Genomic DNA, 56,423 nt, shown 5'->3' with positions numbered 1-56,423 from the left:
CGCGGATTTCGAGCGGAGTCAGCGGGATGTCGGCCAAACCTTCGGTCAACGCTTTGAAATACAGGCCGGTGCCACCGACTATGATTGGGCGCTGCGCACCCGTCAAATAGGGCGCAACATCGCGCAGCCAGTGACCAGTGGAATAATTGGCATCATAGGGAACATGCCCATATAGCGCATGGTCTGCACGACCCAGATCATGATCGTCTGGACGAGCGGTCAAGATTCGCCAACCATCAAACACCTGTAGCGCGTCCGCATTGACGATGATGCCGCCTTGCGCTTCGGCGATTTGCAAAGCCAGTTCCGATTTACCAGATGCGGTCGGACCTGCGATCAATACAGGGCGGTCATCAGGGATAGCGCTAAAATCGATCACAGTTGTCTTTCTTTCTTTTTGCGTCTTAGGGGAAATTTTCCGGTTTCCCACCATTGCACATTTGCCCCTTTTGGCGCATTTTTGCGGAAATTTACAGACCAATGCGAGGACGCCCCCATGAGCGAGACCAAAGACGTAAAGTTTAACCGGGTCATGCTCAAGATATCAGGCGAGGCGCTGATGGGTGACACCCAATTCGGTCTGAATCCCCCCACCGTTGAACGTATCGCCAAAGAGGTGAAAGCCGTTCACGATATGGGCGTCGAAATTTGCCTTGTGATTGGCGGCGGCAACATTTTCCGCGGCTTGTCCGGTTCCGCCCAAGGGATGGAGCGTACCACTGCCGACTATATGGGCATGCTGGCAACAGTGATGAACGCGCTGGCTATGCAGGGCGCATTGGAATCGCTGGGCGTCTACACCCGCGTGATTTCCGCGATCCCGATGGATCAGGTCTGTGAACCTTACATCCGTCGCCGCGCTGTGCGCCATTTGGAAAAGAAACGCGTTTGTATCTTTGCGGCGGGTACGGGTAACCCGTATTTCACCACCGATACCGCTGCGGCGTTGCGCGCGACCGAAATGCAATGTCAGGCCATTTTCATGGGCAAACAGGTGGATGGCATCTACGACAGCGACCCGAAAACCAACCCAGACGCAAAACGCTATGATGACATTTCCTATGACGAAGTGCTACGCGCGAACCTGAAAGTCGCCGACGCATCCGCGATTGCGCTGTGCCGTGATAACAAAATGCCGCTGATCGTGTTTAACCTGAACGATCCGGGCGGTTTTAAAGGCGTCATGGCTGGCCAAGGCACCTACACCACCGTTCATACCTGACGCGAGCGCTGGGCCTGAAATGGCACAGCTTTGCGCATTCGACCAAACATGAGTTGTGGCGCAGGGCGCCATGGCTTAGACAGTCATCCAAACTTGCAAAAGACGAGACCGACACATGTCCGAAGATTTCGAACTGGATACCGATGACCTGACCCGCCGCATGGACGGCGCAATCACTGCGCTGCGCGCGGAATTTGCATCGCTGCGTACCGGTCGTGGCTCTGCCTCGATGCTGGACCCGATCATGGTTGACGCCTACGGTCAGCCGACCCCGTTGAACCAGGTTGGTACTGTAAACGTGCCTGAACCACGCATGGTGACCGTCAACGTCTGGGACAAAAGCATGGTTGGCAAGGTGGAAAAGGCGATCCGCGAATCCGGTCTGGGCATTAACCCACAGCTAAATGGCACCATCATCATGTTGCCGATCCCTGAACTGAACGAAGAACGCCGCCGCGAGCTGGGCAAAGTTGCTGGCCAATACGCCGAACACGCCCGCGTTGCGATCCGCAACCTGCGCCGCGACGGCATGGATCAGGTGAAAAAGGCTAAGGCGGATGGCCTTTCCGAAGATGACCAGAAATTCTGGGAAGGCGAAGTTCAATCGCTGACCGACCAGTATATTAAAAAGATCGATGATCAGCTTGAATCGAAACAAGCTGAGATCATGCAGGTCTAATTTACCGAGTATGCCATTGGGGGCGTGTATGACTGACAAAAAATCTGACGACGCGCCCTCTGGCCCTAGACATGTGGCCATCATCATGGATGGGAATGGCCGTTGGGCCCAAAAACGCGGTCGCCCGCGTTTGTTTGGCCATCAGGCCGGTGCCCGCCGTGTCCGCGAAATCGTCGAGGCTTGCCCCGAAAACGGCGTGAAATACCTGACGATTTTTGCATTTTCGACGGAAAACTGGAAGCGGACCCAGACCGAAGTTGCCGGTCTGATGACCTTGTTCCGCCGTTACATCCAAAAAGAGGCGCACGATCTGCACAAAGCAGGCGTTCGCGTGCGGTTCATCGGTGATCGGATAAAATTGGACGACAAATTGGTCTGTCTGATGGACGATCTGGAGTTGCTGACCTCTGGCAACGACAAATGTCACCTGACGATCGCCATCAACTATGGTGGCCGTGACGAAGTGACCCGCGCCGCAAAACGCATGGCCTATGAGGTTGAACAGGGTCGTCTGCGCCACGAAGATGTGGATGCGGAAACTCTGTCCAAATTCTTGGACACTCATGTGTTGCCTGACCCCGATCTGGTGATCCGCACCAGCGGCGAGGCGCGCATTTCTAATTTCCTGCTGTGGCAATCCGCCTATTCGGAATACGAATTTGTCGATACGCTGTGGCCCGATTTCACCGCCGAAGAATTCGGCAAGGTGGTCGGCAAATACGGAACACGTGACCGCCGCTATGGCGGAGTGAAAGCATAACGTGCGCGAAAAGATTAAAGACAAATGGCGTGACCTAGGGCCGCGCGTGGTTTCGGGTTTGGCGCTTGCAGCGATTGGCGGCACGGCTTTCGTGCTGGGCGGGTTGGTGTTTTTGCTGTTCATTTCCATCTGCGCAGGACTGATGGTGTGGGAAACATCCCGCATGGCTGCGCCAGAAAAGTTGAGCCAAAACAAAATCTTGGGCGTCATAGCTGGCGTGGCTGTATTTGGCGCGATCGTGTTGCCAATGTCCGCCGAAGGTTTGGTTTTCATTGCCGTTGCAATTGCGGTTTATGTTAACGCAACGCGCGACCGTCTGTGGCTGTCGCTATACGCGCTGTTGGTGATGGTCGCTTGGGGAACGATGTGGTTCCTGCGCGAAGTTTCCTTTCCTTATTCTGTTTGGCTGATTTGCGTCGTCGTCGCGTCTGACGTTCTGGGCTATTTCGCTGGCCGCACGTTGGGCGGGCCAAAATTCTGGCCTGCGATCAGCCCTAAAAAGACTTGGAGCGGCACAGTCGCAGGTTGGATCGGTGCGGCCGCTATCGGGTTTTGGTTTGCCAAAGGCGGCGTGGATAACGCGCTGGCGTTGGCGATCACGTCGGTGTTCATGGCCTTTGCTGGCCAGATGGGCGACATCGTGGAAAGCGCGCTGAAACGTCGGGCAGGGGTGAAAGACAGCTCTAACCTGATCCCCGGTCACGGTGGCCTTTTGGATCGCTTTGATGCGTTGATGTTTGCGGCTATCATCATGGGCGGATTTTTGGCGGCCGTTGCGCCGTTCGTATCGGCCAAAGGGCACTGATGAAACGGATTTCGATTTTCGGCGCGACTGGCAGTATCGGCCAAAGCACGATTGACCTGATTAAACGCGATCAGGCGAATTACGACGTTGTCGCGTTAACAGGTGGTCGCAATATCGCGCAGCTTGCCGACGATGCTAAACGCCTGAACGCTGAAATTGCGGTTACCTGCTATGACGACGAACTGCCTGCTTTGCGTGATGCGTTGGCGGGCACTGGGATCGAATGCGCCGCCGGAACGCAGGCTGTTATCGACGCCGCACATCGCCCTGTTGATTGGGTTATGTCATCGATTGTTGGCGCGGCTGGCCTGACGCCTGGTTTGGTCGCATTGCAACAGGGCGCCACCTTGGCCTTGGCAAACAAGGAATCGCTGGTCACTGCGGGGCCATTGCTGATGCAAACAGCGCGCGATCATGGGGCCACAATCCTACCTGTGGACAGCGAACATTCGGCCGTTTTTCAGGGCCTTGTAGGCGAAGATCAGGCCGCTGTAGAACGTGTTATCATCACTGCATCTGGCGGTGCTTTCCGCGATTGGCCGATGGCCGATTTGGCCTTGGCCACGGTCGAACAGGCCAGCGCACACCCGAATTGGGATATGGGCCAACGGATCACTATCGATAGCGCGTCGATGTTTAACAAAGCATTAGAGGTGATTGAGGCGAAAGAATTCTTTGGCTTTAACCCGTCGCAGATCGAAGTCGTCATCCACCCCGAAAGCCTGATCCACGCGATGGTTGGTTTTCACGATGGCGCGTTGATGGCCCATGTCGGCGCACCCGATATGCGGCACGCTATTGGCTATGCGCTGCATTGGCCCGACCGCAAACATTTGCCGGTTGAACGACTGGATTTCAGCAAAATCAGCCAGATGACGTTTCGTGCGCCTGACGCTGACCGTTATCCCGCGCTGCCGCTTGCGTGGCGGGTGATGGAAACGGGCGGTTTGGCGGGGGCCGTGTTTAACGCGGCCAAAGAACGCGCGCTGGACGGGTTTATCGATCGCCAAATCGGGTTTTTGGATATGGCGCGGGTGGTTGAAAAAACGCTGGATCGTGTCGACATTGACCGCGATGGACGCAATGCGCCCGCAGACCTAGATACCATCATGGCCGCCGATGCAGAGGCGCGCGCCAAAGCGACAGAACTAATAAAGGCAGTTGTCTAAGATGTCAGAATTTTTGCCCTTTTTCGGCAGTGCAGGTTTCACCATTCTGGCTTTTGTGGTCGCTTTGTCGATCATCGTCGCGATCCATGAATATGGTCACTATATCGTCGGCCGCTGGTGCGGTATCGGCGCCGAGGTGTTTTCGCTGGGCTTTGGTCCTGTCCTGATTTCGCGCACCGACAAACGCGGCACCCGTTGGCAGATCGCGGCCATTCCACTGGGCGGCTATGTGAAATTTCTGGGCGATGCGAATGCGGCATCGGTCGGCGGCACAGATGGCGGTCGCAACACCATGCTGGGGGCACCCGTTTGGGCACGCGCGGCAACGGTAGCGGCGGGTCCGTTTTTCAATTTCATCCTGACCTTGGTTGTTTTCACGGGGCTGGGCCTGTGGGCGGGCAAAGCGACCGATCCTTTGACATTGCGTAGCGTGCCTGACTTGCCGCCATCCTATGTGCAGGAACTGGAAATTGGCGATCAGATCATCGCGGTCGAAGATATCGATGCACGGTCGGTGGCTCAGTTCGCGGCGGCCTTGGATCAATTGCCGATCCAGCAGTCGCTGACCTATACCGTTGTGCGCGGCGACGTGGAAATGCAGGTGCAGGGCCCGTATCCGAACACGACTGCGGTTCTGTCCGTCACCCATGACAGCGCGGCTGCCCGCGCTGGCGTGCAAGAGGGCGACGTGATCACCGCGATCGACGGCGTCAACGTCTATGCGTTTCCACAGATGGTGGAAATCGTGTCCGGTTCAAATGGGGCAGAGCTGGTCTTTGATATCTGGCGCAATGGCGACATGATCCAAATGCAGATCACGCCGCGCCGCACCGATTTGCCGACTGCGGATGGTGGGTTCGAAACCCGTTGGTTAATCGGCGTGTCGGGCGGGATTTTCTTTGACCCAGAAACCGTGACGCCTTCGATATTCGAAGCTGTCAGCGACGCCTTTGCTCAGCTATGGTATGTTCTGGAAACGTCGGTTTCGGCGCTCTACCACATGATTGCGGGTCAGATTTCCACCTGTAACCTGTCCAGCCCTGTGGGCATCGCGCAGGCGTCGGGTGCGATGGCTGCGGCGGGTTTGACCGATTTCATCAGCTTTATCGGGTTCTTGTCGGCGGCGGTTGGTCTGTTGAACCTGTTCCCGATCCCTGTGTTGGACGGGGGGCATCTGGTGTTCCACGCGTACGAAGCGATTACAGGACGCAAACCCAGCGACGGCGCGATGCGCATTTTGATTGCGGTTGGTCTGTCGCTGATCCTGACCATGACGCTGTTCGGCCTGATGAACGATCTGTTCCTTTGCCCCTGACATTCCGCGATCCTGCCCAGATGTTGCCACAATTGCGCGGCACATCTGGTCGCAGATTAGGGAGAGCATCATGCAAACGATTTCTGCTGGATATCAAAGTCTGTCTTTGCTGATCAATTTGAACTGGGACCGCATCATGTATGTGGCGGCTATTGGTGCGGCACTATGGCTTGGGTCGGTTGTTACGCAAATCATTCTGTAACCGGTTTTTCGCGACAACTATCGGCAAACCGACGCGCGCACCCTAAATGGGTGCGTTCTTGTTTTTGACAACGCGCATTATTGTGTTTAGGCAAGTTCCCAATGGGGACGTCTGAATTGGTTGGATTAATGCGCCTGAATACTTTGTTTGACAAAATGCCTTCGGGCAAAGCGATTTTGAAAATGACTGCAGTGGCAGGGATCGCCGCGCTGACAGTTCAGCCGCTGCCGACTTTGGCGCAAAACTTTGCTTTCAACTCTGTTTCGATCGAAGGGAACGCCCGGATCGAAGACGAAACGATCCTAAGCTATTTGGGCGTGGCCCAGGGCGAAGCGGTAACTGCCGCCCAGTTGAATGACGCGGGCCAACGCATCCGCGCCACGGGGTTGTTCGAAAACGTCGAGATCATCCCGCAAGGCAACCAATTGGTGATCCGCGTCACCGAATTCCCAACCGTTTACCGCATCAATTTCGAAGGCAATTCGCGTCTGAAAGACGATCAGCTGTTTTCGACCATCCGGTCCACCGAACGCCGTATCTACAGCCCGACCGATGTGGAACAGGACGTGGCTGATATCACTGCGGCCTATGCTGCGTCGGGCCGTATCAATGCTGTCGTCACGCCGCGTATCATTCGTCTGCCCGATAATCGCGTGAACCTGGTTTTTGAAATTTCGGAAAATGGCGTGACCGAAATTGAACGTATCGGTTTTGCGGGCAACCGCACCTTTTCCGATCGTCGTTTGCGCAACGTTCTGACCACCAAACAGGCAGGCGCGCTGCGTACTTTTATTGGGCGCGACACCTATTCGCCGGAACGTCTGGAATTCGATAAACAGGTTCTGACAGATTTCTATCAATCGCGCGGTTTCCCTGATTTTGTCGTGCAGGATGTGTCGGTTCAGTTGACCAGCGAACGTGACGCATTTGTCGTCACCTATAACGTCGAAGAAGGTCAGCGATATTCCATCGGTGGTGTGTCGGTCACATCAGAATTGAACGATGCCGTTGATCTGGCAGCATTCAACGATGTTATTCGCACCCGCAATGGCGACACCTATTCGCCCGTCAGCATTGAAAACGACATTGCCCGACTAGAGGATCTGGCAACCCGTCTGGGGATGCAATTTGTTCAGGTTGACCCGCGTATCGTCCGCAATGAGGCGACACAAACGCTCGAGCTGACCTTTGCGCTGGTGCGCGGCGAACGTATTTTTGTCGAACGTATCGATATCGAAGGCAACAACACCACGCTGGACCGCGTCGTGCGTCAGCAATTCCGCGTTGTCGAAGGTGACCCATTCAACCCGCGCGCAATCCGTCAGGCCGCTGAACGCATCCGTTCGCTGGGGTTCTTTGCGAATGCTGCTGTGAACACGCGCCAAGGTTCGGCGCCGGATCAGGTGGTTGTGGATGTTGACGTCGTAGAGGCGCCAACCGGATCGCTGTCATTTGGTGCAAACTACAACACGGATGATGGTTTTGGTTTGCTGGCCTCTTTCCGCCAGTCGAATTTCTTGGGTCGTGGCCAGTCGCTGAACCTGTCGTTCTCGACCGCTGAAAGTAACAGATATTTCCAACTTAGCTTTGCCGAACCATACCTGCTGGGTCGAAACCTGCGGTTTGGTCTGGATACAAACTATGTGATCACCGACAACGAAGGTGCGGATTACGATACCGAAAGCTTTACGCTCAAGCCGTCTTTGGGATTTGCCGTCAGTGAACGCGGCAATCTGCAGGCTTATGTGCAAACGCGTTACAGCGACATCACCAATGCGGTAGACGGCGAAGTCGCGCCCGAAACCTTTGCTGATAGCGAAGAGGATGGTCGCTGGACGCAATCGGTGGGCTACACCTATTCGTGGGACAGCCGCCGCGACGGCCTAGAAGAAGAATCCGGCTATAAACTGCGGTTCGGTCAGGAATTTGGCTTTGGCGACACCCAGTTCATCAAAACAACCGCAAGCGCGGGTGCGACCACCACTGTTTTGAACGATGCGCTGACGCTGACAGCCACGGTCGAAGGTGGCTATCTGCACTACAACAAAGGCGACAGTTCGATTGTCGACCGGTTCTTCTTGCGTGGTAGCCAGATGCGCGGCTTTAGCCTGTATGGTATGGGCCCGCGTTACTACGACGACGCTAACGGCGTGAACGATTCACTGGGCGGCAACGCCTATGCCGTCGCCCGCCTAGAGGCCGAATTCCCACTGGGTCTGCCAGAAGAATACGGAATTTCGGGTGGTGCGTTTGTCGATTACGGATCGCTATGGGATCCGGGTTTCGATTGTTCGGGTGCCAATTATTATTACTGCGATTTCACACCGCGTACGATTGCGGGTGTATCGATCTTTTGGGACACACCAATCGGCCCGCTGCGTTTCAACTTTACCGAAGCTTTGGACGTTCAGGAATTTGACGAAACCAAAGGCTTTGATGTGACGATTTCGACCAGCTTCTGATGCGGGGCTTGCGTGCATTGATTTTGGGTGCATGCCTTGCCATTGGGGCAGGGCATGTATCTGCACAAACCCAACCTGTGCAGTTGCCTTCTTCGGTGCTGATCATCGATACGGAACAGGTGTTTTCGGGCACGATATATGGTCAACGCATCATCGCCGAAGTGCAGGTCAAAACCGAAGCCCAGAACGAAGAAAACCGTCAGATCGCCAACGCGTTGATCGAAGAAGAACAAAGCATTGCCGCCCGGCGCGCGACAATGACCCCCGATGCGTTCCGCGCAGAGGCGGATGCCTTTGATGAAAAGGTCGTTGCGATCCGTCAGGCGCAAGACCAAAAAGAAGCGGAAATTCAGGCAGAGCTAGACGCCTTGCGCCGCGCCTTTGACGATGATGTGCGTCCGATACTGGGGCAGATCATGCGCGAACGAGGTGCGACCGTGATGATGGGCCGCCGTGACGTGATCCTGTATTTCGGGGCAATTGATATTACCGATATCGCCATTGCGACAGTTGATGCGCAATTAGGTGACGGAACTGAAACTTCTGGTGAATGACCCTATCTTGCCCGCTGGGCATTGAATTGTTAGTCACCACCCAAGGCCGCATTAAAGGACTATAGAATGACCGAAGCTGTAACCATTGCCGACATTGATCTGATCCAGCGTATTATCCCACATCGCTATCCGTTCTTGTTGGTGGACAAAGTCGTCGACATCAACGGCACACAGTCCGGCAAAGGCATCAAAAACGTCACCATGAACGAACCGCATTTCACGGGCCATTTCCCTGGCAACCCTGTGATGCCCGGCGTTCTGATCGTCGAGGCAATGGCCCAAACCGCGGGCGTTATGGTTGGCGTTGGCATGGGCATGGCGGACAAAAACCTGCAGGTGTATTTCATGGCGATCGACGGCGTGAAATTCCGCCGCATGGTCAAACCGGGTGACGTGCTGGAAATGCAGGTTGAAACCACCCGCGGCAAACCAGGCGCAAAGGTCTGGAAATTCAAAGGCGTTGCAACTGTTGATGGCGAAATGGCAGCCGAAGCTGAATTCACCGCCATGATGGACATGAGCAAATCCGAATGACCGCAAACATTCACGCCAGTGCCGTTATCGAAGACGGCGCAGTCATCGGACCCGACTGCGTCATCGGGCCTTTTTGTATTGTCGGGCCAGAGGTGAAACTGGGCCGTGGGGTTGTGTTGAAATCCCACGTTGTCGTCACGGGCGATACGACGATCGGTGACGAAACGACGATTTTTTCTTTTGCTGTGATTGGTGAAATTCCGCAGGATTTGAAATTCGGCGGCGAAAAAACGTCTTTGGTGATCGGCAAACGCAACCGCATCCGCGAACATGTGACCGTGAATACGGGCACTGCGGGTGGCGGCGGCGTGACCAAGATTGGCGATGATTGTTTGCTGATGGCAGGTTGCCACGTGGCCCATGATGCGCATCTGGGCGACCGCGTGATTATCGTGAACAGCACCGCTGTTGCGGGCCATGTCATCATCGAAGACGACGTGATTGTGGGCGGCCTATGCGGCATCCACCAATTCGTTCGCATCGGTCGCGGTGCGATCATTGGTGCGCTGACGATGGTGACCAACGACGTGATCCCCTATGCCTTGGTGCAAGGCGCGCGTGGCAAATTGGATGGCCTGAATTTGGTCGGTCTGAAACGGCGCGGCGTGGATCGGGCCGATATCACTGCGATGCGCGCGGCGTTTCAAACGCTCAAAGACGGAGAAGGCGCCTTTCTGGATCGCGCACGCCGCCTAAGCGAAGAAACCGAAAGCGCCTATGTCCGCGAAATGGTCGAATTCATTTTGGGCGACAGCGACCGCAGTTTCCTGACGCCGTCCTGATGATTGCTCTGATTGCAGGCACTGGTGATTTGCCCAAAGCATTGGTCGCGGAGCTACCCGCCCGCGACCTGATCGTCTGCGAATTGTTAGGGTTTACGCCTGATTTACCAGACGACCTGCCGCGTTTGCAGTTTCGGTTGGAAACCTTGGGGACTTTGATCCAAACGCTGCGGGACAAAGGCGTCGAACGCGTCTGCATGGCGGGCACAATCCGCCGCCCCAACGTCGATCCGGCCCTGATTGATGACCTGACCAAACCTTTGGTGCCTGCGATCATGGCTGCCTTGTCAAAGGGCGATGATGGCGCATTAAGGATCGTGTTTGAACTGTTTGAAAATGCAGGGATATCGGTGGTTGCTGCGCATGAAATTGCGCCCGGTTTGATCCCGCCTCATGGCGTTTTGACGCGTCATGGCCCAACCGATCAGCATGTTGCGGATGCTGAAATTGGCGATCAAATCATCGTTGAAATGGGCCGTAAAGACAGCGGTCAGGCCTGTATCATTCGGGGCCGTCAGTTGATCGTCGAAGAGAGCGTTGACGGAACCGATGCTATGATCGAAACGGTCTGCGCCGATCCATCATCCGAACCCGAAGGCGCGTTTGAATGGTTTGTGGGCGGCGTTTTGGATTACATCAAAGGCAAAGGTGACGCGCATCTACCCGCCGAAAACGGCATCCTGTTCAAAGCGCCAAAACCTGATCAAGACCGCCGCGCGGACTTACCTGTCATCGGCCCCAAAACCGCCATGCGCGCAGCCGAGGCTGGGCTGGCCGGTATCGTGATCGAAGCGGACGGCGTGATGGTATTAGATCTGCCATCCGTGCGCGGCATTCTGGATGCTCAGGGCATGTTTCTATGGGTAAGGCCCCGCACATGAAAATCTTTGTTCTAGCTGGCGAACCTTCGGGCGATCGTTTGGGCGGCGCGTTGATGGCTGGTTTGCGCGAATTGCGGCCTGACGTTGAATTCATCGGGGTGGGCGGCCCAATTATGCAGGCGCACGGATTGGACAGCCTATTCCCGATGGAAGAGCTGTCCATCATGGGGCTGGCTGAAATCCTGCCTAAATATTTCCACCTGAAACGGCGTATCGGACAGACCGCGGGTTTCATTGCGGCGGAAAAACCTGATGTGGTGATCACCATTGATGCGCCAGATTTTTCGTTGCGTGTCGCGAAATTGGTCAAAGATCTGACCAATATCCGTACCGTCCACTATGTTGCGCCCTCTGTCTGGGCTTGGCGTCCGAAACGTGCGGAACGCATGGCGCATATGATCGATCATGTGCTGGCCCTGCTGCCGTTTGAACCACCGTTGATGACCGCGCATGGGATGGACTGCGATTTTGTGGGGCATCCCGTTGTTGGCGAACGTCAGGCCACGGCCCAAGAGGCGACAGCGTTTCGTGCGGCCTATGGCATTGGCGATGCGCCCCTGATCCTGGCCCTACCTGGATCGCGCAAAGGCGAAGTGAACCGCCTGTCAGATCGGTTTGGCGCGGCGCTGGCTGGGGTTTTGCAGGCGCGACCAGATGCGCGTGTGGTCGTGCCCTGTGCAGCGTCAGTGGTGGATTTGGTCAAAGAAAAAGCCGCCGAATGGTCGTTTGACCCGATCTTGATCGATCCTGCGACAGCCGGCCCTATGGATAAACTGGCGGCGTTTCGTGCGGCGGATGTGGCCTTGGCTGCCTCTGGCACGGTGTCGCTTGAATTGGCGGCGGCGCAGACACCAATGGTCATTGCCTATGATTTCACATGGATCACATGGCAGATTATGAAACGGATGGCGCTGATTGACACGGTGACTTTGGTCAATCTGGTGTCGGACACGCAGGTAGTGCCCGAATTCTTGGGCCCCGACTGTTTGCCCGAAAAAATGACGCCAGCGATTTTGGACGTGTTGGAACATCCCGAACGCCAGTTGGACGCGCTGAACCTGACAATGGACCGTTTGGGCAAGGGCGGCGAGGCTCCGGGCCTGCGGGCCGCCCGTGCAGTTCTGGATCGGCTTTAGATCATCGGTTTCGACAGTTCGACCAATTCGCCATCCCGAACGGCGGTGTAAAAACACGACCGGCGGTTGGTGTGGCACGCTGGGCCGACCTGTCGGACTTTGACTAGAATGCAGTCGGAATCGCAGTCAAAGGTGAATTCGACCAATTCCTGCGTGTGGCCCGATGTTTCGCCTTTGACCCAGAACGATTGGCGCGAACGGGACCAATAGGTGACCTTGCCGCTATCCAGCGTGCGCTGAACTGCGTCCGCGTTCATCCAAGCCATCATCAGAACGTCGCCCGTAACGGCGTCTTGGGCGATGGCGGGGATCAAACCACGATCGTCGTATTTTAATTGGGTGGGATCAAATTTCATTGTTTTGGCCTGTTGTCAGAAACGCTCGCGGCCTATGTATGACAGAACGCCGCCGAAAGGAACGCCAAGTGTCTGACTCTACCGATCTGGTTAAACTATATTCCAACCGCATTTTGGCGCTGACTGCCGATATGCCGCTGACGGATCGTTTGGAAAATCCGGATGCGACCGTAAAAAAACGTGCGCCTTTGTGCGGGTCTACGGTGACTGTGGACATAAAAATGCACGATGGCATTATAACAAATTACGGACAGGACGTTAAAGCATGTGCATTGGGTCAAGCGTCAGCTGCAATCATGGGTGGGACCGTGATTGGTCGCAGTGGACAGGAAATCGCCAAAGCGCGGGATGAGCTCCGTGCGATGTTAAAAGACGAAGGGCCGGCGCCAGCGCCACCCTTTGACGGGTTAGAGGTGTTGATCCCCGCCCGTGAATACAAAAATCGCCATGCGTCGATCATGTTGGTGTTCGATGCCGTGGCAGAGGCAATAGCCGAGGCTAGCGCCTAGAGGAACGGTTGGTCGTCTGTAGGTATCACCCCTGCGTTTGCAGGCGAGGAGGACGTATGACGATCGTGACCAAAACCCCGTGGACTGACGGGAAACCTGCTGACGCTGCAGAGGCGCCGCCTGTGCTGAACGAAATTACGACAATTAGCACGAAAATGGCGTCTGATATCGTCGATGTCGCTGGTTTTTTGGATGTCGTCGGTGAGCAGGCCGAAAAACAATCCGCTGAAATGTCGGGGCTGCGGCAGCGTGTTGACGACATTGTCGATGCAAATCGCGCAGTGCAGGATTCGATCGCGATTGTGACCGAAGCGTCTGAAAACAATCTGACAGCGCTGAATGACAGCATCGAAGTTTTCAATTCCAGCAGCGAATCCAGCAAACAAATGGCGTCTTGGGTTCAATCGGTTGAAAACCGAATTGGTGCGGTCGTTGAAACGCTGAAAAATGTCGAACGCCTGAACGAAGAGATTTCGTCGATCGCGCGTCAGGTCAACATTCTGGCCATCAATGCAAAGATTGAAGCGGTCCGCGCAGGCACGCATGGACGCGGGTTTGCCGTGGTGGCCGAGGCAATCAATGATTTGTCGCGAAACACCAGTGACGCTGCAGAGGCCGTCAGCGAAGGTGTCGAAAGCCTAGCCAAGAATTTTACGGACCTGCGCCAAGAGGCTGCCGGTATCCAAGGCGTCGCCGCCAAGGTCATCGATGAAGTCAGCCAGACGAACGACAAAATGTCCGACATGGCGGATCAACTGCAGTCGACCGTTTCAACAACCGTGTCTATGCGTCAGCAGGCAGATCGCATTTCAAACGCCGTCGAAAGCTTTGGGCCTGTGTTTGATACGATCACAGGCTATGCCGAAGAAACGGGTAGCGGCGTTTTGAAATCGCGCGACCGTATCCATGCGTTGGTTGATGATAGTGAAACCGTGGTCAGGCAAAGCATTCTGGGTGGCGGCGCATCCGAAGACAAACAATTCATCGATTATGTGACCGAAACAGCCGCCGCGATTGGCCGCGAATTTGAACAGGCCGTAAAACACGGACAAATTTCCGAAGTCGAACTGTTCGATTATACCTACACGCCCATTCCCAACACTAATCCGCAGCAGGTATTGGCGCGCTTTACCCGATTTACCGATAGCGTCTTGCCGCGTCTGCAGGAACCTGCGCTGCAACTGGATCCGCGTGTCGTGTTTTGCGCGGCCGTGGATGTGAACGGGTATCTGCCCACCCACAACATGAAATTTTCGCACCCGCAGGGCGCGGACCCAGTGTGGAACATGGCCAATAGCCGCAACAGACGCGTGTTTGATGACCGTGTTGGGCTAAAAGCGGGGCAAAGCACGGAACCGTTCCTGATGCAGGTGTATCGCCGTGATATGGGCGGCGGCAATTTCGTGATGATGAAAGATTTGTCCGCACCAATCCGCATCAACGGCCGCCATTGGGGTGGTCTGCGTTTGGCCTATAAAATCTAAAAGAAACCGCCGCGCATCCGGGACAGGATGGCGGCGGGAAAAGACGCGATTTATGTGGGACCCACTGGGGAAAACGGGAATAGGCAGGGATCCGTTTTCTGTCAGGCAGTAACAGGGGCGGCGTCATAGTTGGGACAGGTGACGCTGCTAATCCCCAATGGCACAAATCACGAGGGCAAGGGTTACAGGATCGCGGGCAGGGATAAGCTCACATAGAAAATCACAACGATCGACGCTGCGCCAACTAGGTCCGACAGGACAGAGGCAGGGGATCGTGTCAGCACTGCTTTGATGTCTTTCGCCATGATGTGTTCCAGCTCTTGTTAACCTTCGTTGCTAATTTGTTCTCATACACCGCTGAGTCGTTCAAGAACTTTTTAAGAACATTTGTGAACATTTTGGAACGTTTTGGGTTAACCCACTGAAATCAAACGAATTGCTTTGTCCTGTTCCATTAACCAAAGTAAATGCCGCGCGGCTTTCCCACGGGCAGAGGTTAGCGTTGGATCGTCGTTTAATAGTTTCCGAGCGTCAGATTGCGCCGTTTGCATAAGCCCCGTTTGCCGTTCCAGATCGGCGATTCTGAAACGCGGTAGGCCGGATTGTGCGGTGCCGATCATGTCGCCGGCGCCGCGCATGGCCAGATCTTCTTCGGAAATGCGGAACCCGTCTTCGGTTTCGCGCAGGATTTCCAAACGCCGTTTGCCGCCTTCGGTCAGGGGTGGTTGGTACATCAACAAACACGTCGACGCCGCCGATCCGCGACCAACGCGGCCCCGTAGCTGGTGCAATTGTGCCAGCCCGAAATGTTCGGCCCGTTCGATCACCATGATCGATGCATTGGGCACGTTGACGCCCACTTCGATAACTGTGGTCGCGACCAAAACCGCTGTGTCGCCCGCCACAAATTTCGCCATAGCAGCGTCTTTGTCCGCTGGCGGCATTTGTCCGTGGACCAATCCGACCTTGTCATCCCCCAAGGCCGCACGCAGGCGTTTAAACCGTTCCTCCGCGGCGGTCATGTCGCTGACTTCGCTTTCTTCGACCAACGGGCAGACCCAATAGGCCTGACGGCCCTCTGCCACCGCAGCGCGCAGCCGCGCAACGACGTCGTCCATGCGTTCGGTACTGATTAACGCGGTTTTGACGGGCGTCCGGCCTGGCGGTTTTTCGTCCAGAACCGACACATCCATATCGCCGTATTGCGCCAAGGCCAGACTGCGCGGGATAGGCGTTGCGGTCATGACTAAAACATCCACGGCACGGCCTTTGGCCCCCAGTTCCATACGTTGCGCGACACCGAAACGATGCTGTTCGTCGATGATCGCCAAACGCAGGTCATGAAATTCGACATCTTTTTGGAACACGGCATGGGTTCCGACCAAAATCTGAATGTCGCCAGACGCCAGCGCCGCCAGTTTGTCCCGCCGCGCTGCGGATTTATCGCGTCCGGTCAATAGCTCTAGCCGGACGCCAGCCGCCGCGACCAGTGGTTGCAGCCCTTCCAAATGCTGGCGCGCCAATATTTCGGTCGGCGCCATCATCACGCCTTGGCCACCGGATTCGACCGCGTTAAGCAAAGCCATCAACGCGACCAACGTTTTGCCTGCGCCCACATCGCCCTGCAAAAGACGGTTCATCCGATGATCGCCCGCCATATCAGCCGCGATTTCGGCAATGGCGCGTGTTTGGGCATTGGTCGGCGCATAGGGTAGGGATGCCAGCACCTTTTGTTGCAGCGTCCCATTACCTTTGTTCGCGACTCCTTTGGATTTTCGGACCTGAGCCCGCGCCAAAGCCAGTGTAATTTGGTGCGCTAGAAATTCGTCATAGGCCAACCTTTGGCGCGCAGGATCAAAGGGCGACAAATCGGTTGTCGACTGAGGGTTGTGCGCGGCAGTCACGGCGTCTTTCCAACTGGGCCAGGATTCTTTCGCGATTTGGCTGGGATCAATCCATTCATCCAGATCCGCGGCTAGCCCCATGGCCGAACGGGTAGACCGCCACATCACCTTTTGCGTGACGCCCGATGTCAGGGGGTACACGGGTTCAAAGGCGGGGATATCTTCGCCTTCTTCGATGGGCAGAATGTGATCGGGGTGCACCATTTGACCGACCCCATCGAACAATTCGATTTTCCCCGAAACAACGCGCCGCGCGCCGATCGGCAGAACCTTGTTTAGATAGTCGCCCCGCGCGTGGAAAAACACGAGCTGGAACGTGGTCTGATTATCCTGAACCGTGACGCGATAGGGGCGTCCGCGCTGGCGGTTGGGGGTGTGTCCGATGACCTCAACCTCGACCGTGACAACGGCGGGCGCCACAACATCCAGTATCGAACCGCGACGACGGCGATCGACGCCCGAATGGGGCAGCGTAAACAGAACGTCTCGCGGTTTTTCGATGCCAATATGTTCTAAATTCGCAGCCGTTTTGGGCCCGACACCGTCTAGGCTGGTCAGGTCGCCAAATAACGGCCACAGAATTTCAGGGCGGCCGCTCATGCGTCCCCGATCAGCGCGATCCAGCCATCTTCGTCGATGGTTTCAATGCCCAAATCGGCGGCCTTTTTCGCTTTCGACCCTGCACCTGGTCCTGCAACCAAAAGGTCGGTTTTCGCGCTGACCGAACCGGCAACTTTCGCCCCCAAAGCTTCGGCGCGGGCTTTTGCCTCGGCGCGGGTCATTTTTTCCAACGTGCCGGTAAAGACGACGGTTTTGCCCACCACGGGGCTATCGTTCGATTGTGTTTTTGGCGATTGGATATCCAATTCGGCCACCAACCTATCAATCGCTGCGCGTTCTTCGGTTTGGGTTAGCGCGGTGATCAACGACGCAGCTAGGACAGCGCCTATGCCATCAATGGCGGTAAATTCGTTCCACGCCGCCATGGCAGATGGGTCTACCTCGGACCAAGCGCGGTCACGCGTTTTTTTGATCTCTGCGCGACGTCCTTCGGCCATGGCGTTGGCACGTTCCTTGGCTTCGGCAGCGTCAGCGGCTAGATGCGCGTCCGCGGCAACAGCGGCCTTGTCGGCAGTGTCCACAAGCGCGGGCCAGTTGGTGAAATGACGCGCCAGATCTTTGCCTGCAACTTCGCCCAGATGGCGAATGCCCAAAGCAAACAGAAATCGGCCAAAGTCTATTTTGCGTTTATCATCAATGGCATCGAATAGTTTGTTCGCGCTTTTTTCGCCAAAGCCGTCACGATTTTTCAACCGCGCCAGATTTTTGGCGTCACGCGCGCGTAGCGTGAAAATATCGGCGGGTTCACGAATGGGCAGCGTGGGGTCATCGTAGAACATTTCAATCTGCTTGGTTCCCAGACCTTCGATATCAAACGCCCCGCGAGAGACAAAATGTTTGAGTTTCTCAACGGCCTGCGCGGGGCATGCGAGCCCGCCTGTACAGCGCCGCACACTGTCGCCTTCTTCGCGGATCGCTTCGGATCCACATTCGGGGCAAACATGCGGAAATTCATAAGGTTGCGCGGTGTCGTTCCGTTTGGTCAAATCTACGTCGGCAACTTTGGGGATCACGTCGCCGGCGCGGTAAACCTGTACCCAGTCGCCAACACGGATGTCTTTGCCATCGCGGATGGGGTTTCCGTTGCTATCGCGGCCAGCAATGTAATCTTCGTTATGCAAAGTCGCGTTGGACACAACAACGCCGCCAACGGTCACGGGCGTCAATCGCGCAACTGGCGACAACGCACCGGTGCGGCCGACCTGAATTTCGATATCGTCTAGGCGTGTCCATGCCAGCTCGGCTGGGAATTTGTGTGCAATCGCCCAACGAGGAGTGGTGGAACGGAACCCCAATCTGCGTTGCAGCGCCAGATCATTCACTTTGTAAACGACGCCGTCGATATCATAGCCCAAATCAGCGCGTAGATTTTCGATCATATGGTAATGATCGATCAGATCATGGGTGGTTTCGCACAATTTGGTCAGGGGATTGACCTGAAACCCCAAATCTTTGAACCGTTGGATCGCATTCCATTGCGTATCTGCAATGTCGCCCGATACCTCGCCCCAGGCATAAGCGAAAAATTTCAGCGGGCGCGATCGCGTTATTTCCGCGTCCAACTGGCGCAGGCTGCCCGCAGCAGCATTGCGTGGATTGGCAAAGGTTTTGCCGCCGCGTTCGGCTTGCCGTTCGTTCAGCGCGGCAAAATCAGCGTGGCTCATGTACACTTCGCCGCGGATTTCGATCACTTCGGGTGCGCCAGTGATCTGATGCGGAATATCGGCGATGGTTTTGGCGTTTTCTGTGACGTTTTCGCCAACTTCGCCATCGCCGCGTGTTGCGGCCTGCACCAAAGTTCCGTTTTCATACCGCAGTGACAAGGAAAGGCCGTCGATTTTCGGTTCGGCCGTGAATGAAATCGGGTCGTTAGAGCCAAGGTATTTGCGTACTTGATCTGCAAAATCGGTCACGTCGCTGTCGTCGAACGCATTTGATAGCGACAACATACGAACTGCGTGAGTGATTTTGCCAAACCCATCCGCAACAGCGCCGCCCACTTGTTCGCTGGGACTATCTGCGCGTTTCAGGTCAGGAAAACGGGTTTCAATCTCTAGGTTGCGGCGTTTTAAAGCGTCGTAGGCGCTGTCAGAAATGTCTGGAGCGTCGTTGGTGTGATACGCTGTGTTCGCGTCCGAAATCGCGGCTGCGAGCCGTTCTAGTTCGGCCTTTGCCTGTTCGATTGTTAAATCATGAACCGATACATCTGCAAAATTGGCGTTCGTCACAGCGTCCCCCATGGTCGTCATGGCCCACTTTGGACCTGCCCTTGTTCTAGGGGGGCATAGGGCGATCGTCCATAGTGATCCGGACGATCGCGTGGTCAATCATGCACCAATGGCCAGATCGTTATGGACCTCTGCCGGATCAGGGTCGCGCAGGACATAGCCGCGGCCCCAAACGGTTTCGATGTAATTTTCGCCGCCTGTGGCTTTTTGCAATTTTTTGCGCAGTTTACAGATGAACACATCGATAATTTTCAGTTCGGGTTCATCCATGCCGCCATACAGGTGGTTCAGGAACATTTCTTTGGTCAGGGTTGTGCCCTTGCGCAGGGACAGCAATTCCAGCATTTGGTATTCTTTGCCTGTCAAATGTACGGTCACACCGCCCACATCTACGGTTTTAGCATCCAGATTGACGCAGATCGCACCCGTTCGGATTACGGATTGTGCGTGCCCTTTGGACCGGCGAATGATCGCATGGATTCGCGCAATCAATTCTTCGCGGTGGAACGGTTTGGTCAAATAATCATCCGCGCCGAAACCAAATCCTTTGATTTTGCTTTCGGTACCATCATCGCCGGACAAGATGAGAATCGGCGTTTCGATCCGCGCAAGGCGCAGTTGGCGTAGAACTTCGTGGCCGTTCATGTCGGGCAGGTTCAAATCCAGCAGGATCAGATCGTAGTCATATAGTTTAGCTAGATCGATGCCTTCTTCGCCCAGATCTGTCGCGTATACGTTCAGATTGGCGTGGGTCAGCATCATTTCGATGCTCTTTGAAGTTGTCGGGTCGTCCTCTACCAAGAGCACACGCATATCAGGTCTCCGCTTAGGTTATCTGGCGTTAACTCTGAAACCGAATGGTTAATTACATATTACCAGCGTTGTAATAACTGCATATTCTTCTCATGGTTGTCTATATTTTTGGATTGCAGTCGTGCGTAGAGCGGATTCTCCATGGGTTGTGACAGCATTGACCCATGTGTCGAATTCTTCTTCGGAGAGGTCATAGATTTTCAGGGCGGTTTCACGGGCGATCAGTCCAGCGATAACAGCCCGCACCACGGCTGCTTTGCGTGATGCGACCCAACGACGGGTTGTAGCGGGGGGCAGGTCGGCCCGCGTCATGAATGAACCATCCGGCAATTGAACCGCGCGCGGTCCGTCAATTTTCTTGAGAAACATCACTTCACCTATTTGTGTCGTCTTTTGGGGTATTAGTGGGGGCGCTACTTAACGACAGGTGAAACCAGCACTTGAGAGTAGTTAGCATTTTCATATATTCCCACTGACTTCACCGAGTATTCGCCGGAGGCTGTCATGCCACTCGAACATCCGCTCAATTCTTTGGGCTTTGCCAAACCACCATCAGAAACCCGCGTGGTCGTTGCCATGTCGGGTGGCGTTGATTCATCCGTTGTGGCAGCACAATTGGCCGAAGAGGGATACGACGTCGTCGGCGTGACGCTGCAGCTGTATGACCACGGTGCGGCGCTGGCGAAAAAGGGCGCGTGCTGCGCAGGCCGTGATATCCATGATGCCCGCCGCGTTGCCGAAGAAATGGGTTTCCCGCATTACGTTCTGGATTATGAAAACATTTTCCAAGAGGCCGTGATCGACGAATTCGCCGATAGCTATCTGGCGGGCGCGACCCCTGTGCCGTGCATCCGTTGCAACGAACGTGTCAAATTCAAGGATCTGTTGGCCACGGCCAAGGATCTGGACGCCGACTGTATGGCCACGGGGCACTACATCCAGCGCAAGATGGGCGATAACGGCGCCGAACTGCATTGCGCCGCTGATGCGAACCGCGACCAAAGTTATTTCCTGTTTTCGACCACACCTGAACAGCTGGATTACCTGCGTTTCCCTCTGGGCCATTTGCCGTCCAAGGATGAAACCCGTAAACTGGCGCAGAAATACGGCCTGATCGTTGCGGATAAACCAGATAGCCAAGACATCTGTTTCGTCCCAAACGGCAACTACGCCCAAGTCATCGAAAAATTGCGCCCGGGCGCGGCTGAACCGGGTGATATCGTTGATACCGAAGGCAAAGTTTTGGGCACCCATCGCGGCGTGATCCATTACACTATCGGCCAACGCCGTGGATTGGGGATCGGCGGTCTGGCTGATCCTCTGTACGTGGTGAAACTGGACGTGGATAACCGTCAGGTCGTTGTTGGCCCCAAAGACTTGCTCGCAACCCGCAAGGTGCCTGTGCGCGAAATCAACTGGCTGGGTGACGACAATTTCATGGACGTGCCTGAACGCGAAATCGCGGTCAAAGTCCGTTCGACCCGTCCACCAGCCCCCGCGATCCTACGCGCGATTTCCGAAACCGAAGCCGAGGTTGAACTGCTTACCGCAGAAGAGGGCGTAAGCCCCGGTCAGGCGTGTGTGTTCTATGATCCTGACAGCAGCCGCATCTTTGGCGGCGGTTGGATCTGGCGCGGTTACTAAAGACTGACCATCGCCCGTATGTCTGCGGGCGATGCGCCTTCGTCGCGGAATTTACGGATCGCTTTGGCGTCATCGCGTTTGGCCAACCGTTTGCCGTTCTCATCGCGGATCAGGCGGTGGTGATGGTATTGCGGCGTTGGCAGACCCATCAGGTTTTGCAGCAGAACGTGGATTTGCGTGGCGTCAAACAAATCCAATCCGCGCACCACATGGGTGACGCCTTGGGCTGCGTCATCAAGTACGACGGACAAATGGTATGATCCCAAAAAATCCTTTCTGGACAATACGATATCGCCGACTTCTGATGCGATTTGATCGGTCGTTTTTTCGATCAAACCTGTTTCGCCATCACCCGTTTCCGTGAACGACAGAACGCGGCCCATGCCAACGCGCGGAGTGCCCGTCAGTTCAGCGGCCATCGTCATATTCAGACGTAGTGCAACGCCTTCGGGCAGGTCGGTCATCGATCCAGCGGTCTGCGTTTTGATCCGGCACGTCCCTGGATAGATGATACCGTCAGGGCCGTATTGCACGCCTTCTTGGGGGGCGGATGCGGCGTCTATGATGTCGCGGCGGGTGCATGTGCAGCGATACAGCAGATCGCGTTCCCACAATGATTTCAGGGCGTTGCGGTATGCAGGTAAACGATCCGATTGGCGCATAACGGGCGTTTCCCACGACAGGCCTAGCCATTCCAGATCATCATATATCTGTTGTTCCCATTCGGGTTTGGATCGGTCGCGATCTATATCTTCGATCCGTAGCAAAAACCGGCCGCCGTTTTCCAGCGCCCGGTCATGGGCCAATATGGCCGAATAGGCGTGACCCAAATGCAGCGGCCCAGTTGGGCTGGGTGCAAATCGGGTCACATATGACATTAGGATTGACCGTCAAGCCATTGTTGAAAATCAATTTTTGCGCGGTCTGTGTAGCCTTTGTAGCGCTCTTTGCGGCCCTTGCGGCCGCCGCGCATGCCGTCCAGCGGTGGGAACAGACCAAAGTTCACGTTCATCGGCTGGAACGTTTTCGCATCCGCGCCGCCCGTGATATGCGTGATCAGCGCGCCCATTGCCGTGGTGTGCGGGATGCCATCAATCGTGCGGCCTTGCATTTCGGCGGCTGCCAAACGGCCCGCCAGCAGGCCCATAGCCGCGCTTTCGACATAGCCTTCGACGCCAGTGATCTGACCGGCAAAGCGGACGTTCGGGCGCGATTTCAGGCGCATTTCTGCGTCCAGCAGCGTCGGAGAATTGATGAACGTGTTGCGGTGGATGCCGCCCAGACGCGCGAATTCTGCGTCCTCTAGGCCCGGGATCATACGAAACACTTCTTTCTGAGCGCCGTATTTCATCTTGGTCTGGAAACCCACGATGTTGAACAAGGTCCCCAGCGCGTTGTCGCGGCGTAGCTGCACCACGGCGTAGGGTTTGTTGTCTGGGTCATTCGCGTTGGTCAGACCGATGGGTTTCATAGGGCCAAAGCGCAGCGTTTCGCGGCCGCGTTCCGCCATCACCTCGATCGGTAGGCAGCCGTCGAAATAGCCAGCGGTTTCGCCTTCGTGGAATTCGGTTTTGTCGGCGGCCAGCAGAGCGTCGATGAACGCCTCATACTGGTCCTTGGTCATGGGGCAGTTCAGATAAGCGGTGCGCTCTTCTTCGGTTTCGCCTTTGTCATAGCGCGACTGCATCCACGCTTTGTCCATGTTGACGCTGTCGAAATAGACGATGGGCGCGATGGCATCGAAAAACGCCAGTGCCTCTGCACCAGTTTCGGCCTGAATGGCGCGGCCCAAACCTTCGGATGTCAGGGGGCCCGTCGCGATGATCCAGTGACCTTCGGTCGGCAGTTCGGTGATTTCTTCGTAGGACACGGACACGTTTTCATGTGCCTTCAGCGCGGCGGTCACGCTTTCGGAAAATGGGTCGCGGTCAACGGCCAGCGCGCCACCAGCGGGCAGGCGGTGTTTTTGCGCCATCTGCATGATCAGGCCATTCGCCTGACGCATTTCCCAATGCAGCAAACCAACGGCGTTCTGTTCGTGATCGTCCGAACGGAACGAATTCGAACACACCATTTCGCCCAAATTGCCAGTACGGTGGGCAAAGGTTTCCACCTTTGGGCGCATTTCGTGGATGACCACTTTGACGCCTGCGTTTGCAGCCTGCCAAGCAGCCTCTGATCCGGCCATTCCGCCGCCGATGATATGGAGTTCCTGAGTCATAGCGCGGAAATAGCCCTGAGCCGCGCAAAAGAAAAGGGCCGCGTGATCCGCGGCCCTTGGAAATTTCGCTAATTACAGCGGCAGCATGTTGGAATATAGTTCAGCCGTGTAATCGATAACGCTGGGAACCACGTCAAAGGTTGTAACCGATGGTGCGCCGAATTCGTAATCGATCATGAAGCTGAAAGTGCCTGCCGTGGTGCTCTCTGCGTCGGCTTTTAGGCGGGTTTGGCCAATAGACACTTTGGCGGACAGGTCATCCGTAATGTCGTAGCCGCCAACCAACGCGACATCTGTCATTGTATATACGCCATAGACATCGCCATAGACAATTTCAGCGCCGACGGAAAACGCATCGGTAATGCTGTAGTCGCCAAATGCTGTGATCGAGTAAATATTGTCGCCCGCTTCGCCAATGTAGAACACATCAACGCCACCGTCGATGATGCCAAAATCATAATTGGTCGACAGCGATGCCAAGGTTGCACCTTCATCTTCGGCAATAGTCAGGGTCGCAGAGTAGCCATCGACGCCATAGTCCGCAAAGGCATAGGTAACGGTTTCGGTTTCACCAAAGTTGTCATATGCGTAAACACCTGCACCGAATGTGTAATTATTCAGAACGTATTCTGCGCCTAGACGGGTGTAGGTTTCGGAAGCGCCATCAAAGTCGGCTGCTTCGATTCCAAAAACGACGTTCCAGTTTTCGTTGATGGAATAGGCACCGTACAGAGTGATCGAGCTTGACGAGGTGGTATCTTCGATGCTGCCCTCTGTACCGTAGCCGATGGAGAGGCCGTCTAGCTGTGCGCCCAGAACAAAAGAATTGATCGTGTTTTCGAAGCCAACGTTCAGTTGGCCAGTCGAAGTGGTCATGTCTCCAAGGTCTTCGTTGTATTGCGTCAGGCCGAATTCATAGGACCCGCCAACGTAAGATACCTCTGCTGCTGCAGCGGTTGCAGTCAGGATTGTGGTCGAAGCTAGTGCAATGATTTTGTTCATTTTTATACCAAAAGTTTATCCTGATTTCGTCTTACACCTGGGGTTTGTTCCCTCAAGTATGGTTTTCCTTACCCAAGGTAAGGCTGGTGCCCTGCGACGAAAAAAAAGGCCGCCCAATAGGCGGCCAGTCAGGGACATTTGGGTAATGTTAGTGCGTTGCTTGCATGATGTTGCGTTTGGTCAGGCAATGGTGACCGCCGCCGAAAATCATCAGCGGTAAGGCGAACATCAATGCCAGTGCTGGCGCATACAGAATGACGGGATCGACTATGTTCTGGCTCATGACCATCGCGACATAGACGCCCAAATAGGCGGTGGAAAATGCGGCCATGATGCGGGTGTGGACGCCGAACACCAACCAGATTGCGGAGATCGACAATAGGGCGTCGAATAGGGCGTGGGAAATATTGAACGGAAAAAACAATAGCGACAAACGGGTGCCAAATCCGTTCACGATCGAACATGTGACGACATAAAATAATAAAAGAGCGATCAGTGCTCTGCATGCAAGTAGGACATTTGACATGGGTGCCTCGGACGTTTTTTGTTATGCGTCCAGTTGGCCACCCATTTTGACAACGCGCAATCAGCCAAAAATGCAAAGGCCCGTTTGCATTGCCTTACTTTTGTGTCGATCTAGGCGACTGCCTTGGCTTTGGCAAAGGCATAGTTGATCCATTCCAGCGTGGCGTCGATCACAGGGTCGCCTTTGCGCGTTTCGTGGTACAGAACGAATAGATCGTATTTCACCAGATCATTGTCACAGCCAACAGGCGCCCAGTTTTCATGTTTGTGGGCTAAAACTTCGGGCAGAACCACGGCCAGCGCGTTTTGCTGGGCCAGTTCGAACATCTGCATAAATGTGGACGCGCGGGCAACGGGGTCTGTTCCGAACACCTTGCGGCCCAGTTCTGTCGGTTCGTGATAGCCCGAGCTTTCGGGCAGGGATACCCAATCGGTGCCATTGTAGCCTTTGGGGGCGTAAACGCGGAACACCATAGCGCCGGCCTTGCGCGACAATAGGCGCCCCGTTTCCGGTAGGCGGTCCTGAATGACGATGTCGTGGTCACCCAAACCGCCCGGAACAACGCGGTCACTGAATTCGGGCGCGATGGTTTTCATGCGGCCTTCGGTGCCGATAAGGGCAGGGAACAGGATTTGACTGCTGACGATGGGCGGCGCGCCGATCCGCACAATCTGCCGACCTTCGGTGCTGGACACATTGTTGATTTCTTTGTCGACGCTGCCTTCGAATGTTTGTGCAGCGTCAATCAGGCCCTGAACCATCGGGTTGGTTTCCCAGCCGTTGCGGGTTTTTTGGAACGGGTTGGTGCCTAACTGTTCGCTGAGCCGATCAATGCGGCGCGATACCGTGGCCACGTTGGTATTCAGCAAACGTGCGGCGCCTGACATGGTGCCTGCTTTGCTGACAGCCAATAAAAATCGTAGATCGTCCCAGTTTTCCATGCGGGGGCCTTTGCCAACTGTTAAGGGTCTTGTCAAACAATCGACACGTACAACTAAACGCATCTCTAAAATGCAGGATTTATGACCTGCTTTCAAGCGGAAGTGGTTCCCGCAATGATACCACACGTTTTGGGGTGTTTTGTACGTAAGGCAACAAAACACGCGCCCGAAATCGAGCGCGTGTTTTGTTTTTGATGAACAGCTTTGGGTCTATTCTTCAGTTTGCTCTGGCGCTTCGTCTTCGCCTGCTTCTTCGATGCGGGCGACAGATACGACGAATTCATCGGTCGCGGTGTTGAACACCTTAACGCCGCCAGCGCTGCGCGAACGGAAGCTGATGCCGTCAACAGGCACGCGGATCGATTGGCCTTTGGATGTGACCAGCATGATCTGGTTGTCCATATCGATCGGGAAACAGGACACGATGTCACCACCGCGCATTTGTTTTTCGAACGCTGTGACGCCCATGCCGCCACGACCGCGCACTGGGTAATCGTGCGAAGAGGTGACTTTGCCGATGCCTTTGGCGGTGATCGTCAGGATCAGGTTTTCGGCGGCCGACATTTCCGCATAGCGTTCTGGCGACAGTTCGCCCGCTGGTGCGTCATCTTCGTCTGTTGCGTCGTCTTCGGTCACGCCCGCCATTGCGCGGCGCATTTTCAGATAGGCGGCACGTTCTTGCGGATCAGCCTCAAAGTGGCGGATAACGGACATCGACACGACGGTATCATCACCGTTCAGTTTGATACCGCGCACACCGGTCGAATTACGGCTGTTGAACACGCGCACATCGGTCGATGGGAAACGGATCGCGCGGCCCGAATTGGTGACCAGCATGACATCGTCGTCTTCGGAACAGATACGCGCGTTCACCAGGCTGACCGACCCATCGTCAGGCAGCTTCATTGCGATTTTACCGTTGCGCATCACGTTGGTGAAATCCGACAGACGGTTGCGGCGCACATCACCGGCAGAGGTCGCAAAGACAATCTGCAGGTTGTCCCATTCGTCCTCATCCCGGTCGACAGGCATGATCGCAGCGATGGAAACGCCCTGCGGGATTGGCAGGATGTTGATGATCGCTTTGCCTTTGGCGGTGCGGCCACCCGACGGCAGGCGCCAGGTTTTCAGTTTGTACACCATGCCATCGGTGGTGAAGAACAGCAGCTGAGTATGCGTGTTTGCCACGAAAAGGGTGGTGATCACGTCCTCTTCTTTGGTTTGCATACCAGACAGGCCTTTGCCGCCGCGACGCTGGGCACGGTAATCGGCCAGCGGGGTGCGTTTGATATAACCGCCCGACGTCACGGTCACGACCATGTCTTCGCGTTCGATCAGATCTTCGTCGTCCATATCGGCGGCCCATTCGACGATCTCGGTACGGCGAGGCACGGCGAACAGGTCTTTCACTTCGCGCAGTTCGTCCGAAATGATGCCCATGATACGTTCGCGGGACGCCAGAATTTCCAGATACTCTTTGATCTTCTTGGCCAGCTCTTGCAGCTCGTCTGTGACCTCTTGAACACCGATCTGGGTCAGGCGCTGTAGACGCAGTTCCAGAATGGCGCGCGCCTGCGTTTCCGACAGGTTATAAGTGCCGTCGTCATTCACAGGATGCAGCGGATCGTCGATCAGTTTCAGGTATTCGATGATCGATGCCGCAGGCCAACGGCGGGTCATCAGTTTTTCGCGCGCATCAGCGGCATCGCGGGACGCACGGATGGTTGCAACGACTTCGTCCACGTTGGTCACGGCCACGGCCAGACCACACAAAATGTGCGAACGGTCACGTGCTTTGCGCAGTTCAAACGCGGTACGGCGGGCAACGACCTCTTCGCGGAAGGTAATAAAGTTCGACAGGAACCCGTACAGCGTCAGCGTTTCAGGACGTCCGCCGTTCAGCGCCAGCATGTTACAGCCAAAGCTGACCTGCATCGGGGTGAAACGGAACAGTTGGTTCAGAACAACTTCGGCCGTGGCGTCGCGTTTTAGTTCGACAACAACGCGCACACCGTTACGGTCGGATTCGTCCTGAACGTGGGCGATGCCTTCGATTTTTTTATCACGCGCGCATTCGGCGATTTTTTCGATCATCACCGATTTGTTCACCTGATATGGGATTTCGTCGACGACGATGGCCCAACGATCTTTGCGGATTTCTTCGGTGTGGGTTTTTGCGCGCAGAACAACGGAACCGCGGCCTTCTAGGTACGCTTTGCGCGCGCCGGAACGGCCCATCATCACGCCGCCCGTCGGGAAATCAGGGCCGGGGATGAATTGGATCAATTCGGACGAATCCAGATCAGGATTGTCGATCAGGGCCAGCGTGGCATCTACGACTTCGCCCAAGTTGTGCGGCGGAATGTTGGTCGCCATACCCACAGCAATACCGCCCGCGCCGTTGACCAGCATGTTGGGGAAACGCGCTGGCAGAACGGTGGGTTCTTTGTCTTTGCCATCGTAGTTGTCAACGAAATCAACGGTGTCTTTGTCGATGTCTGCCAGCATATAGGCGGCAGGTTTGTCCATGCGTACCTCGGTGTAACGCATAGCTGCGGCGCGATCGCCGTCCATCGAACCAAAGTTGCCCTGACCATCCAGCAGCGGCAGCGACATGGAAAAATCCTGCGCCATACGGACCAAGGCATCATAAATCGCGCTGTCGCCGTGCGGGTGGTATTTACCCATAACGTCGCCAACAGGACGCGCCGATTTACGGTACGGTTTGTCGTGGCCGTTGCCGGTTTCGCTCATCGCGAACAAAATGCGGCGGTGCACGGGTTTCAGACCATCGCGCAAATCAGGGATCGCACGCGATACGATCACGCTCATTGCGTAATCTAGGTACGAATTTTTCATCTCGTCGATGATCGACACCTGTGGCCCGTCATGCGCCATGCGTACGATTGGTGTTTCGTCGTCGTTTTCAGGGGTTTCCGGAGTATCGGTCACGTTGTCCGCCTGTCTGCCTGTGGCTGCTATATTTTGGTTGTGAACTTATACCGCAGGCAGGATGTGGGGTGCAATGGTTACGTCAGAAAAAGACGGTTTGCGAACATAAGTCGGGATTTCCGTACTTTGGGGGTGGGCGGCATTGTATCGACACAAATGTTCCATATGCTAAGGCAGGGCAAGAAAAGGGGCAAATGAATGACCGATGGATCGGTGAACAAACCGTACTCGGTTTCGGATTTTGCAATGGATTTGACGAATGGTGCCGATCCATTCGAACAGTTTCAAAAGTTTATCGAATGTTTCGGCGCGCGCGGATATTTCTACGGCTTTGTCGGTATGAAATCTGATCTGGATGAATTTGACTATTCTCAGGTTTTGTTTTCCCACCACACATATGGCGCCGAATGGGATGCGATTTGTTCTGGGCAGCCCATCGATCAAGACATCACAATCCAGCTGCTGCTAAATGGTCGGTCCGTGGTTTTTTGGGAATCCGACGAAGTCCGCGACGCCGTTTCCACCCCCGACCAGAAACGCATCTATGACGCTGAAACTGAACTTGGCATGCTGCATGGCTGTTCGATCATGATCGAGAAAAGCGATTTCGGGGCATCAGGACTTGGGCTTTGGGTTGATACCGTATCAACAGAGGCTGAAATGGCCCAATTCTGGGATGAAAACGGTGATCAAATTCGACAGGCAGCGCAAATCTTAGACGCAAGGGCCAGAAGAGATCGCGCAAATTCGCTAATCTGTTTAACGCCGCGCGAATTGGAAAGCATATCTTGGCTGGTGAAAGGGTACCGCCCGCAAGAGATTTGCCACCGCATGTCGATTTCGGAAAAGACGTTTGAAAAACACGTCGCCAACGTCAAACGAAAACTAAAGGCCCGCACTCGCGATAGCGCCATAGCAAAGGCCGTGATGTTACGGCTGGTCTAAACGATGTGACCCTTTGAACACATGGGGACTTTCCCCCACTATCTGCCGTTTGCCGACCTCCCTAAAACAATCGGTGTCTGATGCGTTTGCGTCAGGTTTTCGGGGGCTTTTTTAGTACGTAGTTTTAGGTCTCCCTGCTGACCTGCTTGTTTTGAGTGAGTGGTCAAAGTTGAAGGCAGAGCAATGAACCTCGCATTGTACTCAGCAGGGATTTTACGTGCTTATCTAATTTGGTTGCTCACGGACTGTCGTTGCTTTGTCATAGACCCAGCATAGCTGCCGCGATATACGCACCCTCGTATTATCCAAAGGAGCTATCATGACCCGCGTCACAGTTGGAAACGTCGATATTGCAAATGATCTACCTTTTGCGCTGATCGCAGGTCCTTGCCAGTTAGAAAGCTTGGATCACGCGCGCATGTTGGCCGAAAAAATTGCCGAAGCTTGCGCCGCCACTGGAACAGGCTTCATCTTCAAAGGCTCTTACGACAAAGCGAACCGTTCGTCGCTGGGCGGTAAACGCGGGTTGGGCGCAGAAAAGGGTCTGGAGATTTTAGGCGCGATCAAATCCGAATTCGGCTGCCCCGTGATCACAGACGTCCACGAAACCCACCACTGCGCCATGGCGGCAGAGGTCGTAGACATCCTGCAAATCCCCGCATTCCTATGCCGCCAAACAGACCTTTTGTTGGCCGCTGGCGAAACCGGCAAAGCGATCAACGTGAAAAAGGGCCAGTTCCTCGCGCCTTGGGATATGGCCAACGTTGCTGCGAAAATCGAAAGCACGGGCAACACCAACATCATGCTGTGCGAACGCGGCACATCGTTTGGCTATAACACGCTGGTCAGCGATTTCCGCGGCCTGCCGACCATGGCTGAAACGGGTTATCCGGTCGTGTTCGATGCAACCCATTCGGTGCAACAACCAGGCGGTAACGGCAATTCGTCGGGCGGTGATCGCCGTATGGTGCCACCACTTGCCCGCGCGGCTGTCGCCGTCGGCTGTGCGGCGCTATTCATCGAAACCCACGAAGACCCCGACAACGCCCCATCCGATGGTCCGAACATGGTGCCAATCGAACAGTTGCAACCTTTGCTGGCCAAACTGCGGGCGCTGGATAACGTGATGAAATCGTAATCTGCGCCCACCGCCGCAGGCATAAAACGAATAAAGCCCGCCAATCTGGCGGGCTTTGCATTTGAATAACTGGGCCTGATCAGTCCAGAAATGCCTTTTCTACAACGTAGTGTGCTGGCTTCGAATTTGCGCCTTCTTCTAGACCATAGTTTTCGAACATCTCTTTTAGTTCTAGGTTAAACGCCAGATTGCCGCAGATCATCGCGCGGTCGGTTTCTGGGTTCAAAGGCTCTACGCCCAGATCAGCAAAAGCTTCGCCCGATTTCATCAGGTCCGTGATGCGGCCCATCTTTGGGCTCTCTTCGCGGGTGGTGGTTGGGTAGTATTTGATCTTTTTCCAGAACCCTTCGCCCATCAGCTCGTTCAGCAGCTCGTCGGTTTTCAGGCCTTCGATCAGGTCGCGACCGTAGGTCAGTTCGCCCACTTCGCGGCAGGTGTGGGTGATGATGATCTCGTCGTAATCTTCATATGTTTGCGGTTCGCGCAGCAGCGACGCGAAAGGCGCGAAACCAGTGCCGGTCGCAAAGAACCAGATGCGTTTGCCTGGGATCAGCGCGTCATGCACCAGCGTGCCCACTGGTTTCGGACGTAGGATGATTTCATCGCCCACTTTGATGTGCTGCAATTTCGATGTCAGAGGGCCGTCTGGCACCTTGATCGAATAGAACTCCAGCTCTTCGTCCCACGATGGGGACGCGATGGAATAGGCGCGCAGCAGCGGTTTTACCTTGCCGGTTTTTTCATCGGGATCGCCCATCAGGCCGATCATGACGAATTCGCCCGAACGGAAACGCATGGACGCAGGACGCGTGCAGCGGAACGAAAACAGACGGTCGGTGTAGTGTTTGACCTCGGTCACGGTCTGCGCGTCGGGCAGGTGCGGTTTTGCTGGGGCTTCTTTTACGTTTGCTTCGGTCATCGTATCCTCGGGCGGCAGGGAGGGCTGCCTAGTTTAAATCGTCTTTTGGTTCGGATCAGCCGCGCACGCGGGCCTGATAATCATTGGCTTTCCAATCCGACCGTGTCTGCCAGAGGTTTTCTGGCTGGCGGGCAGCGAGGTCATCGCTGATGGCTACTTCGTCAAAGCCCGAACGGCGGGCCATGGTGTATTGTTCGCAAATCACATGTCCCTGCGCGCGCAGGCGACCCTGATACCCTAGCTTGCGCAGCTGGGATGCCAATGTAAATCCGCGTCCATCGGCAAAAGATGGGAAATCAATCGCAACAATGCTTGCTTTTAAGGCTGCCGTAAGGTCAGCGGGATTGGTATCCGACGGGATTAGCACCGCATCTTGGCCGTCTAGGTCGGGCAGGGCGGTGAATTCCACGTTCAGGTCATCGGCGGCAAAGCCGGTATCGGTGACAATAACAGTCATTTCTTTCTCTCCTTACGCGGCGCCGGCACGGACAATTTTGCCGTCGACAATGTGAATGCCACATTCGGTTTTATTGGAATTGCGCCAGCGACCGGCGCGTGGATCTTCGCCTTCTTTCACGGGGCTGGTGCAGGGCGCACAGCCGATCGAAGGGTACCCTTGGGCCACCAACGGGTGACGCGGCAGGCGGTTTTCAGTCATGTAGTCCTGAACGTCCTGAATGTCCCAATGGGCCAAAGGGTTGATTTTGATCCGCTTGTCATCTTCGTTTTCGAAAAAATCCAGCGCAGCGCGGGTCGAGCTTTGGAAACGTTTGCGGCCCGTGATCCATGCATCAAAACCTTCCAATGCGTTCTGCAGTGGAATGGTTTTGCGCAAGGCGCAGCACGCATCGGTGTTGAACTGATGCAATGTGCCGTCAGGGTCTTCGATCCGTTTTGCGCTGTCTGCGGCGCGGATGATGCGCAGGTTTTTCAGATGCAGGCGTTCGGTCAATTCTTGCTGATAGGCAATCGTTTCCGGAAACAGCATTTCAGTATCGATGAACAACACAGGTGTTGTGTTGTCGATCACCGAAACCAAATGCAGCAAAGCCACGGATTCAGCCCCGAAAGACGACACCATGGCGATTTGGCCAACTTGGTCGTCTTTCAATGCACCTTCTAGCACCGCAGTCGCACTGTGGTGTTTATAGCGTGTATTCAGGGCGTTGACCCGTGTTTGTACGGGTTCACTCAGCGGCATGTGCCTTTGCCTCCGTTTCGTATAGCGCGGCTTTGAACGGGTCCATGCCCAGACGGCGATACGCTTGCAGGAATGTTTCTTCGGCGTTCAAACGCAGGTCCAGATAGGCACGGACGATACGTTCGATTGCGTCTGTGATGTCCTCGGCGGCAAAGCCGGGGCCAGTGCGGTCGCCAACTACAGCATCTTCGGTGCCATCGCCACCCAAAGTGATCTGGTAATTTTCAACGCCAGCGCGATCCAGACCCAGAATGCCGATGTGACCCACGTGGTGGTGACCACAGGCGTTGATGCAGCCAGAGATTTTGATCTTGAGCGGGCCAACTTCGTGTTCCAGTTTCAGTTCGTCGAAACGGACAGCGATTTCCTGTGCGATCGGGATCGAACGCGCGGTTGCCAGCGCGCAGTAATCCATACCGGGGCAGGCGATAATATCAGAGATCAGGCCGATGTTCGCCGTTGCCAGACCCGCAGGTTTCAGCGCGTCATAGATCGCCGGCAGGTCCGATTTGTGGACATGCGGGATGATGACGTTCTGTTCGTGGCTGATGCGTAGTTCGTCGTGGCCGTATTGTTCGGCCAGATCTGCCATCAGGCGCATCTGATCTGCGGTCGCATCACCAGGTGTTTCGCCGTGCTTTTTGATCGAAATCGTCAAAATGCCATAGCTATCGACCTTGTGCGCGGCGACGTTGGTATCCACCCAGCTGCGGAACACAGGATCGCTGTTCAGGCGGGCGTCAAACGCATCCAAGGGCGCGTTTTTATACGCTGGTGCCGCGAAATGGGTTTCGATGTCGCGCAGCATGTCCTGATCGACACCGCTGAATGTCGGGTGGATCAGAGCAAAACGTTCGTCCACCAGACGTTTGATTTCGTCCAGACCGTTTTCATGCACGGTGATTTTAATACGCGCTTTGTATTTGTTGTCGCGGCGGCCCAGCAGGTTCCACACGGAAACCACGGCTTCGACGTAGGGCAGCAGGTCAGCCTTTGGCAGGAATTCGACGATGGTTTTGCCGATCATTGGCGTACGGCCCAAACCGCCGCCCACGATCACGCGGTAACCTGTTTCGCCTGCATCGTTACGAACAACCTGAATGCCGATATCGTGTGCTTTGACCACTGCGCGGTCTGCAGCGCCAGCCGATACCGCGATTTTGAATTTGCGCGGCAGGAACTGGAACTCAGGGTGATCGGTCGACCACTGGCGCAGCAATTCTGCTGTTGGGCGCGGGTCTTCGACTTCGTCCGCGGCGGCGCCAGCGAAATGGTCGGCGGTCACGTTACGGATGGTGTTACCCGAGGTCTGCAGCGCATGCATTTCCACATCTGCCAGCGCAGACAGGATTTCAGGTACGTCCTGCAGTTTCGGCCAGTTGTACTGGATGTTCTGACGGGTGGTAAAGTGACCGTACCCTTTGTCGAACTTTTCAGCGATCATCGCCAATTGGTTCATCTGGCGGCTGTTCAGCGTGCCATAAGGGATCGCCACACGCAGCATATAGGCGTGCAGCTGTAGGTACAGACCGTTCATCAAACGCAGAGGGCGGAATTCTTCTTCGGTCAATTCGCCTGCGATGCGGCGGTCAACCTGATTGCGGAACTGTTCAACGCGGCTGCGGACAAAGGCTTCGTCAAAGTCGTTGTACTTGTACATGGCTTATAGCTCCACCTGTTTGCCGTGGGCGTAGTTCGATGGGCCACGGGTGCGGAAAGTTTCGCGGAAATGGGTTGGCTCTGGACCGTTTTCGCCCAGTTTTGCGTCGGCCAGATAGGCACCGACCGTAATGTCCGCCTGCGACGCGGCAAAGGCCAGTCGTTCGTCGGCGCGCTCTGCATCGTCGATGTATTCGGCTTCGGACATGGTGCGGGTCCACTGGTTGTCAGCGGTCAGCCAGATGGCATCGCCATCCAGCAGGTGATTTGCGGTAACGACTTTGGGTGTGAACCGGCGGCTCATTGTGCGGCCTCCTTTGCGGGCAATGTGCTGGCAGCCTGAACCGCATCGCGCGGGGACAGGCCATATAGGGTCAGGGCAGGGCCGTTCAGGCCTGCGTCGGTTATGGTCGGTTCCAGATCTTGCAGAGTGGTCGCGATCACGCGGGTATCTGCACGGCTGGCGTTTTCAATAATGGTGACAGGCGTCAGCGGATCAGCGCCATGCATCAGCAGACGGCCCTGAACGAAACGAGCGGCTTTTTTGCCCATATAGATCGCAGCGACTTCGCCGTTTTGGGCCAAGGCACGCCAGTCATGATCGGCGAAACCTTTCATGTCGTGGCCAGTGACCAGACGCACCGACGAATTGCGGTCGCGTTTGGTCAGGCTTTGACCGATTTGCGCAACGGCGGCGGATGCAGCGGTGATGCCCGGCACGATACGGTAATCAATGCCAGCGGCGGTGATCGCGTCGATTTCTTCGTCCAGACGGCCAAACACGGTTGGGTCGCCCGATTTCAGGCGCACAACGTGGTGCCCGTCTTTAGCGTGCTGAACGATCAGGTCGTTGATGCGATCCTGCGACATGGATTTGCCGAAACCTTCTTTGCCGGCGTTGACCATGACGGCCTCGCGGCGGGCCAGTTCCAGAATTTCGGGCGAAACCAGACGGTCATAGATCACAACGTCAGCGGCATCCAATGCCTTGCGCGCCTTGAGTGTCAGCAGTTCGGGATCACCGGGGCCTGCGCCGACCAGATCAACGTGACCTTTGCGGCTATCGGTGAACAGGTGACGGTCCAGCGTGGTTTCCAATGCGGTCTGAACGCCCTGTTCGCCAGTGGTTTCAAACGCACGCGGGCCGGATTTGAAATAGTAGTCCGCCCAGAATTCGCGGCGCTTGCGGCCCATCGGCAGGACATCAGCGGCGGCGCGGAACGCTTTGCCCATGCGGGCCAAAAGGCCCAGATTGGACGGCAGGCGCTGTTCCAGATCGGCCTTGATCGCGCGGGCCAGAACGGGTGCTGCGCCTTCGGTGCCGATGGCCACGGTCACAGGATCACGGTCCACGATCGCAGGCGTGATGAAATCCGAATTGTGCAGGTCATCGACCACATTCACCAACGCCCCTTCGTCATGGGCGATGGCGATCACGCGCGCGTCTTCTAACACGTCTTCGTTCGCTGCGTAAACCAAACGGGCACACATCGCATCACCATAGTCAAAGTGACGCTGAACAAGACGCAGGCGTTTCTGCGCGGCCAATTCCAACAGGTCTGCATGTGGGTCGGCTGCGAATACAGTGATGTTCGCCTCGGTCTTGAGCAGCAGGCGCAATTTCGCAAGCGCAGCTTCGCCACCGCCCGAAAGGACGATGCGGCGACCTGCGACCAAAAGAAAGACTGGAAAGTGCTGCATGGGTAAGCTCCGATTTCTGCACTTTATATAGGATAAAATTCCCCATTCTGCCTATTGCGTCAGGCAAATAAGGACGTATGTTTCAGTTGCGTTGCCATCGGTAACGGGTGTTCCAAATGAACGGAGAAATCGGGATGGCGTTTCGAATTGACGATATGGATCGGAAAATTCTCAAACAATTGCAGGCCGACGCGGCACAGTCGTTGGACGATATCGCCCGCGAAGTCGGGTCATCCAAGACGCCCGTTTGGAATCGCATCCGCAAAATGAAAGAGGCCAATATCATTGGCCGACAGACCGTTTTTCTGGACGCCGAAGCGTTAGGGTTCGAAGCCTGTTTCTTTGTGCTGATCCGCACCAGCGCCCACGAAAAAGATTGGCAAGACAGGTTCCTTGCGGCGCTAAAGGCGCGTCCAGAGGTGCAAGAGGCGCACCGACTGGCAGGGGACATCGATTACATCCTCAAGGTACGCGTGAAAAATGCGCGCGCTTATGACGAATTCTATCAGGCGCTGATTTCCGAGGTGCGCATTCACAATGTGACCGCGCTGTTGTCGATGGAAGAAATCAAATCAACTCTGGATCTGCCGCTGTAATATCCCCGCGCTGGTTGCGCCGCCGTTTGGCTAGTTCAGGCTTTGGCTTTGAAAACCGACAGTTTTTCTAGTCCGTGAAAATGGAACACGTCTGCATATTTAGGCAATTCATGCAGCCGCAGATCAGGACAGCGTTGGGTTAGCGCAGCAAGAGCAATGCGCAATTCCAAACGCGCCAAAGGCGCGCCCACGCAGAAATGAATTCCCGCACCGAAACTGGTATTGGTTGGTCCAGCACGGTCAGGCATAAATGCACTGGGCGCGGGGTAAGTTTCAGGGTCACGGTTCGCCGCAGCAAGCAAGCACCCGATCTGATCCCCGCGTTTGAATTGGTGGCCGAATAATTCCACATCTTCGTAGACCCATCGGGTGAACATATGCAGGGGCGGGTCGAACCGGATGATCTCTTCTACGGTGGCGGGCGTAATATCCGGTTTGCCGTTCTGGATCAGTGTGTAGACACCGTTTCCCAGCGTATGCACGGTTGCTTCGTGACCTGCATTTAGCAACAGGATCACAGTGGTGATCAGTTCATCGGTCGACAGCTTTTCACCTTCTTCTTCGGCGCGGATCAATTCGGATATCAGATCGTCAGCAGGGGCTTTGCGTTTTTCATCGATAAAACCACGCACGAAATCCGAAAATTCCTGAGCGGCTGTGGCGGCGGCCAGTTCAATATCTTTGGTGCGGCGCGCCTGATAGATCGCAACCATGTCGTTTGACCACGCCAACAGCTGGTCCGCGTGATGGCTGGGAACCCCCAGCAGGTTGCAAATCACGATGACGGGCAGGGGGCGGGCATAATAGTCCAGCAGGTCAAACGGTCCGTCTGGGAAACGATCGATCAAATCATTGCACAAACTCTGTATCATCGGTTCCAACGCCGCGATCCGACGCGACGTGAACGCGCGCGTCACCAGCGACCGCAGCCGCGTATGGCGGGGTGGTTCCAATTCCAGCATCGAATGATTTTCAACCGCATAAAACGGGCGCAAATGATCGGGGATGTTTGGCGCTTTTTCAGGCGGGGCTTCGCGGCCCAAACGGCGGTCTTTTAATATCGCTGTCACCGCACGATAGGATGTGGCGCAGGGTAAATCGTAGTCTTCCCAATAAAATAGATCACCGGCAGCGCGGGCGCGATCGTAAAATCCATAAGGGGATTGTATAAAATCGGGGTCTGTCGGGGACTGCTGAAATTTTTTCATATGGTCAAAATGCCGATCCTACTGGTCAAGGCAAGTGGGGTTTTCTATCTTACCGCCATGAAACCATTATTTCCCAACAGATTGATTGCGCCTTTGGCCTTTAGCAGCTTTGTGGCGCTGTTGTCGTGGGGCGTTTGGGAATTGGGCTATGGGTCCGCGTTAGAGCAACTGGCGCGCCGCGGCGAATCTGATTTGGAACTGGCGGCGGACCGTTTGACGGGCGAATTGCAGGGGTTTCGCGAACTCGGCGCGTTGATGTCGGACCATCCCGTGGTTCAAAGCGCATTAGGCGGCGCCTATGTGCAGGATACTTTGGCCGAAGTGGCGGACAAAACTGGTGCCCTGAACCTGTCGGTGGTTGATACGTCGGGGCGTGAAATCGCCAGCGCGCGGGGCGATTACCACGAAGTTGGCGATCGAACAGGGTTTAAACGCGCGATGGATGGCGCATTGGGCGTCGAACATTTGCGCAGTGACCGTTTTAATCGTCGTGTGTTTGTCTTTTACGCGCCGATTTTTGGGGTGCGTGGGCCTGTCGTTGGGGCCGTGTCGGTCACCGTAGACGTCGAAGCCATTGAATCGTCTTGGCGTGGCGATCAGCAGGCGATCTATTTCACTGATAGCGACAGGTTAATTTTCATTTCGAACCGGTCTGAATTGGTGCTGCGGTCAAAATCGGAAACTCCGACAACGTCAAACGGGATCGAACCGTTTTTCGAATACCAAACCCAAACGCGTTATGGCCACGAGGTTTGGTCTATTGATGGCGGGCGGTATCTGCCTTCGACAGCGCTGCACCTGCAGTTGGATATGCCTACAGTCGATTTGTTAGGCGAGGCACTGTTGGACGTCGCGCCCGCCCGCCAAATCGCGGGTTTGCAGGCGTCGGTCGCGGCGGCTTTATGCCTTGCGTTCGGGGCGATGCTGTTTTGGGCAACCGAACGCAGACGCACCTTGGCCATTGCCAATCGCCAGCTAGAGGCGCGGGTTCAAAAACGTACTGCGGAATTAGAGGCAACAGCGGTCGAACTGCGCCGCGAGGTCGTTGAACGTGCCGCCGCCGAGGCGCGTTTGAAAAAGGCTCAGGACGATTTGGTCCAAGCAGGAAAACTGTCCGCTTTGGGCCAAATGTCGGCGGGCATCAGCCACGAATTGAACCAGCCGTTAATGGCAATCCGGTCTTTTGCTGAAAACGCCGAAGCGTTTTTGGAACGCGGCAAACCCGAACGCGCCGCCGATAACCTAAACCGGATTTCCGAACTGGTTCGCAGAATGGGACGTATTATCAAAAACTTGCGCGCCTTTTCTAAACAAGAAAGCGAACCGTTGACAGACGTGGAATTGGGCGCCGCGATTGATGCGACACTGGAAATGGCAGCCACCAAGGCGCGGCAAGAAAACGCTGTGATACATTGGGATGGGATGTCTGGGCCACAGTGGGTGCGCGCCGGCGAAGTGCGCCTACAGCAGGTATTGCTGAACCTGATTTCCAACGCGATCGATGCAATGGAAGGCCAAGACGAAAAAACGGTCCGCGTGGCTGTAGCGTCGGGGGACCGTGTCACGGTTGCCGTGCGCGATTACGGACCTGGAATTGCCGAACCGGAAAAGATTTTTGACCCGTTTTATTCGACAAAACAGGTCGGTGCAGCCGAAGGCATGGGGCTGGGGCTATCGATTTCCTATGGTTTGGTCCAAAGCTTTGGCGGGGCGATCCGCGGGCGTAACCATCCTGATGGCGGCGCTATTTTCACAATTGAATTGGATGCCGCAAAACGGCGCGAGGACGCATGACAAAACACGTTCTATTGGTCGACGACGACCGCGAAGTGCGCGAGGCATTGGGCCAAACTTTAGAATTGGCCGATATGGAGCCGATTTTGGCGGGATCATTCGTTGAGGCCAAAGACCATATCCTCAAATCATTTGATGGTGTCATCGTCACGGATGTTCGCATGCCCGGCAAAGACGGGTTCGAACTGTTGGCATTTGCCCAACAGCAAGACAAAGAATTACCCGTTATTCTGCTAACCGGCGAAGGCGATGTGCCCATGGCCGTGCGCGGCATCAGCGGCGGCGCGTTTAGTTTTCTGGAAAAACCTTGTGCGCCCAAAGATCTGATTTCGACTGTCGAACGCGCGTTAAAGACGCGCACTTTGGTTATGGAAAACAGGCGTTTACGACGCGAAGTTGAAACGGGTGATGCCGCTGCGCGTTTGCTGCGGGGCACGTCCCAACAGGCCGCCCGTCAACGCGATCAGGCCCGCGCCGTTGCCCGCACATCGGCTGATGTTTTGATTACAGGTGAACCGGGGGTTCTGACCCCCAAAATGGCCGAGGTCGTTCATATGTTGTCGGCGCGGTCAAACGCCCCGTTTCTGAAATTTCCCGCCGCCTCGATCACGCCAGATAACCTGTCGGCGGCGCTACGCGATGCTGTGGATGGGTCTATCTTTTTGGACGAGATCGCAAACCTGTCGGCTGCAGCGCAATTCGCGCTGTTGGATGCGATGGAAGACCACGATCGCGCGCGCATCATGGCGGGGACCTATGCCGATCTGAACAAGGCCGCAGAAGAGGGGCGTTTTTCCCCCGATCTGTATTACCGATTGCAGGCGGCCACGATCCGGATTGCGCCGCTGCGTGAACGACCCGAAGATATCCCCGTATTATTTCGGCACTACGTCGATATCGCCTGCGAACAATCCGGTTTGCCCATCCCGACGATCACACCTGAAATTGTCGCGCGGTTGATGGCGCAGGATTGGCCCGGAAATGCGCGGTCTTTGATGACGGCGGCAATGCGGTTCGCCATGGGGCTGTCAGATGGCGAAGATTCCCACGTTGCAGATCTGGGCCTGAACGAACAATTGGCGCAAGTCGAACGGTCTTTGCTCATCGCGGCACTGACACGCCATCAGGGAAATGCAACCGAAGCAGCAAAGAGCCTAAAGCTGCCGCGAAAGACATTTTACGACAAATTAACGAAACACGAGATTCGAGCAGACGACTACCGTGTTTAGGTGTGTGCGATTTTCCGCACACATAGCGCTAACGGCGTGTGTGGAAATCCGCCACAGTGCATTTGCAGCATTTGAATTGCCGTTCAAATAATCGGTCAATTGACTGTTTTTTATCAAAAAAATCCAACCATTGTTGTTTTTGCAATATGGGCTTGCACCAGTTGCATGTGTGCCGTTTTTTTACGCCATCGTCGTAAATTGACGTCAAAACCCTTTGGGAGGACAAAAAATGAAATTCATGAAATTCGCGGTATCCGCCGCTGCTTTGGCTGTCGCTGCAAACGCTGCTTACGCTGACACCATGGGCTGTGACGAAGGCGAAATCGTTGTAAAATTCGCGCACGTTACCAACACCGACAAACACCCTAAAGGTCTGGCTGCAAGCCTGCTGCAGGAACGCGTCAACGCTGAAATGGACGGCGTGATGTGCATGGAAGTTTACCCGAACTCCACCCTGTACAACGATGACCAAGTTCTAGAAGCAATGCTGCAGGGCGACGTTCAGCTGGCTGCGCCTTCGCTGTCGAAGTTCGAAACCTTCACCAAACAATTCCGCATTTTCGACCTGCCATTCATGTTCGTGAACATGGACGCTGTTGATGCGTTCCAAGCATCCGAAACCGGTCAGGCAATGATGGATTCGATGCAGCGCCGCGGCCTGCAGGGTCTGGGTTTCTGGCACAACGGCATGAAACAGTTTTCGGCAAACGTTCCTCTGGAATCGCCATCGGATGCAGAAGGCCTGAAATTCCGCGTACAAACCTCGGACGTTCTGGTTGCTCAGATGGAAGCTCTGGGTGCATCGCCACAGCCAATGGCATTCTCCGAAGTATACGGCGCGCTGCAAACCGGCGTTGTAGATGGTCAGGAAAACACCTGGTCCAACATTTACGGCCAGAAATTCTTTGAGGTGCAGGACGGTACGACCGAAACCAACCACGGTGTTCTGGACTATCTGGTTGTGACTTCGGTTGATTGGCTGGACAGCCTGGACGCAGACGTTCGTGACCAGTTCGTGACCATCTTTGACGAAGTCACCGCAGAGCGTAACGCAGCTGTTGGCGAAGTTGACGCAGACAACCGTCAGGCTGTTCTGGATGCAGGCGGCGTGATCCGCGAACTGACCGCTGAACAGCGCGCAGAGTGGGTCACCGCGATGCAGCCAGTTTGGGCACAGTTCCTAGAAGATGTTGGTCAGGAAAACATCGACGCCGCCCAAGCAATCAACGCTTCGGTCGCAAACTAAGACACTCAAGGCCGGATCCGGCTGGCCTTGTTGATATTTCGGCGGGCGCCCTATGTGCCCGCCGATTTTACATCCGGGAATTTAGGGGACATTCATGGCGTATAAATACCAGCCCACTGGGCCCGTTTCGCACATGATTCACGAAATAGAAGAGACCGTGATCGCTCTTCTTCTCGGGCTCATGACGTTTGTAACATTTACCAACGTTGTTTTGCGATACGCATTCAATTCGCAGTTGATCTGGGGTCTGGAACTGACCTTGATCCTGTTTTCGTGGTTGGTGCTGTTTGGCATTTCTTACGGATTTAAGGTCACCATGCATTTGGGTGTGGACGCAGTCGTTGCACTGGTCAGCCGCCCGATCCAGTTTGCGATGGTTTTGATCGCGGCTGCTGTAACTCTGGCCTATGTGCTTCTCCTCCTTAAAGGCGCATGGGATTACTGGGCACCGTTCGCGGGATTTGACGCGACAACGGGACGTTGGTTCCCAACCGGTTTTGCAAACAGCCGCGATCAGGGGTGGTATGAAACCGAACAAATTCCAATTCCGTTCCTGCAGGGCTGGTTGGAAAACACGTTCAACATGGGCGAAGCCTATGAAAAAATGCCGCGCCTTGTTCCGTATTTCATCCTTCCGTTCGGTGTATTCCTGATGGTCATCCGCGTGATCGAAGCGACCGCGCGTATCATCAAAGCCCGCGAAGGTTCGCTGATTGTCAGCCACGAAGCCGAAGATGCCGTCGAAGAAGCGGCAGCCCTAAACAAGGAAGACTAAGAACATGGATGTCGTACTTCTTTTTGTCATGATCGTCGGCCTGCTGTTGGTGGGCGTGCCGATCGCGGTCAGCTTGGGCTTTTCGTCCATCCTGTTCCTTCTGTTGTTCTCGGAAACCTCTCTCGCGTCCGTTGCGCAGTCGCTGTATCAGGCGATGGCCGGTCACTACACGCTGCTGGCGATCCCGTTCTTTATCCTTGCGTCGTCGTTCATGTCGACGGGCGGTGTGGCGAAACGCATTATTCGTTTCTCGATCGCTTGTGTGGGTCACCTTCAGGGTGGTCTGGCGATTGCGGGCGTGTTCGCATGTATGATGTTTGCTGCGCTGTCGGGCTCGTCCCCTGCGACCGTGGTTGCAATCGGTACCATCGTGATCGCCGCAATGCGTCAGGTGGGTTACACCAAAGAGTTCGCAGCAGGTGTTATCTGTAACGCGGGTACGCTGGGCATTCTGATCCCGCCATCGATCGTGATGGTTGTCTATGCATCCGCAACGGACGTGTCGGTTGGCCGTATGTTCCTGGCGGGTGTTATCCCGGGTCTGTTGGCTGGTCTGTTCCTGATGGTCACCATCTATGTGATGGCCCGCATTAAAAACATGCCCAAAGGCGAATGGGCTGGCTGGCGTGAAATCGGCCGCGCGTTCAAAGACGCTGTCTGGGGCCTGTTGCTGATCGTCATCATCATGGGCGGCATCTATGGTCACCCGTGGATCCGTTTCGAAACCGGCGAAAGCCTGTTCTACTGGAAAGGTGGCGCGTTCACGCCGACCGAGGCTGCTGCTGTGGCTGCTGTCTATGCGTTCATCGTGGCGTCGTTCATCTACCGTGACATGGGCCCATTGGCTGCGAAAGAAGAGGGCCAAGCCCCAACGCCGCTGTGGAAAAAACCACAGGCTTTGGTCACGGCTTTGGTGCACAAAGATACCCGCAACACGTTGCTGGACGCTGGTAAACTGACCGTCACGCTGATGTTCATCATTGCCAACGCGCTGATCCTGAAACACGTGCTGACCGACGAACAGATCCCGCAGCACATCGCTGGTGCGATGCTGGACGCAGGTTTTGGTCCGATCATGTTCTTGGTCATGGTTAACGTGATCCTGCTGATCGGTGGTCAGTTCATGGAACCATCGGGTCTGTTGGTTATCGTTGCACCTCTGGTGTTCCCAATCGCGATGGAGCTGGGCATCGACCCGATCCACCTGGGTATCATCATGGTTGTGAACATGGAGATCGGCATGATCACCCCGCCAGTTGGTCTGAACCTGTTCGTGACCTCGGGCGTGGCAGGGATGCCAATGATGAAAGTGGTGAAAGCCGCGCTTCCATTCTTGGCTGTTCTGTTCGTCTTCCTAATCTTGATCACTTACGTTCCGTTCATCTCGACTTGGCTACCGACCACGTTGATGGGACCAGAGATCATCACACGTTAAGTTGGCCACTCACCAACAAAAAACGGCGCCCCGCGGGGCGCCGTTTTCGTATACAGGGTAAGGGGTGGATTTACGCGTTTTCCAGCGCGGTAATGATCCCGCTGAAATCATCAGCCTTTAGCGAAGCGCCGCCGACCAATGCGCCGTCGACGTTATCAATCGCGAAAATTTCGGCAGCATTCGATGGTTTGACCGAACCGCCGTACAGGACGCGGAACGCTTTGCCGTCTTCGCCGAACCGTTTTTCCAGCTCGGACCGAATGAAATCATGCACTTCGGCGATTTGTACCAAGGTTGGAATTTTGCCGGTGCCGATCGCCCAAACGGGTTCATAGGCGATGACGGTGTTGCCGCCATTTGCGATGTCAGGCGTCGATCCGGCCAGCTGTTCGCCAACAACGTCCAGCGTTTTGCCGCTTTCGCGTTCGTCCAGCGTTTCACCGATGCAAATGACGGCTGTTAGACCAACCTTTAGCGCGGCAACGGATTTCGATGCGACCAGCGCGTCGGTTTCACCGTGATCCGCGCGGCGTTCCGAATGGCCCAGAATAACAGCGCCTGCACCAGCATCATTCAGCATAGTGGCCGAAATATCGCCCGTATGCGCGCCTTTTTCGTTGGTGTGGCAATCTTGGCCGCCGATATGGATCGGGTGATCCGACGTTTTCGCCGCCATCGGGTGGATCAAAGTTGCCGGAGGGCAGATCATCAAATCTACCGTCGGGTTCGGATGCATTTCCATCAGGCGATCAATCTGTTCCAGATCGATCCCGATGCCGTTCATTTTCCAGTTACCAGCGGCAAGTTTGCGGCGCATTTGGGCCCCCTCATGTCAAATTTGACATATGGGTATCAACGGTTCGATGATTGTAAAAGAGCCTTTGGCGCAAAAGTATCAATCTGCATCATTTGCCAAGCGCCAAAATGGCGTCACGGCCCCATTGGCTGGCCGTTTCCGGATCATCCAAAGAATCGTCGGGCAAGGTCCAGTAATGCATACTGCGTCCGTCACCCGTTTCGAATTTGGTGCTGCCCGATTGTTCCAGCCGTTTGGCGAAATCGCCCGATGCTTTGATGTAATAAACGCCGTCCGCAGACAGGATCGCGAAAATCTGTCCGTCCGCGTAGATGGACAGTCCGCCCATCATTTTGCGATGTGAAATGGTCCCGACGCCAGAGAAAAGCTCGTATGCGAACTCTAGATCTTCGTCGGAAACGGTCATTTAGCAGAAATATTTTCGTCGAATTTAATGGATTCGCCGCAACCGCAGGCATCGACGACGTTCGGGTTTTTGAATTTGAACCCTGATTCCAGCAGCGACGTTTCATAGTCGATTTCGGTGCCGAACAGGAACATTTGCGCCATCGGGGCGATCATGATCCGTGCGCCGTTTTGTTCAACGACTTCGTCCATGGGATCGACAGAATCGACGTATTCCATGGTATATTCCATGCCTGCGCAGCCGCCTTTTTTGACGCCAATACGCAGTCCTTGATGCCCGTCTTTGGCCATCAGTTTCGAAATTTGCGCCGCTGCACGATCTGTCATGCTGACGGCCTGTTTTCCTGGAATGCCGAACATCGTGGTCTCCTTTGTCTTTAAATATGGGCAAGGTCACCCCGCCAGACAAGGCCGATTACATAAAGCCCAGTTCAAGCCGCGCTTCGTCGCTCATCATGTCCATGCCCCACTGGGGTTCCCACGTCAGTTCCACATCAACAGATTTTACACCTGCTACAGGGCCGACAGCATCCGATACCCATCCGGGCATTTCGCCAGCCACGGGGCAGCCGGGCGCGGTTAGGGTCATGATGACTTTGACATCGTTTTCGTCGTTGATCTTGATCGTGTAAACCAGACCCAAATCGTAGATATTCACAGGAATTTCAGGGTCGAATACGGTGCGGATCGCATCGACAATGGTTTCGTGCAAAGGGTGATCCGTCGACGAAGGTTCGATCAATGGAGTACCTTCGATTTTATCCTGCGTGTCGGTCATGGGCCATTCCTGTTAATTCCTGAGCGTTCATATAGGATTTGCGAGCCCAATGGTAAAGATGTCACTTGGATTTCTGATTTTTTGACTTGGTTAGAAAAATTCTATGTTTGTGTCGTAAGGGCGCAGATTTAATGTGTTGGTTGCGCTAGAGTTGAGTTAGTTTAGAAAGGTACATGCCATTGCACCTACCTACCTTTACCCAGTTTCTAGAACGTCATGGTGTCACAGCGGCTCTACGCGAATTGGAGTTGGACCATTATCACGAGTTTGACGGTCTTTTACGTGTTTTGTGCGAATCTACGGGCCGGGAAATTGGGTCCGTTTCGCTGGTTTCCGGTAGCGAAGTTCATTTGATCGGCACCTATCGTTTGAAAAAACAGGTCGCCATGCGGAGCTTTCCTTTGCCGAAGAAGGGGGAGGATTATCTGCACTTTGAAAATGCTGCGGATACGTTTCCTAACAGTCCTTTGTTGAACGGAGTTGATGTGCGGATCCGGTCAGTATCCGCATACTGGATGCGCATAAATAATGTGCCAATCGGGGCGGTTTCGATCATGTCGTCACTGGAACTTGAACCTTTGGATGCTGTGCAACGCGTGCTGTTGGCAGAATTTGCCGGCCTGTGTACGGATCTGATCGAACGTCGGGCGCGTTTGAAATTGATGACCCATCAGATCGACCTGACAGAACAGGGGTTGGCGACATGAGTCAGGTTATGGCGACAGCGCAACCCCAAGCAGACGAATTTTGGACCAGTCGGACAGAGTTTGGTGATCGTTTGGCCAAAATTTCGGCATTGATGTTCCGTGCGCAGTTCGCGGGCATCTGGATGCAAGACCGTGATGCCGCAAAAGATGTATTGATCGGCAGTTTTAACATCCCTGCTGGTACGGACATGGGCGGGTTTCGGACGCCGAAGGCATTTGATGATATTTATCTTTACAATGTGACTCCGGAAATTTTACCTGATCATCCGCTGGTAAATGGAACAATTGGGGATGTCAGAACCGTAGTGTTTGTCCCAATCAATCTGGGGTACGGCCGTGTTGCAACCATGTCCATCGGCTGCGAAGACGAATGTTCATCCCTGACCACCACGCAGACTGCTCAGCTAAAGCACTGGATCGTTTGTGTCGAAGGATTGTTCGCTAAACAAATATCGATGGTTGATATGCTGCGCCGCACGATTGAATTGCTAACGCGGTAAACGGGGTTTTCTAAATCGAAAGATTTGCGTATCAGCGGGCGATCCAATCAGAGGCCGCTATGACACGTTTTTCGTTTGATCTGCACAACACCGATGGCAAAGCACGCACCGGCGTCATTCACACGCCGCGTGGTGACATCCGTACGCCTGCGTTCATGCCCGTCGGCACCGCCGCAACGGTCAAGGCGATGATGCCAGAAAGCGTCGCGGCCACGGGCGCTGATATCTTGCTGGGGAATACCTATCACCTGATGCTGCGGCCTACGGCGGAACGTGTGGACCGTATGGGCGGCCTGCATAAATTCATGAACTGGGACAAACCGATCCTGACGGATTCGGGCGGTTTTCAGGTGATGTCGTTGGCGGATCTGCGCAAACTGACCGAAGACGGCGTGACGTTCAAATCCCACGTGGATGGATCGAAACATTTCCTGTCGCCCGAACGGTCGATGGAAATCCAGAAACTGCTGGGGTCGGACATCGTGATGTGTTTCGACGAATGCCCCGCTTTGCCTGCGGATGAACAAACGGTGGCGGAATCGATGCGGTTGTCGATGCGTTGGGCTAAACGTAGCCGCGATGCGTTTGGGGATCGTCCGGGACATGCGTTGTTCGGGATCATGCAGGGCGGCGTAACCCCGCACCTGCGCGAAGAATCCGCCAAAGCGCTGGTTGATATCGGGTTCGAAGGCTACGCAATCGGCGGTTTGGCCGTTGGCGAAGGCCAAGAGGCGATGTTTGGCGTGCTGGAATATGCGCCTGATTTCCTGCCGACCGACAAACCGCGTTACCTGATGGGCGTTGGCAAACCTGATGATATCGTCGGCGCGGTCAAACGAGGCGTTGATATGATGGACTGCGTTTTGCCGTCACGGTCGGGCCGCACAGGGCAGGCGTGGACGCATCGCGGCCAGGTGAATATCAAAAACGCACGCCATCAGGACGATCCGCGCCCGTTGGATGAAAATTGCACATGCCCGTGCTGCCGCAATTACAGCCGCGCCTATCTGCATCATGTTTTCCGCGCGAAAGAGATGATTTCGGGCATGCTGCTGACGTGGCACAACCTGCATTATTATCAGGAAATCATGGCCGGCATGCGCGATGCGATCGCCAAAGGTGAATTTGCTGCGTGGGAGGCGGATTTCCATGCCAAACGCGCGGCGGGGGATATCGAACCCCTTTGATCCTGCGTCACAGGTGTGTCGTAATTTAGTGACATTCGACTTGCCCCCAACTGCCGGGGCAGGCACAGTGATTGCAAAAGACATGGTTGAAATGGGCGGGGTACAGCCCCATCTGTTTATTCCAAGTGGGAATGTGAACGGCTGCCGCTACGGGGCCTTTGCGTTCTGCCAATAAAAGGACAAAAGCATGGAAGATACCAATAGCACCACTTTTCCGGTCCTGCCGCTGCGCGATATCGTGGTTTTTCCACATATGATCGTGCCGCTGTTCGTTGGCCGCGAAAAATCGGTCCGCGCATTGGAAGAGGTGATGCAGGACGACAAGCAAATCCTGCTATCTAGCCAAATCGATCCGAGCCAGGACGACCCATCTACCGATGATATTTACAAAACCGGCGTGCTGGCCAATGTGCTGCAGCTGCTGAAATTGCCCGACGGCACGGTCAAAGTGCTGGTCGAAGGCAAAAGCCGTGTCACGATTTCTGAATTTGTCGAAAACGACAGTTTCTTTGAAGCGCGGGCGATCGATCTGCCCGAGGTCGAAGGGAACGTTGATGAACAGACCGCCTTGGTCCGTTCGGTCGGCGAAGAATTCGAACGCTACACCAAAGTGAAAAAGAACATTCCAGAAGAGGCCGTAGCCGCCGTCAGTGAAACCACTGATGCTGCGAAATTGGCCGATTTGGTTGCTGGTCATCTGGGCATCGATGTGGCTCAGAAACAGGAACTGCTGGAAACCGTTTCGATCGCGGAACGTCTGGAAAAGGTCTATGGCCTGATGCAGGGCGAAATGTCCGTTCTACAGGTCGAGAAAAAGATTAAAACCCGCGTCAAAACCCAGATGGAGCGCACCCAGCGCGAATACTATCTGAATGAGCAAATGAAGGCCATTCAGAAGGAATTGGGCGATGGCGAAGACGGTGCAAACGAAATCGCCGAACTAGAAGAGCGCATTTCGAAAACCAAACTGTCGAAAGAGGCCAAAGAAAAGGTCGACGCCGAGGTTAAAAAGCTCAAATCGATGTCTCCGATGTCGGCCGAGGCGACGGTTGTGCGTAACTATCTGGATTGGATCCTGTCGATCCCTTGGGGCGTCAAATCCCGCGTGAAAAAGGATCTGGGCCGCGCTGAATCCATTCTGGACGACGAACATTACGGTCTGGAAAAGGTCAAAGAACGCATCGTCGAATATCTGGCGGTTCAGTCGCGTAGCGCGAAACTGAAGGGCCCGATCATGTGCCTTGTTGGCCCTCCTGGTGTTGGTAAAACGTCGCTGGGTAAATCGATTGCGAAGGCCACGGGCCGCGAATTCATCCGTATTTCGCTTGGCGGCGTGCGTGATGAATCCGAAATTCGCGGTCACCGCCGGACCTATATCGGGTCGATGCCAGGCAAGATCATTCAGGCGCTGAAAAAGGCGAAAACCACGAACCCTCTGATCCTGTTGGATGAGATCGATAAGATGGGTCAGGATTTCCGCGGCGACCCTGCATCGGCCATGCTAGAGGTGCTGGACCCAGAACAGAACGGCACATTCGTCGATCACTACCTAGAGGTAGAATACGATCTGTCGAACGTCATGTTCCTGACCACGTCGAACAGCTATAACATGCCTGGCCCGTTGCTGGACCGTATGGAAATCATTCCTTTGTCTGGCTACACCGAAGACGAAAAGCGTGAAATCGCACGTCAGCATTTGCTGCCTAAGCAATTGAAGAACCACGGTCTAAAGGCCAAAGAGTTTGAAATTGACGACGCAGGCCTGACCGCGATCATCCAGACCTACACCCGCGAAGCGGGCGTGCGTAATCTGGAACGCGAAATCGCCAAAGTCTGCCGCAAGGCCGTGACCAAGATCGTCAAAAAAGAAGTGACCACCGTTTCGGTGACCGCTGACAATATGGACGATTTCCTAGGCGTGCCGCGCTACCGTCACGGGCTGGCCGAAAAAGAAGATCAGGTCGGTGTTGTGACCGGTTTGGCCTATACGTCGGTCGGTGGCGAACTGTTGTCTATCGAAGCCTTGCGCCTGCCTGGTAAGGGCCGGATGAAAACCACCGGTAAACTGGGCGACGTGATGAAGGAATCGATCGAGGCGGCATCGTCCTATGTCCGTTCGATTTCGCCAGAGCTGGGCGTGAAACCACCGCAGTTCGACCGTATGGACATCCACGTGCACGTGCCTGATGGCGCAACGCCCAAAGATGGCCCTTCGGCTGGTCTGGCAATGGTCACCGCGATTGTGTCGGTGCTGACGCAGATCCCAGTGCGCAAAGACATCGCCATGACGGGCGAGGTGACCCTGCGCGGTAACGCGTCGGCGATTGGCGGGCTAAAGGAAAAACTGTTGGCGGCGCTGCGCGGCGGGATCAAAACCGTTCTTATTCCAGAAGAGAACGTAAAAGACCTGCCCGATATTCCGGACAACGTAAAAGAGGGACTGGAGATTATCCCTGTCACTCACGTGTCCGAAGTGTTGAAACACGCGCTGATTTCGCAGCCTGAACCGGTCGAATGGGACCAAGAGGCCGAAGACGAGGCCGCTGCGGCTCGTGCTTTGTCATCGAATGACGGGGCAGGGGCTGTGGCTCATTAATTAGTAAAAGGCGCCTTCGGGCGCCTTTTTTTGTTTCGATCGGCGAAAAATGTCGTGAAAACCTGTTGTTGCGCGTTTCGCACTTGCAACCCATGGGGGCTTGCTGTGATGCTGGTGGGGTAAATTCATACAAACCCATAGAGGCTATTTATGGCTACTCGCACCACGAAAACGACGACCCGCACGAAAACCACTACGGCAAGCGCGGTCACCAAACCCGTGACGGTCGAGCCCGTGGTTGCAGCGTCCGAAACCCCAGACGAAGTAACCCGCAAGAAAGATTTCATTGATCGCGTTGTTGAACGTTCGGGCATGAAAAAGAAAGACGTCAAACCCGCTGTCGAAGCGGCGCTGGCGCAACTGGCCGAAGAATTGACCGACGGAAACGAATTGATTGTCCCGCCGCTGGGTAAAATCAAAATCAACCGCGTTAAAGAGACGCCGAACGGCAAGGTTGTTATTACCCGCATTCGTTTGGCAGCGCCGACGATCACAATTGATGAAGATTCTGTCGATTCCCCTCTTGCGGAAGCCGCAGAGTAAGGATAGATCACGCGGACCGGGTCGTTAGCTCAGTTGGTAGAGCGCTTCGTTTACACCGAAGATGTCGGGAGTTCGAGCCTCTCACGACCCACCAGAATTTCAGGCGCATCCCTTACCGGATGCGCCTTTTTCGTTAAAAGGCCGTCATGATGTTGCCCGACCTATATGTCATTCGCCACGGGGAAACCGAATTCAATGCCATTGGACGCATGCAGGGCGGTTTGGATTCGAAATTAACAGCCAAAGGGCGCGAACAGGCGGATGCGTTAGCGGACAAACTGCGCGGGGTCATTGGCCCCAATTCGCATGACCTGATCTGTAGCCCCCAAGGTCGCGCGCTGGCGACAGCCGATCCGATCAGCGCGGCCACAGGGTGCCCAATTGTGACTATCGACGACCTGCGGGAAATCAGTATGGGCGATTGGACGGGGTTGCCCCGCGCGGAAATTGACCGCCGCTGGCCTGCGCCCAACTCTGATGAACATTTCATCGAATTTTATGCCCGCGCGCCGAATGGGGAACCATTTCAAAACCTGTGGGATCGTGTAGGCCGCGTGTTGGATGGCTTGACCCGTCCAACGGTCATTGTGACACATGGATTCACGTCACGTTTTTTGCGGACCCGCGCGATGGGGTGGGAAATGGATCGTATTGCGGATCTACCGGGCAAACAGGGTGCTATTTTCCAGATAAGCAACGGGCAACACAAAGAATTTTAAAAAAATGCAAAAGGGGCCTTGCGCCCGCCGTGCGCTTTGTCTAAATCCCGCGCCAACGGGTCGTTAGCTCAGTTGGTAGAGCGCTTCGTTTACACCGAAGATGTCGGGAGTTCGAGCCTCTCACGACCCACCATTTCCCCTATAATGGAACAAATGCTCTGCCAAAATCGGCAGTGGTGTTATTCAAAATTCACATGATCGTGACTACATATAGGTCATGTGAGTGAGGGAAGGTTAATGAATCAACAAACGCTTTTGGCTAGCGGCGATGGCAGCAGCATTTTTTTGCTGGCTCTTGCTGCGTTTATTTTTGTTTGCATCATCAAAGCGGTGCGCATCGTGCCGCAGTCGGAAAAATATGTGGTCGAACGATTGGGCCGTTTGCGTTCCGTTTTGGGGCCAGGCATCAATTTGATTGTTCCGTTCCTAGACCGTGTGAAACACAAAGTGTCCGTGCTGGAACGCCAGCTGCCTACCATGACCCAAGATGCGATCACCAGTGACAACGTTTTGGTTCAGGTGGATACCAGCGTGTTTTACCGCATCACAGAACCGGAAAAGACTGTGTACCGTATCCGCGACGTGGATGGTGCGATTCAAACGACCGTTGCGGGTATCATTCGTTCCGAAATTGGCCGTATGGAACTGGATCAGGTGCAGTCCAACCGCGCTCAGTTGATCGAAGCGACCCGCAGTCAGTTGGCAAGCCAAGTGGACGATTGGGGCATTGATGTCACCCGCGCCGAGGTTCTGGACGTCAATCTGGACGAAGCCACACGCGCCGCGATGCTGCAACAGCTGAACGCCGAACGCGCCCGCCGCGCCCAAGTGACCGAGGCCGAAGGTAAAAAGCGCGCTGTTGAATTGCAGGCCGATGCAGACCTATATGCCGCCCAACAAGAGGCACAGGCCCGCCGCGTCGAAGCCGATGCCGAAGCCTATGCAACCGAGGTTGTCGCGTCTGCGATCGCGAAAAACGGGATCGAGGCCGCACAGTATCAAGTCGCGCTGAAACAGGTCGAAGCATTGACCGCATTGGGGCAGGGCGAAGGGAAACAAACCATCGTTGTGCCTGCGCAGGCGCTAGAGGCCTTTGGCGATGCGTTCAAACTTTTGAAAGGATCGAAATGACGGACTGGTGGACACTTTGGTGGATTTGGGGCGCGGCCTCGCTGACGTTGGGCGTGGCAGAGGTGATTGTCCCCGGATACATTTTTCTGGGCTTTGCGATCGGGGCCATGGTCATGGCGCTGGTTGCCTTTGTCGCCACGCTGTCTTTGCCTGTTTCCTTGGTCGTTTTTGCGATCCTATCGCTGGTTGGTTTTCTGGTTCTACGCAAATATTTCAGCCTGCCCAAAAGTCAGATAACGATTTGGGATCGCGATATTAATGATTAACTTGGGCGGGGCGGATTGACGCCCCGTTCTACCTTTTGTAGCTAGTTGCGCGGGGGCCTGTAGCTCAACGGTTAGAGCAGAGCGCTCATAACGCTTTGGTTGCGGGTTCAAATCCTGCCGGGCCTACCAACTTCCCCGTTTCAAAAAATCGACCAGATAGATCGACGGCGGTCACCGCGCGATCACGATATCGGCCCGCAATCCGCCTAAACGTTCACTGTCTTGCAGCCGCAAGGTGCCGCCATGCAGGCGCGCGATATCTGCAACGATGGCCAGCCCCAGACCGACGCCCGTACCTGTGTTTTGATTGCGCGCAGGGTCCAGACGGGTAAAGGGGCGAATGGCTTCTTCTCGTAGGTCGGCGGGGATGCCTGGGCCGTTGTCTTCGGCTGTGATGCGCAAGGTACGGTCAGTCAGGATGATGGAAACGTCTACCTGTGTGCCGCCATAACGCAGCGAATTGCCGATCAGGTTTTCCAGCGCGCGGCGGATCGCCATAGGACGCAGAGGCACCAAAACGGACCCGTCCAATGCAGGATCGATATCGTACAAGACGACGTTCTGACCGCTGCGTTTGGCGTCATCTATGACCCGTTCAACCAGATCAACGGGGTCTTCGGGGCTAGGGGAATCGCCAGCCTCGGCGCGGCCATATTCCAAAAAGGCGGCGATCAGTCGCTCCATATCTTCGACGTCTTTTATCATCGGGGCGGCTTCGTCTTCGTTCATCAACGACAGGCCCAGACGCAGCCGCGTTAACGGCGTGCGCAAATCGTGGCTGATCCCAGACAGCATCATCGTTCGGCTTTGGGTTTGGCGTTCGATCCGTGATCGCATCGACAAAAACGCGGCGCCTGCTGCGCGCACTTCGGTCGCGCCGCCAGGGGTATAGGGCACAATGCGCCCTTTGCCGTATTCCGCAGACGCGCGGGCCAGCCGCAAGATGGGGCGCAATTGGTTGCGTAAAAAGAAATAGGCGATCAGGGTCATGAAACTGCCCAGAACCACCATAATGACAATCAACTGGTGAGGATTTGATGCAGTGACGCGCCAGCGGGGGAACGAAATGCCGTTGATCCCGTCCCGGTCGAACCAGATCGTCACAGTGCGCCGATCGGACAAATCCACCGCTAGAATGTTGTCATAACGGTTGGACAAGGTTTCGATCATCGCCCGTCCCGAAAAATCGAAAATACTGCGCTCTGTCGCCGCCGGAGGCGTGTCGG

The 56,423-nt window shown here is 55.1% G+C and carries 57 protein-coding genes and 3 tRNA genes (2 of these 60 cut by a window edge); 35 read left to right on the top strand and 25 right to left on the bottom strand.

All coding sequences use genetic code 11. The features are described 5' to 3' along the window. A protein-coding gene (gene miaA / locus ACXAGA_RS15470) for a tRNA (adenosine(37)-N6)-dimethylallyltransferase MiaA (protein WP_475118365.1) crosses the window boundary here: on the bottom strand, positions 1–379 show its beginning. The gene continues 485 nt to the left of window position 1, outside the view; the window shows 379 of its 864 coding nt (coding positions 1–379); the start codon lies at positions 377–379; the stop codon falls past the left edge of the window. Between the two features lie 117 nt (positions 380–496). On the opposite strand from miaA, the gene pyrH reads away from it, so the two are divergent. The 13 genes from pyrH to lpxB all read left to right on the top strand — a co-directional run bounded on the left by pyrH (position 497) and on the right by lpxB (position 12,501). Then, a complete protein-coding gene (gene pyrH, locus ACXAGA_RS15465) occupies positions 497–1,222 on the top strand; it encodes a UMP kinase (protein WP_475118364.1) in 726 nt (241 codons plus the stop codon). 115 nt (positions 1,223–1,337) lie between these two features. Further along, positions 1,338–1,901, top strand: coding sequence for a ribosome recycling factor (gene frr / locus ACXAGA_RS15460; RefSeq protein ID WP_475118363.1), 564 nt, complete (start codon positions 1,338–1,340; stop codon positions 1,899–1,901). A gap of 28 nt (positions 1,902–1,929) precedes the next feature. Next, positions 1,930–2,661 carry a polyprenyl diphosphate synthase gene (gene uppS, locus ACXAGA_RS15455; protein WP_475118362.1) on the top strand — a complete coding sequence of 244 codons (732 nt, stop codon included), beginning with the start codon at positions 1,930–1,932 and terminating at the stop codon, positions 2,659–2,661. Position 2,662: 1 nt separating this feature from the next. Continuing rightward, a complete protein-coding gene (locus ACXAGA_RS15450; RefSeq protein WP_475118361.1) occupies positions 2,663–3,466 on the top strand; it encodes a phosphatidate cytidylyltransferase in 804 nt (267 codons plus the stop codon). Then, positions 3,466–4,635 carry a 1-deoxy-D-xylulose-5-phosphate reductoisomerase gene (gene dxr, locus ACXAGA_RS15445; RefSeq protein ID WP_475118360.1) on the top strand — a complete coding sequence of 390 codons (1,170 nt, stop codon included), beginning with the start codon at positions 3,466–3,468 and terminating at the stop codon, positions 4,633–4,635. The genes ACXAGA_RS15450 and dxr overlap by 1 nt, the downstream gene beginning before the upstream one ends. Position 4,636: 1 nt before the next feature. After that, positions 4,637–5,950, top strand: a complete 1,314-nt coding sequence (gene rseP, locus ACXAGA_RS15440; RefSeq protein WP_475118359.1) for an RIP metalloprotease RseP — start codon at positions 4,637–4,639, stop codon at positions 5,948–5,950. A 70-nt stretch (positions 5,951–6,020) separates the two neighbouring features. After that, entirely contained in the window at positions 6,021–6,152 is a 132-nt protein-coding gene (locus ACXAGA_RS15435; protein ID WP_475118358.1) for a hypothetical protein, read from the top strand. A gap of 101 nt (positions 6,153–6,253) precedes the next feature. Then, entirely contained in the window at positions 6,254–8,614 is a 2,361-nt protein-coding gene (gene bamA, locus ACXAGA_RS15430) for an outer membrane protein assembly factor BamA (protein ID WP_475118357.1), read from the top strand. Continuing rightward, complete coding sequence (locus tag ACXAGA_RS15425) at positions 8,614–9,168, top strand: OmpH/Skp family outer membrane protein (RefSeq protein ID WP_475118356.1); 555 nt, start codon at positions 8,614–8,616, stop codon at positions 9,166–9,168. Before bamA ends, ACXAGA_RS15425 begins: the two co-directional genes overlap by 1 nt. A 66-nt stretch (positions 9,169–9,234) precedes the next feature. Then, positions 9,235–9,702 (top strand): 3-hydroxyacyl-ACP dehydratase FabZ, encoded by a 468-nt coding sequence (gene fabZ / locus ACXAGA_RS15420; protein WP_475118355.1) that lies wholly within the window; start codon positions 9,235–9,237, stop codon positions 9,700–9,702. Next, the gene (gene lpxA / locus ACXAGA_RS15415; RefSeq protein WP_475118354.1) at positions 9,699–10,484 is read left to right on the top strand and encodes an acyl-ACP--UDP-N-acetylglucosamine O-acyltransferase; all 786 of its coding nucleotides are present in this window, start codon (positions 9,699–9,701) and stop codon (positions 10,482–10,484) included. The genes fabZ and lpxA overlap by 4 nt, the downstream gene beginning before the upstream one ends. Then, positions 10,484–11,365, top strand: a complete 882-nt coding sequence (locus tag ACXAGA_RS15410; protein WP_475118353.1) for an LpxI family protein — start codon at positions 10,484–10,486, stop codon at positions 11,363–11,365. The genes lpxA and ACXAGA_RS15410 overlap by 1 nt, the downstream gene beginning before the upstream one ends. Continuing rightward, positions 11,362–12,501, top strand: a complete 1,140-nt coding sequence (gene lpxB / locus ACXAGA_RS15405) for a lipid-A-disaccharide synthase (RefSeq protein ID WP_475118352.1) — start codon at positions 11,362–11,364, stop codon at positions 12,499–12,501. Before ACXAGA_RS15410 ends, lpxB begins: the two co-directional genes overlap by 4 nt. Here the strand turns inward: lpxB and hisI are convergent. Further along, positions 12,498–12,857, bottom strand: a complete 360-nt coding sequence (hisI, locus tag ACXAGA_RS15400; RefSeq protein ID WP_475118351.1) for a phosphoribosyl-AMP cyclohydrolase — start codon at positions 12,855–12,857, stop codon at positions 12,498–12,500. The genes lpxB and hisI overlap by 4 nt on opposite strands. Positions 12,858–12,925: 68 nt before the next feature. Between hisI and ACXAGA_RS15395 the strand changes: the two genes are divergently transcribed. Then, positions 12,926–13,366, top strand: coding sequence for an iron-sulfur cluster assembly scaffold protein (locus ACXAGA_RS15395; RefSeq protein WP_475118350.1), 441 nt, complete (start codon positions 12,926–12,928; stop codon positions 13,364–13,366). A 56-nt stretch (positions 13,367–13,422) separates the two neighbouring features. Then, the gene (locus ACXAGA_RS15390; RefSeq protein ID WP_475118349.1) at positions 13,423–14,850 is read left to right on the top strand and encodes a methyl-accepting chemotaxis protein; all 1,428 of its coding nucleotides are present in this window, start codon (positions 13,423–13,425) and stop codon (positions 14,848–14,850) included. Between the two features lie 182 nt (positions 14,851–15,032). Here the strand turns inward: ACXAGA_RS15390 and ACXAGA_RS15385 are convergent, their stop codons facing one another. The 5 genes from ACXAGA_RS15385 to sciP form a co-directional block, all read right to left on the bottom strand. Further along, complete coding sequence (locus ACXAGA_RS15385) at positions 15,033–15,155, bottom strand: hypothetical protein (RefSeq protein ID WP_276268497.1); 123 nt, start codon at positions 15,153–15,155, stop codon at positions 15,033–15,035. 108 nt (positions 15,156–15,263) lie between these two features. After that, positions 15,264–17,354 carry an ATP-dependent DNA helicase RecG gene (recG, locus tag ACXAGA_RS15380; RefSeq protein ID WP_475118348.1) on the bottom strand — a complete coding sequence of 697 codons (2,091 nt, stop codon included), beginning with the start codon at positions 17,352–17,354 and terminating at the stop codon, positions 15,264–15,266. Then, a complete protein-coding gene (gene ligA, locus ACXAGA_RS15375; protein ID WP_475118395.1) occupies positions 17,351–19,615 on the bottom strand; it encodes an NAD-dependent DNA ligase LigA in 2,265 nt (754 codons plus the stop codon). The genes recG and ligA overlap by 4 nt, the downstream gene beginning before the upstream one ends. A gap of 87 nt (positions 19,616–19,702) precedes the next feature. Continuing rightward, positions 19,703–20,416, bottom strand: a complete 714-nt coding sequence (ctrA, locus tag ACXAGA_RS15370) for a response regulator transcription factor CtrA (protein ID WP_475118347.1) — start codon at positions 20,414–20,416, stop codon at positions 19,703–19,705. Positions 20,417–20,506: 90 nt separating this feature from the next. Then, entirely contained in the window at positions 20,507–20,785 is a 279-nt protein-coding gene (gene sciP, locus ACXAGA_RS15365; protein WP_475118346.1) for a CtrA inhibitor SciP, read from the bottom strand. 135 nt (positions 20,786–20,920) lie between these two features. Between sciP and mnmA the strand changes: the two genes are divergently transcribed. Beyond that, positions 20,921–22,060, top strand: a complete 1,140-nt coding sequence (gene mnmA, locus ACXAGA_RS15360; RefSeq protein ID WP_475118345.1) for a tRNA 2-thiouridine(34) synthase MnmA — start codon at positions 20,921–20,923, stop codon at positions 22,058–22,060. On the opposite strand, the gene gluQRS is transcribed toward mnmA, so the two are convergent. The 6 genes from gluQRS to gyrA form a co-directional block, all read right to left on the bottom strand. Further along, positions 22,057–22,938: a tRNA glutamyl-Q(34) synthetase GluQRS gene (gluQRS, locus tag ACXAGA_RS15355; RefSeq protein WP_475118344.1), complete on the bottom strand. Its 882-nt coding sequence runs from the start codon at positions 22,936–22,938 to the stop codon at positions 22,057–22,059. The two genes, mnmA and gluQRS, sit on opposite strands and share 4 nt — an antisense overlap. Further along, positions 22,938–24,281 carry a methylenetetrahydrofolate--tRNA-(uracil(54)-C(5))-methyltransferase (FADH(2)-oxidizing) TrmFO gene (trmFO, locus tag ACXAGA_RS15350; RefSeq protein ID WP_475118343.1) on the bottom strand — a complete coding sequence of 448 codons (1,344 nt, stop codon included), beginning with the start codon at positions 24,279–24,281 and terminating at the stop codon, positions 22,938–22,940. The genes gluQRS and trmFO overlap by 1 nt, the downstream gene beginning before the upstream one ends. A gap of 72 nt (positions 24,282–24,353) precedes the next feature. After that, complete coding sequence (locus ACXAGA_RS15345; RefSeq protein WP_475118342.1) at positions 24,354–25,283, bottom strand: hypothetical protein; 930 nt, start codon at positions 25,281–25,283, stop codon at positions 24,354–24,356. 148 nt (positions 25,284–25,431) lie between these two features. Next, positions 25,432–25,809, bottom strand: coding sequence for a hypothetical protein (locus ACXAGA_RS15340; RefSeq protein ID WP_475118341.1), 378 nt, complete (start codon positions 25,807–25,809; stop codon positions 25,432–25,434). A 110-nt stretch (positions 25,810–25,919) separates the two neighbouring features. After that, complete coding sequence (locus tag ACXAGA_RS15335) at positions 25,920–26,750, bottom strand: LysR family transcriptional regulator (protein WP_475118340.1); 831 nt, start codon at positions 26,748–26,750, stop codon at positions 25,920–25,922. Positions 26,751–26,960: 210 nt separating this feature from the next. Beyond that, positions 26,961–29,702 carry a DNA gyrase subunit A gene (gene gyrA, locus ACXAGA_RS15330; protein ID WP_475118339.1) on the bottom strand — a complete coding sequence of 914 codons (2,742 nt, stop codon included), beginning with the start codon at positions 29,700–29,702 and terminating at the stop codon, positions 26,961–26,963. A 198-nt stretch (positions 29,703–29,900) separates the two neighbouring features. Here gyrA and ACXAGA_RS15325 point away from each other — a divergent pair, with 198 nt between their 5' ends. Continuing rightward, positions 29,901–30,647, top strand: a complete 747-nt coding sequence (locus tag ACXAGA_RS15325; protein WP_475118338.1) for a helix-turn-helix transcriptional regulator — start codon at positions 29,901–29,903, stop codon at positions 30,645–30,647. Between the two features lie 319 nt (positions 30,648–30,966). Beyond that, positions 30,967–31,785, top strand: a complete 819-nt coding sequence (kdsA, locus tag ACXAGA_RS15320; RefSeq protein ID WP_086452451.1) for a 3-deoxy-8-phosphooctulonate synthase — start codon at positions 30,967–30,969, stop codon at positions 31,783–31,785. 79 nt (positions 31,786–31,864) lie between these two features. Here the strand turns inward: kdsA and ACXAGA_RS15315 are convergent, their stop codons facing one another. The 6 genes from ACXAGA_RS15315 to cysG are packed head-to-tail and all read right to left on the bottom strand — an operon-like array spanning position 31,865 to position 37,265. Beyond that, the gene (locus ACXAGA_RS15315) at positions 31,865–32,704 is read right to left on the bottom strand and encodes a ferredoxin--NADP reductase (protein WP_475118337.1); all 840 of its coding nucleotides are present in this window, start codon (positions 32,702–32,704) and stop codon (positions 31,865–31,867) included. Between the two features lie 55 nt (positions 32,705–32,759). After that, positions 32,760–33,161: a DUF934 domain-containing protein gene (locus tag ACXAGA_RS15310; RefSeq protein ID WP_475118336.1), complete on the bottom strand. Its 402-nt coding sequence runs from the start codon at positions 33,159–33,161 to the stop codon at positions 32,760–32,762. 12 nt (positions 33,162–33,173) lie between these two features. Then, entirely contained in the window at positions 33,174–33,905 is a 732-nt protein-coding gene (locus tag ACXAGA_RS15305) for a phosphoadenylyl-sulfate reductase (RefSeq protein WP_475118335.1), read from the bottom strand. Next, a complete protein-coding gene (locus ACXAGA_RS15300) occupies positions 33,892–35,565 on the bottom strand; it encodes a nitrite/sulfite reductase (protein WP_475118334.1) in 1,674 nt (557 codons plus the stop codon). The genes ACXAGA_RS15305 and ACXAGA_RS15300 overlap by 14 nt, the downstream gene beginning before the upstream one ends. A gap of 3 nt (positions 35,566–35,568) precedes the next feature. Then, a complete protein-coding gene (locus ACXAGA_RS15295; RefSeq protein WP_475118333.1) occupies positions 35,569–35,868 on the bottom strand; it encodes a DUF2849 domain-containing protein in 300 nt (99 codons plus the stop codon). Then, positions 35,865–37,265, bottom strand: coding sequence for a siroheme synthase CysG (gene cysG / locus ACXAGA_RS15290; protein ID WP_475118332.1), 1,401 nt, complete (start codon positions 37,263–37,265; stop codon positions 35,865–35,867). The genes ACXAGA_RS15295 and cysG overlap by 4 nt, the downstream gene beginning before the upstream one ends. 134 nt (positions 37,266–37,399) lie before the next feature. Here cysG and ACXAGA_RS15285 point away from each other — a divergent pair, with 134 nt between their 5' ends. Next, a complete protein-coding gene (locus tag ACXAGA_RS15285) occupies positions 37,400–37,861 on the top strand; it encodes an Lrp/AsnC family transcriptional regulator (RefSeq protein ID WP_475118331.1) in 462 nt (153 codons plus the stop codon). 35 nt (positions 37,862–37,896) lie between these two features. Here ACXAGA_RS15285 and ACXAGA_RS15280 read toward each other — a convergent pair whose 3' ends face one another. Next, positions 37,897–39,069: a cytochrome P450 gene (locus ACXAGA_RS15280; RefSeq protein WP_475118330.1), complete on the bottom strand. Its 1,173-nt coding sequence runs from the start codon at positions 39,067–39,069 to the stop codon at positions 37,897–37,899. 57 nt (positions 39,070–39,126) lie between these two features. On the opposite strand from ACXAGA_RS15280, the gene ACXAGA_RS15275 reads away from it, so the two are divergent. The 5 genes from ACXAGA_RS15275 (at position 39,127) to ACXAGA_RS15255 (ending at position 45,548) form a co-directional block, all read left to right on the top strand. Then, the gene (locus tag ACXAGA_RS15275) at positions 39,127–40,863 is read left to right on the top strand and encodes a sensor histidine kinase (RefSeq protein WP_475118329.1); all 1,737 of its coding nucleotides are present in this window, start codon (positions 39,127–39,129) and stop codon (positions 40,861–40,863) included. Beyond that, positions 40,860–42,092 carry a sigma-54-dependent transcriptional regulator gene (locus ACXAGA_RS15270; protein WP_475118328.1) on the top strand — a complete coding sequence of 411 codons (1,233 nt, stop codon included), beginning with the start codon at positions 40,860–40,862 and terminating at the stop codon, positions 42,090–42,092. Before ACXAGA_RS15275 ends, ACXAGA_RS15270 begins: the two co-directional genes overlap by 4 nt. A gap of 229 nt (positions 42,093–42,321) precedes the next feature. Next, positions 42,322–43,338, top strand: a complete 1,017-nt coding sequence (locus ACXAGA_RS15265) for a DctP family TRAP transporter solute-binding subunit (RefSeq protein WP_475118327.1) — start codon at positions 42,322–42,324, stop codon at positions 43,336–43,338. A gap of 94 nt (positions 43,339–43,432) precedes the next feature. Then, the gene (locus ACXAGA_RS15260) at positions 43,433–44,113 is read left to right on the top strand and encodes a TRAP transporter small permease (RefSeq protein WP_475118326.1); all 681 of its coding nucleotides are present in this window, start codon (positions 43,433–43,435) and stop codon (positions 44,111–44,113) included. Positions 44,114–44,117: 4 nt separating this feature from the next. Then, on the top strand, positions 44,118–45,548 hold the full coding sequence (locus tag ACXAGA_RS15255) for a TRAP transporter large permease (protein ID WP_475118325.1): 1,431 nt from the start codon (positions 44,118–44,120) through the stop codon (positions 45,546–45,548). Between the two features lie 70 nt (positions 45,549–45,618). On the opposite strand, the gene tpiA is transcribed toward ACXAGA_RS15255, so the two are convergent. The 4 genes from tpiA to ACXAGA_RS15235 all read right to left on the bottom strand — a co-directional run bounded on the left by tpiA (position 45,619) and on the right by ACXAGA_RS15235 (position 47,548). After that, positions 45,619–46,365: a triose-phosphate isomerase gene (gene tpiA / locus ACXAGA_RS15250; RefSeq protein WP_475118324.1), complete on the bottom strand. Its 747-nt coding sequence runs from the start codon at positions 46,363–46,365 to the stop codon at positions 45,619–45,621. Positions 46,366–46,453: 88 nt separating this feature from the next. Beyond that, on the bottom strand, positions 46,454–46,771 hold the full coding sequence (locus tag ACXAGA_RS15245) for a TfoX/Sxy family protein (protein ID WP_475118323.1): 318 nt from the start codon (positions 46,769–46,771) through the stop codon (positions 46,454–46,456). After that, on the bottom strand, positions 46,768–47,130 hold the full coding sequence (locus ACXAGA_RS15240; protein WP_475118322.1) for a HesB/IscA family protein: 363 nt from the start codon (positions 47,128–47,130) through the stop codon (positions 46,768–46,770). The genes ACXAGA_RS15245 and ACXAGA_RS15240 overlap by 4 nt, the downstream gene beginning before the upstream one ends. A 55-nt stretch (positions 47,131–47,185) precedes the next feature. Next, entirely contained in the window at positions 47,186–47,548 is a 363-nt protein-coding gene (locus ACXAGA_RS15235) for an SUF system Fe-S cluster assembly protein (protein ID WP_475118321.1), read from the bottom strand. Positions 47,549–47,721: 173 nt separating this feature from the next. Between ACXAGA_RS15235 and ACXAGA_RS15230 the strand changes: the two genes are divergently transcribed. The 11 genes from ACXAGA_RS15230 to ACXAGA_RS15180 all read left to right on the top strand — a co-directional run bounded on the left by ACXAGA_RS15230 (position 47,722) and on the right by ACXAGA_RS15180 (position 55,326). Continuing rightward, positions 47,722–48,255, top strand: coding sequence for a hypothetical protein (locus ACXAGA_RS15230; protein ID WP_475118320.1), 534 nt, complete (start codon positions 47,722–47,724; stop codon positions 48,253–48,255). Continuing rightward, complete coding sequence (locus ACXAGA_RS15225) at positions 48,252–48,755, top strand: hypothetical protein (RefSeq protein ID WP_475118319.1); 504 nt, start codon at positions 48,252–48,254, stop codon at positions 48,753–48,755. Before ACXAGA_RS15230 ends, ACXAGA_RS15225 begins: the two co-directional genes overlap by 4 nt. A 59-nt stretch (positions 48,756–48,814) precedes the next feature. Further along, on the top strand, positions 48,815–49,942 hold the full coding sequence (tgt, locus tag ACXAGA_RS15220; protein WP_475118318.1) for a tRNA guanosine(34) transglycosylase Tgt: 1,128 nt from the start codon (positions 48,815–48,817) through the stop codon (positions 49,940–49,942). 187 nt (positions 49,943–50,129) lie between these two features. Beyond that, on the top strand, positions 50,130–52,538 hold the full coding sequence (lon, locus tag ACXAGA_RS15215) for an endopeptidase La (protein WP_475118317.1): 2,409 nt from the start codon (positions 50,130–50,132) through the stop codon (positions 52,536–52,538). A 150-nt stretch (positions 52,539–52,688) separates the two neighbouring features. After that, the gene (locus ACXAGA_RS15210; protein ID WP_475118316.1) at positions 52,689–53,081 is read left to right on the top strand and encodes an HU family DNA-binding protein; all 393 of its coding nucleotides are present in this window, start codon (positions 52,689–52,691) and stop codon (positions 53,079–53,081) included. 18 nt (positions 53,082–53,099) lie between these two features. After that, positions 53,100–53,175: transfer RNA gene (locus tag ACXAGA_RS15205), tRNA-Val, on the top strand. 52 nt (positions 53,176–53,227) lie between these two features. Further along, positions 53,228–53,800 (top strand): histidine phosphatase family protein, encoded by a 573-nt coding sequence (locus tag ACXAGA_RS15200; protein WP_475118315.1) that lies wholly within the window; start codon positions 53,228–53,230, stop codon positions 53,798–53,800. A 57-nt stretch (positions 53,801–53,857) separates the two neighbouring features. Then, positions 53,858–53,933 (top strand) — tRNA-Val (locus ACXAGA_RS15195). A 104-nt stretch (positions 53,934–54,037) separates the two neighbouring features. Beyond that, the gene (locus ACXAGA_RS15190; protein ID WP_475118314.1) at positions 54,038–54,931 is read left to right on the top strand and encodes an SPFH domain-containing protein; all 894 of its coding nucleotides are present in this window, start codon (positions 54,038–54,040) and stop codon (positions 54,929–54,931) included. After that, positions 54,928–55,197, top strand: a complete 270-nt coding sequence (locus ACXAGA_RS15185; RefSeq protein WP_475118313.1) for an NfeD family protein — start codon at positions 54,928–54,930, stop codon at positions 55,195–55,197. The genes ACXAGA_RS15190 and ACXAGA_RS15185 overlap by 4 nt, the downstream gene beginning before the upstream one ends. Before the next feature lie 53 nt (positions 55,198–55,250). Next, positions 55,251–55,326 (top strand) — tRNA-Ile (locus ACXAGA_RS15180). 42 nt (positions 55,327–55,368) lie between these two features. Here ACXAGA_RS15180 and ACXAGA_RS15175 read toward each other — a convergent pair. Next, positions 55,369–56,423 carry the 3' portion of an ATP-binding protein gene (locus ACXAGA_RS15175; RefSeq protein ID WP_475118312.1) on the bottom strand. Its footprint extends 244 nt past the window's final position, so 1,055 of the gene's 1,299 nt are visible here — the last part of the coding sequence; the start codon falls outside the window, past its right edge; the stop codon is at positions 55,369–55,371.

It is taken from the genome of Marivivens sp. ABH4_498, assembly GCF_056160585.1.
This window is presented reverse-complemented; position numbering and strand designations above follow the sequence as displayed.

What these genes read in the sequence shown, in the direction of transcription:
- pyrH (WP_475118364.1), top strand. Translation starts at nt 497, where the DNA reads ATGAGCGAGACCAAAGACGTAAAGTTTAACCGGGTCATGCTCAAGATA.
- frr (WP_475118363.1), top strand. Translation starts at nt 1,338, where the DNA reads ATGTCCGAAGATTTCGAACTGGATACCGATGACCTGACCCGCCGCATG.
- uppS (WP_475118362.1), top strand. Translation starts at nt 1,930, where the DNA reads ATGACTGACAAAAAATCTGACGACGCGCCCTCTGGCCCTAGACATGTG.
- dxr (WP_475118360.1), top strand. Translation starts at nt 3,466, where the DNA reads ATGAAACGGATTTCGATTTTCGGCGCGACTGGCAGTATCGGCCAAAGC.
- rseP (WP_475118359.1), top strand. Translation starts at nt 4,637, where the DNA reads ATGTCAGAATTTTTGCCCTTTTTCGGCAGTGCAGGTTTCACCATTCTG.
- ACXAGA_RS15435 (WP_475118358.1), top strand. Translation starts at nt 6,021, where the DNA reads ATGCAAACGATTTCTGCTGGATATCAAAGTCTGTCTTTGCTGATCAAT.
- bamA (WP_475118357.1), top strand. Translation starts at nt 6,254, where the DNA reads ATGGGGACGTCTGAATTGGTTGGATTAATGCGCCTGAATACTTTGTTT.
- ACXAGA_RS15425 (WP_475118356.1), top strand. Translation starts at nt 8,614, where the DNA reads ATGCGGGGCTTGCGTGCATTGATTTTGGGTGCATGCCTTGCCATTGGG.
- fabZ (WP_475118355.1), top strand. Translation starts at nt 9,235, where the DNA reads ATGACCGAAGCTGTAACCATTGCCGACATTGATCTGATCCAGCGTATT.
- lpxA (WP_475118354.1), top strand. Translation starts at nt 9,699, where the DNA reads ATGACCGCAAACATTCACGCCAGTGCCGTTATCGAAGACGGCGCAGTC.
- ACXAGA_RS15410 (WP_475118353.1), top strand. Translation starts at nt 10,484, where the DNA reads ATGATTGCTCTGATTGCAGGCACTGGTGATTTGCCCAAAGCATTGGTC.
- lpxB (WP_475118352.1), top strand. Translation starts at nt 11,362, where the DNA reads ATGAAAATCTTTGTTCTAGCTGGCGAACCTTCGGGCGATCGTTTGGGC.
- hisI (WP_475118351.1), bottom strand. Translation starts at nt 12,857, where the DNA reads ATGAAATTTGATCCCACCCAATTAAAATACGACGATCGTGGTTTGATC.
- ACXAGA_RS15390 (WP_475118349.1), top strand. Translation starts at nt 13,423, where the DNA reads ATGACGATCGTGACCAAAACCCCGTGGACTGACGGGAAACCTGCTGAC.
- ACXAGA_RS15385 (WP_276268497.1), bottom strand. Translation starts at nt 15,155, where the DNA reads ATGGCGAAAGACATCAAAGCAGTGCTGACACGATCCCCTGCCTCTGTC.
- recG (WP_475118348.1), bottom strand. Translation starts at nt 17,354, where the DNA reads ATGAGCGGCCGCCCTGAAATTCTGTGGCCGTTATTTGGCGACCTGACC.
- ligA (WP_475118395.1), bottom strand. Translation starts at nt 19,615, where the DNA reads ATGGGGGACGCTGTGACGAACGCCAATTTTGCAGATGTATCGGTTCAT.
- ctrA (WP_475118347.1), bottom strand. Translation starts at nt 20,416, where the DNA reads ATGCGTGTGCTCTTGGTAGAGGACGACCCGACAACTTCAAAGAGCATC.
- sciP (WP_475118346.1), bottom strand. Translation starts at nt 20,785, where the DNA reads ATGTTTCTCAAGAAAATTGACGGACCGCGCGCGGTTCAATTGCCGGAT.
- mnmA (WP_475118345.1), top strand. Translation starts at nt 20,921, where the DNA reads ATGCCACTCGAACATCCGCTCAATTCTTTGGGCTTTGCCAAACCACCA.
- gluQRS (WP_475118344.1), bottom strand. Translation starts at nt 22,938, where the DNA reads ATGTCATATGTGACCCGATTTGCACCCAGCCCAACTGGGCCGCTGCAT.
- trmFO (WP_475118343.1), bottom strand. Translation starts at nt 24,281, where the DNA reads ATGACTCAGGAACTCCATATCATCGGCGGCGGAATGGCCGGATCAGAG.
- ACXAGA_RS15345 (WP_475118342.1), bottom strand. Translation starts at nt 25,283, where the DNA reads ATGAACAAAATCATTGCACTAGCTTCGACCACAATCCTGACTGCAACC.
- ACXAGA_RS15340 (WP_475118341.1), bottom strand. Translation starts at nt 25,809, where the DNA reads ATGTCAAATGTCCTACTTGCATGCAGAGCACTGATCGCTCTTTTATTA.
- ACXAGA_RS15335 (WP_475118340.1), bottom strand. Translation starts at nt 26,750, where the DNA reads ATGGAAAACTGGGACGATCTACGATTTTTATTGGCTGTCAGCAAAGCA.
- ACXAGA_RS15325 (WP_475118338.1), top strand. Translation starts at nt 29,901, where the DNA reads ATGACCGATGGATCGGTGAACAAACCGTACTCGGTTTCGGATTTTGCA.
- kdsA (WP_086452451.1), top strand. Translation starts at nt 30,967, where the DNA reads ATGACCCGCGTCACAGTTGGAAACGTCGATATTGCAAATGATCTACCT.
- ACXAGA_RS15315 (WP_475118337.1), bottom strand. Translation starts at nt 32,704, where the DNA reads ATGACCGAAGCAAACGTAAAAGAAGCCCCAGCAAAACCGCACCTGCCC.
- ACXAGA_RS15310 (WP_475118336.1), bottom strand. Translation starts at nt 33,161, where the DNA reads ATGACTGTTATTGTCACCGATACCGGCTTTGCCGCCGATGACCTGAAC.
- ACXAGA_RS15305 (WP_475118335.1), bottom strand. Translation starts at nt 33,905, where the DNA reads ATGCCGCTGAGTGAACCCGTACAAACACGGGTCAACGCCCTGAATACA.
- ACXAGA_RS15300 (WP_475118334.1), bottom strand. Translation starts at nt 35,565, where the DNA reads ATGTACAAGTACAACGACTTTGACGAAGCCTTTGTCCGCAGCCGCGTT.
- ACXAGA_RS15295 (WP_475118333.1), bottom strand. Translation starts at nt 35,868, where the DNA reads ATGAGCCGCCGGTTCACACCCAAAGTCGTTACCGCAAATCACCTGCTG.
- cysG (WP_475118332.1), bottom strand. Translation starts at nt 37,265, where the DNA reads ATGCAGCACTTTCCAGTCTTTCTTTTGGTCGCAGGTCGCCGCATCGTC.
- ACXAGA_RS15285 (WP_475118331.1), top strand. Translation starts at nt 37,400, where the DNA reads ATGGCGTTTCGAATTGACGATATGGATCGGAAAATTCTCAAACAATTG.
- ACXAGA_RS15280 (WP_475118330.1), bottom strand. Translation starts at nt 39,069, where the DNA reads ATGAAAAAATTTCAGCAGTCCCCGACAGACCCCGATTTTATACAATCC.
- ACXAGA_RS15275 (WP_475118329.1), top strand. Translation starts at nt 39,127, where the DNA reads ATGAAACCATTATTTCCCAACAGATTGATTGCGCCTTTGGCCTTTAGC.
- ACXAGA_RS15270 (WP_475118328.1), top strand. Translation starts at nt 40,860, where the DNA reads ATGACAAAACACGTTCTATTGGTCGACGACGACCGCGAAGTGCGCGAG.
- ACXAGA_RS15265 (WP_475118327.1), top strand. Translation starts at nt 42,322, where the DNA reads ATGAAATTCATGAAATTCGCGGTATCCGCCGCTGCTTTGGCTGTCGCT.
- ACXAGA_RS15260 (WP_475118326.1), top strand. Translation starts at nt 43,433, where the DNA reads ATGGCGTATAAATACCAGCCCACTGGGCCCGTTTCGCACATGATTCAC.
- ACXAGA_RS15255 (WP_475118325.1), top strand. Translation starts at nt 44,118, where the DNA reads ATGGATGTCGTACTTCTTTTTGTCATGATCGTCGGCCTGCTGTTGGTG.
- tpiA (WP_475118324.1), bottom strand. Translation starts at nt 46,365, where the DNA reads ATGCGCCGCAAACTTGCCGCTGGTAACTGGAAAATGAACGGCATCGGG.
- ACXAGA_RS15245 (WP_475118323.1), bottom strand. Translation starts at nt 46,771, where the DNA reads ATGACCGTTTCCGACGAAGATCTAGAGTTCGCATACGAGCTTTTCTCT.
- ACXAGA_RS15240 (WP_475118322.1), bottom strand. Translation starts at nt 47,130, where the DNA reads ATGTTCGGCATTCCAGGAAAACAGGCCGTCAGCATGACAGATCGTGCA.
- ACXAGA_RS15235 (WP_475118321.1), bottom strand. Translation starts at nt 47,548, where the DNA reads ATGACCGACACGCAGGATAAAATCGAAGGTACTCCATTGATCGAACCT.
- ACXAGA_RS15230 (WP_475118320.1), top strand. Translation starts at nt 47,722, where the DNA reads ATGCCATTGCACCTACCTACCTTTACCCAGTTTCTAGAACGTCATGGT.
- ACXAGA_RS15225 (WP_475118319.1), top strand. Translation starts at nt 48,252, where the DNA reads ATGAGTCAGGTTATGGCGACAGCGCAACCCCAAGCAGACGAATTTTGG.
- tgt (WP_475118318.1), top strand. Translation starts at nt 48,815, where the DNA reads ATGACACGTTTTTCGTTTGATCTGCACAACACCGATGGCAAAGCACGC.
- lon (WP_475118317.1), top strand. Translation starts at nt 50,130, where the DNA reads ATGGAAGATACCAATAGCACCACTTTTCCGGTCCTGCCGCTGCGCGAT.
- ACXAGA_RS15210 (WP_475118316.1), top strand. Translation starts at nt 52,689, where the DNA reads ATGGCTACTCGCACCACGAAAACGACGACCCGCACGAAAACCACTACG.
- ACXAGA_RS15200 (WP_475118315.1), top strand. Translation starts at nt 53,228, where the DNA reads ATGATGTTGCCCGACCTATATGTCATTCGCCACGGGGAAACCGAATTC.
- ACXAGA_RS15190 (WP_475118314.1), top strand. Translation starts at nt 54,038, where the DNA reads ATGAATCAACAAACGCTTTTGGCTAGCGGCGATGGCAGCAGCATTTTT.
- ACXAGA_RS15185 (WP_475118313.1), top strand. Translation starts at nt 54,928, where the DNA reads ATGACGGACTGGTGGACACTTTGGTGGATTTGGGGCGCGGCCTCGCTG.